The sequence below is a fragment of the Pseudomonas sp. PB120 genome (assembly GCF_009761815.1).
In the GTDB taxonomy this organism is placed as follows: domain Bacteria; phylum Pseudomonadota; class Gammaproteobacteria; order Pseudomonadales; family Pseudomonadaceae; genus Aquipseudomonas.
Window position 1 is genome coordinate 1 of the sequence record NZ_RWIN01000017.1, and the last position, 55709, is coordinate 55709.

Annotated in this window: 54 protein-coding genes, 1 tRNA gene and 2 pseudogenes (1 of these 57 running past the window's edge); 43 read left to right on the forward strand and 14 right to left on the reverse strand. The window is 59.5% G+C overall.

Features of this window, described 5'->3' with window-relative positions; all coding sequences use genetic code 11:
* Nucleotides 1–80 precede the first annotated feature (80 nt).
* Nucleotides 81–419, reverse strand: coding sequence for a tryptophan synthase subunit beta (locus EJA72_RS02020; RefSeq protein WP_157709872.1), 339 nt, complete (start codon nucleotides 417–419; stop codon nucleotides 81–83).
* A gap of 230 nt (nucleotides 420–649) precedes the next feature.
* Here EJA72_RS02020 and EJA72_RS02025 point away from each other — a divergent pair, with 230 nt between their 5' ends.
* Genes EJA72_RS02025 through EJA72_RS02040 form a run of 4 tightly spaced genes read left to right on the forward strand, consistent with a single transcriptional unit; the run spans nucleotide 650 to nucleotide 4342 of the window.
* Entirely contained in the window at nucleotides 650–1546 is an 897-nt protein-coding gene (locus tag EJA72_RS02025; protein WP_157709873.1) for a TauD/TfdA family dioxygenase, read from the forward strand.
* Between the two features lie 17 nt (nucleotides 1547–1563).
* Nucleotides 1564–2589, forward strand: coding sequence for an ABC transporter substrate-binding protein (locus EJA72_RS02030; RefSeq protein ID WP_157709874.1), 1026 nt, complete (start codon nucleotides 1564–1566; stop codon nucleotides 2587–2589).
* A 5-nt stretch (nucleotides 2590–2594) separates the two neighbouring features.
* Nucleotides 2595–3455 (forward strand): ABC transporter ATP-binding protein, encoded by an 861-nt coding sequence (locus EJA72_RS02035; RefSeq protein ID WP_157709875.1) that lies wholly within the window; start codon nucleotides 2595–2597, stop codon nucleotides 3453–3455.
* Between the two features lie 20 nt (nucleotides 3456–3475).
* Nucleotides 3476–4342: an ABC transporter permease gene (locus EJA72_RS02040; protein WP_157709876.1), complete on the forward strand. Its 867-nt coding sequence runs from the start codon at nucleotides 3476–3478 to the stop codon at nucleotides 4340–4342.
* A gap of 35 nt (nucleotides 4343–4377) precedes the next feature.
* On the opposite strand, the gene EJA72_RS02045 is transcribed toward EJA72_RS02040, so the two are convergent.
* Complete coding sequence (locus tag EJA72_RS02045; RefSeq protein ID WP_178128975.1) at nucleotides 4378–5286, reverse strand: RHS repeat-associated core domain-containing protein; 909 nt, start codon at nucleotides 5284–5286, stop codon at nucleotides 4378–4380.
* A 196-nt stretch (nucleotides 5287–5482) separates the two neighbouring features.
* Here EJA72_RS02045 and EJA72_RS02050 point away from each other — a divergent pair, with 196 nt between their 5' ends.
* The 5 genes from EJA72_RS02050 (at nucleotide 5483) to EJA72_RS02070 (ending at nucleotide 12490) form a co-directional block, all read left to right on the forward strand.
* Nucleotides 5483–6415, forward strand: a complete 933-nt coding sequence (locus EJA72_RS02050; protein ID WP_157709877.1) for a LysR family transcriptional regulator — start codon at nucleotides 5483–5485, stop codon at nucleotides 6413–6415.
* A gap of 227 nt (nucleotides 6416–6642) precedes the next feature.
* Nucleotides 6643–8181 (forward strand): MFS transporter, encoded by a 1539-nt coding sequence (locus EJA72_RS02055; protein ID WP_157709878.1) that lies wholly within the window; start codon nucleotides 6643–6645, stop codon nucleotides 8179–8181.
* A gap of 26 nt (nucleotides 8182–8207) precedes the next feature.
* Nucleotides 8208–9272, forward strand: a complete 1065-nt coding sequence (locus tag EJA72_RS02060) for an HlyD family secretion protein (protein ID WP_157709879.1) — start codon at nucleotides 8208–8210, stop codon at nucleotides 9270–9272.
* Nucleotides 9269–10861 (forward strand): efflux transporter outer membrane subunit, encoded by a 1593-nt coding sequence (locus EJA72_RS02065; RefSeq protein ID WP_157709880.1) that lies wholly within the window; start codon nucleotides 9269–9271, stop codon nucleotides 10859–10861. The genes EJA72_RS02060 and EJA72_RS02065 overlap by 4 nt, the downstream gene beginning before the upstream one ends.
* 57 nt (nucleotides 10862–10918) lie before the next feature.
* A complete protein-coding gene (locus EJA72_RS02070; protein WP_157709881.1) occupies nucleotides 10919–12490 on the forward strand; it encodes a glycosyltransferase family 39 protein in 1572 nt (523 codons plus the stop codon).
* 19 nt (nucleotides 12491–12509) lie between these two features.
* Here the strand turns inward: EJA72_RS02070 and EJA72_RS02075 are convergent, their stop codons facing one another.
* Nucleotides 12510–13265 carry a slipin family protein gene (locus EJA72_RS02075; RefSeq protein WP_157709882.1) on the reverse strand — a complete coding sequence of 252 codons (756 nt, stop codon included), beginning with the start codon at nucleotides 13263–13265 and terminating at the stop codon, nucleotides 12510–12512.
* A gap of 2 nt (nucleotides 13266–13267) precedes the next feature.
* A complete protein-coding gene (locus EJA72_RS02080; protein WP_178128977.1) occupies nucleotides 13268–13801 on the reverse strand; it encodes an NfeD family protein in 534 nt (177 codons plus the stop codon).
* Nucleotides 13802–14059: 258 nt separating this feature from the next.
* On the opposite strand from EJA72_RS02080, the gene EJA72_RS02085 reads away from it, so the two are divergent.
* The 9 genes from EJA72_RS02085 to EJA72_RS02125 all read left to right on the forward strand — a co-directional run bounded on the left by EJA72_RS02085 (nucleotide 14060) and on the right by EJA72_RS02125 (nucleotide 22575).
* Nucleotides 14060–14521: an aminoacyl-tRNA deacylase gene (locus EJA72_RS02085; RefSeq protein ID WP_157709883.1), complete on the forward strand. Its 462-nt coding sequence runs from the start codon at nucleotides 14060–14062 to the stop codon at nucleotides 14519–14521.
* Nucleotides 14522–14642: 121 nt separating this feature from the next.
* On the forward strand, nucleotides 14643–14888 hold the full coding sequence (locus EJA72_RS02090) for a DUF2789 domain-containing protein (protein ID WP_157709884.1): 246 nt from the start codon (nucleotides 14643–14645) through the stop codon (nucleotides 14886–14888).
* A 147-nt stretch (nucleotides 14889–15035) separates the two neighbouring features.
* Nucleotides 15036–15464, forward strand: coding sequence for a MarR family winged helix-turn-helix transcriptional regulator (locus tag EJA72_RS02095; RefSeq protein ID WP_157709885.1), 429 nt, complete (start codon nucleotides 15036–15038; stop codon nucleotides 15462–15464).
* Nucleotides 15461–17533, forward strand: coding sequence for an FUSC family protein (locus EJA72_RS02100; RefSeq protein WP_157709886.1), 2073 nt, complete (start codon nucleotides 15461–15463; stop codon nucleotides 17531–17533). The genes EJA72_RS02095 and EJA72_RS02100 overlap by 4 nt, the downstream gene beginning before the upstream one ends.
* Nucleotides 17530–17739 carry a DUF1656 domain-containing protein gene (locus EJA72_RS02105; RefSeq protein WP_157709887.1) on the forward strand — a complete coding sequence of 70 codons (210 nt, stop codon included), beginning with the start codon at nucleotides 17530–17532 and terminating at the stop codon, nucleotides 17737–17739. Before EJA72_RS02100 ends, EJA72_RS02105 begins: the two co-directional genes overlap by 4 nt.
* Nucleotides 17736–18623, forward strand: a complete 888-nt coding sequence (locus tag EJA72_RS02110) for an HlyD family secretion protein (RefSeq protein ID WP_157709888.1) — start codon at nucleotides 17736–17738, stop codon at nucleotides 18621–18623. The genes EJA72_RS02105 and EJA72_RS02110 overlap by 4 nt, the downstream gene beginning before the upstream one ends.
* Nucleotides 18620–20068 (forward strand): efflux transporter outer membrane subunit, encoded by a 1449-nt coding sequence (locus tag EJA72_RS02115; protein ID WP_157709889.1) that lies wholly within the window; start codon nucleotides 18620–18622, stop codon nucleotides 20066–20068. Before EJA72_RS02110 ends, EJA72_RS02115 begins: the two co-directional genes overlap by 4 nt.
* A gap of 82 nt (nucleotides 20069–20150) precedes the next feature.
* Nucleotides 20151–20786, forward strand: coding sequence for an NADH:ubiquinone oxidoreductase subunit N (locus EJA72_RS02120; RefSeq protein ID WP_157709890.1), 636 nt, complete (start codon nucleotides 20151–20153; stop codon nucleotides 20784–20786).
* Between the two features lie 283 nt (nucleotides 20787–21069).
* Complete coding sequence (locus EJA72_RS02125; RefSeq protein WP_157709891.1) at nucleotides 21070–22575, forward strand: YdgA family protein; 1506 nt, start codon at nucleotides 21070–21072, stop codon at nucleotides 22573–22575.
* A 3-nt stretch (nucleotides 22576–22578) separates the two neighbouring features.
* Here the strand turns inward: EJA72_RS02125 and EJA72_RS02130 are convergent, their stop codons facing one another.
* Nucleotides 22579–24105, reverse strand: coding sequence for an apoptosis inducing factor family protein (locus tag EJA72_RS02130; RefSeq protein WP_157709977.1), 1527 nt, complete (start codon nucleotides 24103–24105; stop codon nucleotides 22579–22581).
* Between the two features lie 139 nt (nucleotides 24106–24244).
* Between EJA72_RS02130 and EJA72_RS02135 the strand changes: the two genes are divergently transcribed.
* The 7 genes and pseudogenes from EJA72_RS02135 to EJA72_RS29585 all read left to right on the forward strand — a co-directional run.
* Nucleotides 24245–24805 (forward strand): YbhB/YbcL family Raf kinase inhibitor-like protein, encoded by a 561-nt coding sequence (locus EJA72_RS02135; protein ID WP_157709892.1) that lies wholly within the window; start codon nucleotides 24245–24247, stop codon nucleotides 24803–24805.
* A gap of 87 nt (nucleotides 24806–24892) precedes the next feature.
* Nucleotides 24893–26584, forward strand: coding sequence for a VWA domain-containing protein (locus EJA72_RS02140; RefSeq protein WP_157709893.1), 1692 nt, complete (start codon nucleotides 24893–24895; stop codon nucleotides 26582–26584).
* 1 nt (nucleotide 26585) lies between these two features.
* Nucleotides 26586–27152: an RNA polymerase sigma factor gene (locus EJA72_RS02145; RefSeq protein ID WP_157709894.1), complete on the forward strand. Its 567-nt coding sequence runs from the start codon at nucleotides 26586–26588 to the stop codon at nucleotides 27150–27152.
* Entirely contained in the window at nucleotides 27149–27751 is a 603-nt protein-coding gene (locus EJA72_RS02150) for a hypothetical protein (protein WP_157709895.1), read from the forward strand. The genes EJA72_RS02145 and EJA72_RS02150 overlap by 4 nt, the downstream gene beginning before the upstream one ends.
* A 20-nt stretch (nucleotides 27752–27771) precedes the next feature.
* On the forward strand, nucleotides 27772–28038 hold the full coding sequence (locus EJA72_RS02155) for a hypothetical protein (RefSeq protein ID WP_157709896.1): 267 nt from the start codon (nucleotides 27772–27774) through the stop codon (nucleotides 28036–28038).
* 298 nt (nucleotides 28039–28336) lie between these two features.
* Nucleotides 28337–29224: pseudogene (locus tag EJA72_RS29580) on the forward strand (cache domain-containing protein); the annotation flags it as partial.
* Between the two features lie 261 nt (nucleotides 29225–29485).
* Nucleotides 29486–30082: pseudogene (locus EJA72_RS29585) on the forward strand (methyl-accepting chemotaxis protein); the annotation flags it as partial.
* Between the two features lie 240 nt (nucleotides 30083–30322).
* Here EJA72_RS29585 and EJA72_RS02165 read toward each other — a convergent pair.
* The 5 genes from EJA72_RS02165 to EJA72_RS02185 all read right to left on the reverse strand — a co-directional run bounded on the left by EJA72_RS02165 (nucleotide 30323) and on the right by EJA72_RS02185 (nucleotide 32731).
* Nucleotides 30323–30562 carry a pyocin S6 family toxin immunity protein gene (locus tag EJA72_RS02165; protein ID WP_157709898.1) on the reverse strand — a complete coding sequence of 80 codons (240 nt, stop codon included), beginning with the start codon at nucleotides 30560–30562 and terminating at the stop codon, nucleotides 30323–30325.
* Between the two features lie 84 nt (nucleotides 30563–30646).
* The gene (locus EJA72_RS02170) at nucleotides 30647–30886 is read right to left on the reverse strand and encodes a pyocin S6 family toxin immunity protein (RefSeq protein ID WP_157709899.1); all 240 of its coding nucleotides are present in this window, start codon (nucleotides 30884–30886) and stop codon (nucleotides 30647–30649) included.
* Entirely contained in the window at nucleotides 30886–31116 is a 231-nt protein-coding gene (locus EJA72_RS02175; protein ID WP_157709900.1) for a hypothetical protein, read from the reverse strand. Before EJA72_RS02175 ends, EJA72_RS02170 begins: the two co-directional genes overlap by 1 nt.
* 18 nt (nucleotides 31117–31134) lie before the next feature.
* Nucleotides 31135–32418 (reverse strand): S-type pyocin domain-containing protein, encoded by a 1284-nt coding sequence (locus tag EJA72_RS02180; protein ID WP_256679619.1) that lies wholly within the window; start codon nucleotides 32416–32418, stop codon nucleotides 31135–31137.
* A 236-nt stretch (nucleotides 32419–32654) separates the two neighbouring features.
* A tRNA-Arg gene (locus EJA72_RS02185) sits at nucleotides 32655–32731 on the reverse strand.
* 349 nt (nucleotides 32732–33080) lie between these two features.
* On the opposite strand from EJA72_RS02185, the gene gabD reads away from it, so the two are divergent.
* From gabD to EJA72_RS02200, 3 genes are all read left to right on the forward strand, one after another.
* Complete coding sequence (gene gabD / locus EJA72_RS02190; protein WP_157709901.1) at nucleotides 33081–34523, forward strand: NADP-dependent succinate-semialdehyde dehydrogenase; 1443 nt, start codon at nucleotides 33081–33083, stop codon at nucleotides 34521–34523.
* Between the two features lie 184 nt (nucleotides 34524–34707).
* Entirely contained in the window at nucleotides 34708–35985 is a 1278-nt protein-coding gene (gene gabT / locus EJA72_RS02195) for a 4-aminobutyrate--2-oxoglutarate transaminase (RefSeq protein ID WP_157709902.1), read from the forward strand.
* A 126-nt stretch (nucleotides 35986–36111) separates the two neighbouring features.
* Entirely contained in the window at nucleotides 36112–37326 is a 1215-nt protein-coding gene (locus tag EJA72_RS02200; protein ID WP_157709903.1) for an HDOD domain-containing protein, read from the forward strand.
* Between the two features lie 134 nt (nucleotides 37327–37460).
* Here EJA72_RS02200 and EJA72_RS02205 read toward each other — a convergent pair whose 3' ends face one another.
* Together EJA72_RS02205 and desA are read right to left on the reverse strand one after the other, a co-directional pair.
* Entirely contained in the window at nucleotides 37461–38450 is a 990-nt protein-coding gene (locus tag EJA72_RS02205) for a sensor domain-containing diguanylate cyclase (protein WP_157709904.1), read from the reverse strand.
* 273 nt (nucleotides 38451–38723) lie between these two features.
* On the reverse strand, nucleotides 38724–39908 hold the full coding sequence (desA, locus tag EJA72_RS02210) for a delta-9 fatty acid desaturase DesA (protein ID WP_157709905.1): 1185 nt from the start codon (nucleotides 39906–39908) through the stop codon (nucleotides 38724–38726).
* Between the two features lie 147 nt (nucleotides 39909–40055).
* Between desA and dibA the strand changes: the two genes are divergently transcribed.
* The 6 genes from dibA (at nucleotide 40056) to EJA72_RS02240 (ending at nucleotide 46289) form a co-directional block, all read left to right on the forward strand.
* Complete coding sequence (gene dibA, locus EJA72_RS02215; protein ID WP_157709906.1) at nucleotides 40056–41993, forward strand: phosphodiesterase DibA; 1938 nt, start codon at nucleotides 40056–40058, stop codon at nucleotides 41991–41993.
* A gap of 260 nt (nucleotides 41994–42253) precedes the next feature.
* Nucleotides 42254–42436 (forward strand): sulfur starvation response protein OscA, encoded by a 183-nt coding sequence (gene oscA / locus EJA72_RS02220; protein ID WP_059404116.1) that lies wholly within the window; start codon nucleotides 42254–42256, stop codon nucleotides 42434–42436.
* Between the two features lie 71 nt (nucleotides 42437–42507).
* Nucleotides 42508–43521 (forward strand): sulfate ABC transporter substrate-binding protein, encoded by a 1014-nt coding sequence (locus tag EJA72_RS02225; protein WP_157709907.1) that lies wholly within the window; start codon nucleotides 42508–42510, stop codon nucleotides 43519–43521.
* Between the two features lie 70 nt (nucleotides 43522–43591).
* The gene (gene cysT / locus EJA72_RS02230; protein WP_157709908.1) at nucleotides 43592–44410 is read left to right on the forward strand and encodes a sulfate ABC transporter permease subunit CysT; all 819 of its coding nucleotides are present in this window, start codon (nucleotides 43592–43594) and stop codon (nucleotides 44408–44410) included.
* Nucleotides 44411–44423: 13 nt separating this feature from the next.
* Entirely contained in the window at nucleotides 44424–45296 is an 873-nt protein-coding gene (cysW, locus tag EJA72_RS02235) for a sulfate ABC transporter permease subunit CysW (RefSeq protein ID WP_157709909.1), read from the forward strand.
* A gap of 3 nt (nucleotides 45297–45299) precedes the next feature.
* A complete protein-coding gene (locus tag EJA72_RS02240) occupies nucleotides 45300–46289 on the forward strand; it encodes a sulfate/molybdate ABC transporter ATP-binding protein (RefSeq protein WP_157709910.1) in 990 nt (329 codons plus the stop codon).
* 102 nt (nucleotides 46290–46391) lie between these two features.
* Here EJA72_RS02240 and EJA72_RS02245 read toward each other — a convergent pair whose 3' ends face one another.
* Nucleotides 46392–46910, reverse strand: coding sequence for a DUF962 domain-containing protein (locus tag EJA72_RS02245; RefSeq protein WP_157709911.1), 519 nt, complete (start codon nucleotides 46908–46910; stop codon nucleotides 46392–46394).
* 85 nt (nucleotides 46911–46995) lie between these two features.
* On the opposite strand from EJA72_RS02245, the gene EJA72_RS02250 reads away from it, so the two are divergent.
* From EJA72_RS02250 to EJA72_RS02265, 4 genes are all read left to right on the forward strand, one after another.
* Entirely contained in the window at nucleotides 46996–47682 is a 687-nt protein-coding gene (locus tag EJA72_RS02250; protein WP_157709912.1) for a Crp/Fnr family transcriptional regulator, read from the forward strand.
* Nucleotides 47683–47752: 70 nt separating this feature from the next.
* Nucleotides 47753–48118 (forward strand): response regulator, encoded by a 366-nt coding sequence (locus tag EJA72_RS02255; RefSeq protein WP_157709913.1) that lies wholly within the window; start codon nucleotides 47753–47755, stop codon nucleotides 48116–48118.
* A gap of 112 nt (nucleotides 48119–48230) precedes the next feature.
* Complete coding sequence (locus tag EJA72_RS02260) at nucleotides 48231–48479, forward strand: helix-turn-helix domain-containing protein (protein ID WP_157709914.1); 249 nt, start codon at nucleotides 48231–48233, stop codon at nucleotides 48477–48479.
* The gene (locus EJA72_RS02265) at nucleotides 48472–49704 is read left to right on the forward strand and encodes a type II toxin-antitoxin system HipA family toxin (RefSeq protein WP_157709915.1); all 1233 of its coding nucleotides are present in this window, start codon (nucleotides 48472–48474) and stop codon (nucleotides 49702–49704) included. The genes EJA72_RS02260 and EJA72_RS02265 overlap by 8 nt, the downstream gene beginning before the upstream one ends.
* Here the strand turns inward: EJA72_RS02265 and EJA72_RS02270 are convergent, their stop codons facing one another.
* Nucleotides 49705–50709: an AraC family transcriptional regulator gene (locus EJA72_RS02270; protein ID WP_157709916.1), complete on the reverse strand. Its 1005-nt coding sequence runs from the start codon at nucleotides 50707–50709 to the stop codon at nucleotides 49705–49707.
* A 100-nt stretch (nucleotides 50710–50809) separates the two neighbouring features.
* Between EJA72_RS02270 and EJA72_RS02275 the strand changes: the two genes are divergently transcribed.
* The 5 genes from EJA72_RS02275 to EJA72_RS02295 form a co-directional block, all read left to right on the forward strand.
* The gene (locus EJA72_RS02275; protein WP_157709917.1) at nucleotides 50810–51883 is read left to right on the forward strand and encodes a fatty acid desaturase; all 1074 of its coding nucleotides are present in this window, start codon (nucleotides 50810–50812) and stop codon (nucleotides 51881–51883) included.
* A gap of 488 nt (nucleotides 51884–52371) precedes the next feature.
* The gene (locus tag EJA72_RS02280) at nucleotides 52372–52953 is read left to right on the forward strand and encodes an alpha/beta hydrolase (protein WP_157709918.1); all 582 of its coding nucleotides are present in this window, start codon (nucleotides 52372–52374) and stop codon (nucleotides 52951–52953) included.
* 58 nt (nucleotides 52954–53011) lie between these two features.
* Nucleotides 53012–53935, forward strand: coding sequence for a sigma 54-interacting transcriptional regulator (locus tag EJA72_RS02285; protein ID WP_157709919.1), 924 nt, complete (start codon nucleotides 53012–53014; stop codon nucleotides 53933–53935).
* 272 nt (nucleotides 53936–54207) lie between these two features.
* Nucleotides 54208–54990, forward strand: a complete 783-nt coding sequence (locus EJA72_RS02290) for a MetQ/NlpA family ABC transporter substrate-binding protein (protein WP_157709920.1) — start codon at nucleotides 54208–54210, stop codon at nucleotides 54988–54990.
* A 648-nt stretch (nucleotides 54991–55638) separates the two neighbouring features.
* A protein-coding gene (locus EJA72_RS02295) for an amino acid ABC transporter permease (RefSeq protein ID WP_157709921.1) crosses the window boundary here: on the forward strand, nucleotides 55639–55709 show its start. The gene runs 595 nt beyond the window's last position; the window shows 71 of its 666 coding nt (coding positions 1–71); the start codon lies at nucleotides 55639–55641; the stop codon falls past the right edge of the window.

Consider the following 55709-nt stretch of genomic DNA (forward strand, 5'->3'; position numbering starts at 1 on the left):
CCCACAGGGGAATGCATTCCAAATGTGGGAGCGAGCCTGCTCGCGATGGCGTCAGTACAGGCAACGGCGGAGGAAAGTAATCAGATCAATCCAATCTCATCATCATCAACCAAATGACTCAACCCGCCCAACGCCTCACGGGCCTGGGTCCGGTCCATGAGTTTGGCTTGTGCGGCCGCCGGCAGGTCGGTGACGAGGATGACCCCTTTAGTGATCAGCACCTGGATCAAGTCGTCCAGAACCCGGATCATTTCCAGGTCGCTCTGCTTGAGCTGTTTGAGGCTGTTGGCCATGACTTCGCTGGCGAACCAGGCCTGAAGGTCAGGGTGGTCGGCCGGCAAGGTTTCGGTGGCACCGGTGTAAGCCTCCGCTGACACGCGCGTCAGTTGGCCTTGTATATCGCGTTGCACGTAGAACATTGCACATCCCTCCCCAGTGGCGCCGCGTAATCCTGTCAGCAGCATAGGCGAATTAAGCCATATGGTTATTCGCTAACGGTATTTAAATTAGAGTTCTTATATCTATAAAGTTACACCCCTGCGTACCTGCCGACCAATCGGCGCGCCGCACGATATGAACCAACACGGGGTCTCCGTGAGTTTCTGATCGACGTGCGCGCCAGTGAGCGTGCCGTGCGTGGGAGTTAACTATGTCTGCTGCTACTGCTGCCCCAAGCGCCGCGACCCTCGCGCCGCAGTTTTTCGACATTCGCCCCTTCAGTGGCGCTGTCGGTGCTGAAATTATCGGCCTGGACCTGTCCCGCCCGATCAATGACCAGGACTTTGCACGCATCCACCGCGCGCACCTGGACCATCACGTGGTGGTGTTCCGCGACCAACGCATTACTCCCGAACAACAAATCGCCTTCAGCCGCCGTTTCGGCGTGTTGCAGATCCATGTGCTCAAGCAATTCCTGCTGGCCGGGCACCCGGAAATACTCATTGTTTCCAACATCATCGAAAACGGCCAATCCATCGGTCTCGGTGACGCCGGCAAGTTCTGGCACTCCGACCTTTCATACAAGGAACTGCCGAGCCTGGGCTCGATGCTGCACGCTCAAGAGCTGCCGGCCGAAGGTGGCGACACTTTGTTCGCCGACATGCACAAAGCCTGGGACAACCTCCCGCAAGCCCTGCGCACAGCCGTCGAAGGTCGCTCGGCCGCACACTCTTATACCGCGCGCTACAGCGAAACCAAATTCGAAGGCAACTGGCGCCCGACCCTGACGCCTGAGCAGCTCGCCCAAGTCGCCGAAGTGGTTCACCCGATCGTTCGCACTCACCCGGAGAACGGCCGCAAGGCGTTGTTCGTCAGCGAAGGTTTCACCACGCGCATCGTCGGCTTACCGGAAGACGAGAGCAAGCAATTACTCGACGAGCTCTACGCGCACAGCGTGCTGCCACAAAATATCTACCGCCATCAATGGCAGCCTCACGACGTGGTGTTCTGGGACAACCGCTCGCTGATCCACCTGGCTGCCGGATGCCCGAGCTTTCTGCGCCGCAAGCTGTATCGCACCACCATCCAGGGCGATGCGCCTTTCTGATTAGCCGGAGAATCACCATGTCCAAACGTCTTCCATTTGCACCGTTGGCCGCGGCCATTGGCCTGGGTTTCAGCTTGATCGCCGGCAACCTGGTGGCGCCAACCGTGGCCCATGCCGAAGGTGAAATCCGTATCGCCGAACAATTCGGCATCGTTTACCTGCTGCTCAACGTGGTGCGCGACCAGAATCTGATCGAGAAATATGGCAAGCAGGAAGGGATCGACATCAAGGTCGACTGGACCCAGCTGTCCGGCGGCGCGGCGGTCAACGATGCGCTGCTCTCTGGTTCTATCGACATTGCCGGCGCTGGCGTCGGGCCGTTGCTGACCATCTGGGACCGCACGCACGGCAAGCAAAACGTCAAAGCCGTCGCCTCCCTCGGCAACTTTCCGTACTACCTGGTGAGCAATAATCCCAAGGTCAAAACCATCGCGGACTTCACCGAGAAGGACCGTATCGCGGTGCCGGCTGTAGGCGTGTCGGTGCAGTCGCGCTTCCTGCAGTACGCGGCAGCCAAGCAGTGGGGTGACAAGGAATTCAATCGCCTCGACAAGTACACCATCGCCGTTCCACACCCTGACGCCACGGCCGCGCTGATCGCCGGCGGCACCGAGTTGACCGGGCACTTCTCCAACCCGCCGTTCCAGGATCAAGCCCTGGAAAATCCGAACGTGCACGTGGTGCTCAATTCCTATGACGTGCTCGGCCCTAACTCGCCAACCGTGCTGTTCGCCACCGAAAAATTCCGCGACGAGAATCCGAAAACCTATAAGGCATTCGTCGAGGCGCTGACCGAAGCGGCGCAGTTCGCACAGAACGATAAAGGCGCGGCAGCCGACACGTACATCCGCGTCACCAAGGCAAAAATCGACCGCGCGGCGTTGCTGAAAATCATCGACAACCCGCAGTTCGAATTCAGCGTCACGCCGAAAAATACGTATCCACTGGCCGAATTCCTCTACCGCGTCGGTGCGATCAAAAACAAACCGGATTCGTGGAAGGACTACTTCTTCCAGGATGCCAAACCGCTGCAAGGGAGCTGATTGAAATGAACGCCCCTTTGCAAGGCCACACGGTCAGCAAACCGAACGCAGCAGCCCAGGCGCTGTTGTCGGTCGACAACGTCAGCCTCGAATACCGCACGCCGCAGCGTGTGGTTAGAGCGACCCACCAAGTCAGTTTTGAAATCGATCCGGCGGACCGTTTTGTGCTCCTCGGCCCGTCCGGGTGCGGCAAGTCGACCTTGCTCAAAGCCGTTGCCGGATTCATTGCCCCCGTCGAAGGCGAGATTCGTCTGCAAGGGCAAACCGTCCATGCGCCAGGCCCGGACCGGATTGTGGTATTCCAGGAGTTCGACCAACTGCCGCCGTGGAAAACCGTCAAACAGAACGTGATGTTTCCGCTGCTGGCGTCCAAAACCCTCAAGCGCCGAGAAGCTGAAGAACGGGCGCTGCACTATCTGGACAAGGTCGGTCTGGCGGCGTTTGCCGATGCTTATCCGCACACCTTGTCAGGCGGCATGAAGGCTCGCGTGGCTATTGCGCGGGCGTTGGCGATGCAGCCGAAAATCCTCTTGATGGACGAACCCTTCGCAGCGTTGGATGCGCTGACCCGGCGCAAGATGCAGGAAGAATTGCTGCTGCTTTGGGAGGAGGTGCGCTTCACGTTGTTGTTCGTTACGCACTCCATCGAAGAAGCGCTGGTGGTTGGCAATCGCATCTTGCTGTTGTCGCCGCATCCGGGACGTGTGCGGGCGGAAGTGCACAGCCATCAATACGATTTGCACAGCCTCGGCGGCGTAGCGTTTCAGGAGTCGGCGCGGCGCATTCATCGGTTGTTGTTCGATGAAGGCCAGTCTCCGGAAACCGAGCGTGAGCTGGATTTTTCAGACATCCGCATCGCTTATTGAGCCATTGAGAGGAGTGCCCGATGAGCCATTTATCATCCGCGCGTGAAGAATTCGAAACCGTTTTGCAGCCGTTGACGAGCGTGCCGCTGGAGCGGGAATTACCCCTTGGCCAGCGTCTGTGGCAACAGGGCTGGATACGTAAAAGCCTGATCCTGATTTTGCTCGCGGTGCTGTGGGAAATCGTCGCCCGGGTGCAAAACAACGACCTGCTATTGCCGAGTTTTCTGCAAACCAGCAGCGCGCTGTACGACGGTCTGCTTAGCGGCGAATTGCTCGGAAAAGTGTGGATTTCGCTGGTGGTGTTGCTGAAGGGTTATTTGATCGGCATCGTCCTGGCGTTTGCCTTGACCACGCTGGCGGTGTCGACCCAGTTTGGACGCGATCTGTTGAGCACGCTGACTTCGATGTTCAACCCGCTGCCGGCCATTGCGTTGCTGCCGTTGGCGCTGTTGTGGTTTGGCCTGGGGCAGAACAGCCTGATTTTCGTGCTGGTGCATTCGGTGCTCTGGGCGTTGGCGTTGAACACTTATGCCGGATTTCTGGGCGTCTCGGAAACTTTGCGCATGGCCGGTCGCAACTATGGTTTGAAAGGCATGCGCTTCGTGCTGTTCATCCTGATACCGGCGGCGTTGCCTTCGATTCTCGCCGGGCTGAAAATCGGTTGGGCGTTTGCCTGGCGTACGCTGATTGCCGCTGAGTTGGTGTTTGGTGCGACCAGCGGCAAGGGTGGGCTGGGGTGGTACATTTTTCAGAATCGCAATGAGCTGTACACGGATAAGGTGTTTGCCGGGTTGGCGGTGGTGATCCTGATTGGGTTGCTGGTGGAGAATCTGGTGTTTGATACGTTGGAGCGGGTGACGGTGAAGCGGTGGGGGATGCAGCGGTGATCTTTACGAGTAGGTGTAGTGCTTATTCATAAGGGTCATTGCCTGTTTCTTCTTATGGATGAGTTGGACGAGCTAGAACTCCAGTCGCTCGGCCCTGACTCTCCTGACCATCTACTACCTGTATCCCATCTTGGCTCAGGTCTGCTTGGTTGTATGGCGGCGCCATTACGAACAGTGGGCGGTGCAGATGGAGTTGCGGCTGCCCTTGGCGCAGGGGCAGACTGACTGGGTTTGACAACCGCAGTCTGTGTTGAACGACCGTAATTTGGACTCACTACAGCTACTTGTGTTGATCGATCTCGAGCGGCCAGACGATCCCACATGTTTCCGGTGGAACCGAGCCCCGAACCGTTGTAAGAAGCCTCGGAGCCAGGGGTAGAGCTTCCTCCCACAACATTGTGATGCAACCCCCCTTTCTTTGCGGAGGGGAGAGCAGTAATTGGCTTGGGCTGCGCTCCAGGCTGAAGTGCGCTCCCGTTCGTAAGGCCCAGTCCATTAGGCAATCCGCCATTGCCACTCACCGTAGAAACCAACGCAGTCACCGGATTCTGGCCGGCTGCTCTTTGCACCTGATACGCGCCCAGGAAATTATTTTTCATTGCTCTCAGGTGGGTGCCAAGGGCAGCGAAGAAATTATGCCCTGTCGGGTCCTTGTTCATCACGGGCTCGCCGCCGCAATACATGTACGCGTTCAATCCACCCTGCTCAAACGGACTCAAACTATCCGGGCTATGAAAGCGCTTTAATCGCGGGTTGTAAGCTCGATAGCCGTTGCCCAGCAAATACCAACCCATTCGTGACTCGCAAAGTTCACCGTTGAACCCCAATCGAGCCGTTACCGTGTGTTGCGCTGACCGATGCCCATAGGCGGAGTACACAATACGATTGATCTCCCCGGTGACTTCGCCGAGCACCGAGTTCTTGATATCGGCCGCCAGCAACACGGTGCGTTTTCAGTTGGGATGGAGAGCGCCATGGATGAGCTGTCCTTAGTGATCAAATCGTAACCATCGAATGCCTCCAGTTTTACGCCCTCCGCCCAACGCTGGGAACTATCAGAACTGATAGGGCCGCGGAGGTTAATCTCAATCCTGCTAGCATTGCGTCTGACTCAATCCACACCCAGAAAGAGTGCCCGCCATGCAACTACCCGACATGAACCTCTTGGTCGCTCTCGATGCCTTGCTCGACGAGGGCAGTGTGGTGGGTGCTGCGCGGCGGATGAACCTCAGCCCGGCGGCGATGAGCCGTACGTTGACGCGGATCCGTGAGGCCATCGGCGATCCGATCCTGGTGCGGGCCGGTCGTGGACTGGTGCCGACGCCCAAGGCGCTGGCATTGCGCGAGCAGGTGCGCGACGTGGTGGAGCAGGCCGCGTTGCTGTTTCGTTCGGCCGACGCGGTGGAGCTGGGTTCGTTGCGCCGGCGGTTCAGCATCCGCGCCAATGACTTTTTCGTCGGCGTGTACGGCGGCAGGCTGTTCGACACGCTGGACCGTCAAGCGCCACACTGCGAGTTGCGGTTCGTGCCCGAAGGCGATGGCGATGATGAGGCGCTGCGCGAAGGCCGGATTGATCTGAACATCAGCAATACCCGGCCGCAGACTCCGGAGGTGAAGGTGCAGAATCTGTTCTCCACGCACTTTGTCGGGCTGGTGCGGGAAGACCACCCGCTGTTCGATGAAGAGATCACGGCCGAGCGGTTTGCCGGGTTTTCGCATATCAGCATGTCCCGCCGCGGCATCGCTCGCGGCCCGATTGATACGGCGCTGAATGCGTTGGGACTGGAGCGGCGAGTGGCGGTGATTGCGCCGAGTTTCCATGCGGCGATGTTTGCGTTACCCGACTCTGATTTGATTTTGCCGGTGCCCAAGGAAGCAATATTGAGTGTGCGGCGGCTGGGCCTGAAGCTGCGCTCGTTCACGCTGCCTATTCCCTTGCCGACGTTGATGCTGACCCAGGCGTGGCACCCGCGTTTCGACAAGGATCCGGCTCACCGTTGGCTGCGTGAAACGCTCAAGGCGTGTTGCGACGAGACGTGGCTGGCCGCGCAGCCCGCTGAACCCCACCGCTGAACCCCTGTAGGAGCGAGCCTGCTCGCGATGAGGCCATCAGCTTCGACATTGATGTCGACGGACAGTACGTCATCGCGAGCAGGTTCACTTCCACAGGGATGGTTTGCATCCGAAGTGGCATGCATCGTTGCGTATGACGCACTTATAACCTGCCGATAAGTTGATTTTCGTAACGCCCCGCGATTCTTAGAATGCTCCGGACTCAATAAACCCGGAGCGTGCAGTACATGACTTCCCTCTCGGTCACGGCTCCCCTCGCCGAGATCAGCCCAGCACCCGCCGTAACGTCAGCGGTTTTCGGCCCGCGGATCATCATCGGCCTGGTGGGTGTGTTGCTGGCGGTGCTGGTGTCGGGGCTGAACGAGATGGTGACCAAAGTGGCCCTGGCGGACATTCGCGGCGCGTTGGCCATCGGCCACGACGAAGGCACCTGGCTGGTCGCCTGTTATGCCGCGACCTCGGTAGCCGCCATGGCCTTCGCGCCGTGGTGTGCGGTGACGTTTTCGTTGCGACGTTTCACCCTCTGCGCCATCAGTGTTTTCACGTTGTTGGGCGTGCTCTGCCCGTTCGCGCCGAACTACGAAAGCCTGCTGCTCATGCGTACGTTGCAGGGCCTGGCCGGCGGTGCGTTGCCGCCGATGCTGATGACCGTCGCACTGCGCTTTCTACCGGCCAACGTGAAGCTTTACGGCCTGGCCGGTTACGCCCTGACGGCGACGTTCGGTCCGGGGCTCGGCACCCCGCTGGCCGGGCTGTGGACCGAATACGTGGGCTGGCAATGGACCTTCTGGCAAATCATCGCGCCGTGCCTGATCGCCATGCTCGCCGTGGCTTACGGTTTGCCCCAGGACCCGCTGCGCCTGGAGCGCTTCAAGCAATTCAACTGGCGCGGTTTGCTATTGGGATTTCCGGCGATCTGCATGCTGGTGATCGGCATTCTGCAAGGCAATCGGCTGGACTGGTTCGAGTCGAACCTGATCTGCGGATTGCTCGGCGGTGGACTGCTGTTGTTGGTGCTGTTCCTGAGCAACGAATGGTCGCAGCCGATCCCGTTTTTCAAAATGCAGATGCTCGGCATCCGCAACCTGTCGTTCGCCTTGCTGACGTTGGCGGGCGTGCTCGTGGTGCTGCTGGCGGTGATCGTTATTCCGTCCAGCTACCTGGCGCAGGTGCAGGGTTATCGCCCGATGCAGACCGCGCCGATCATGCTCCTGGCAGCATTGCCACAGCTGATTGCGCTGCCATTGGTGGCGGCGCTGTGCAACTTGCGGTGGGTCGATTGCCGTTGGGTGCTGGGGATCGGCTTGAGCATGCTGGCGCTGTCTTGCCTCGGCGGATCGCAGCTGACGTCGGTGTGGATTCGCGATGACTTCTACTTGCTGCAACTGCTGCAAATCTTTGGTCAGCCCATGGCCGTGCTGCCGCTGTTGATGCTCGCGACCGGCAGCATTTCCCCCATGGAAGGGCCGTTCGCTTCCGCCTGGTTCAACACCGTAAAAGGCCTGTCGTCGGTGATCGCCACCGGCGTGATCGAGGCGCTGACCACGTCGCGACTGCACTTTCACTCGACCCTGTTGGTGGACCGCCTCGGCAACTCGCCGCTGGTCGACGGCGACAGCGCAGGTCTTGCCCACCGGCTTCATGAGCAGGCCGTGGTGCTGACGGCATCGGATCTTTATCTGTGCATGAGCGGTGTCGCCCTGACGCTGATCCTGCTGATTTTCTGGCTGCCGACGCGGATGTATCCGCCGCGTGCACCGACCTGAATGCTCCACTGAAACAGAAGGTTTTTATGACGACTCATGCAAAGCAAAAAGTGGCTGTTGGCGTTGGCGCGGCATTGGCAATCAGTGTGCTGGTTTACCTGCTGGTGCCGGGCGTTTTTGGTAAGCGCACGCAACAGAACACCAATGACGCCTTTGTCTCGGCGGACTTTACTCTGGTGGTGCCGCGTGTTGCCGGGTTCATCAAGGACGTCTTGGTGGAGGACAACCAGCAAGTGAAGGCCGGGCAGCTGCTGGCACTGATCGACGATCGGGATTTGCGCGCCGCTGCTCAAGCCGCCGACGCCGAGACGCTGGTGGCCAAGGCACAACTGCAAAACGCACGGGCGACGCTGGAGCGCCAGACGTCGGTCATCGCTCAAGCTCAGGCCACCGTGGTCTCGGCCAAGGCGGAAATGGCTTTTGCCGAACATGAACTGAACCGCTACGACCACCTCGCCGGCGTGGGCGCCGGCACCGTGCAAAACGCTCAGCAGGCGCGGACCCGAATCGATCAGGCCACCGCTCGAATGGCCAACGCCACGGCGGTCCTCGCGGCAGAACGCAAGCAGATCGACATTCTCACTGCGCAACGCGACGCCGCTGAAGGTGGATTGAAACGCGCGCAAGCGGCGCTGGAAATCGCCAGCTACGAATTGTCCTATACGCGGATCGTCGCGCCTCAGGACGGCATGGTTGGCGAGCGCGCGGTACGTGTCGGGGCTTATGTCACGCCGGGCAGCAAACTGTTGGCGGTTGTGCCATTGGCGCAGGCTTATGTGGTCGCCAATTTTCAGGAAACCCAGCTGACTGACGTGCGACCGGGGCAGCGTGTGCAGGTGCGTGTCGACAGCCTTGGCGGTGAAGCCTTGAATGGTCGGGTCGAGAGCATAGCGCCGGCCACGGGTGTGACGTTTGCGTCGATCAAACCGGATAACGCGACGGGCAATTTTACCAAGGTGGTGCAGCGGATTCCGGTGAAGATTGTGCTGGAGCCGGGGCAGCCATTGGCTGAGCGGCTGCGGGTGGGGATGTCGGTGGACGCGCGGATTGATACCGCGAGTGCGGGCGAGCATGAGGTAGTGCAGCGATGAGCTACGGAGACAGTAAATCCCTGTGGCGAGGGAGCTTGCTCCCGCTCGAGTGCGCAGCACTCGCCGGTTTTGGGGCAGCTGCGCGGCCCAGCGGGAGCAAGAGCGGTGTTCGCGCTGCAGCTGTTGTGCTGAGTCTGGTTTCGCTGAGCGCCTGCACCGTCGGCCCCGACTTCCACAAACCCCAGCCACCGCAAATCGCCGAATGGTCAACGCCGTCGAAAGCCGCTGCCAGCCAAGCGGTGACGACCGAGATGAATGAGCGTTGGTGGGAGGTGTTCCACGACCCGAAACTCACCGCCCTGACCCAGCGCGCCCTGACCGACAATCTCGACCTCAAACTCGCGAGCAGTCGCTTGCAGCAAAGCCGCGCCGCGCGCCAGGTGATCACCGCCGACCGCTACCCCCAGACCGCTGCAACCGGCAGTTACGGGCGTAAGCGCAACAGCGGAGAAGGCTTGAGCGATCCCTCGGGGCACGACGGCGATTCGGCGTTCAACTTGTGGGACGCAGGTTTCTCCGCATCCTGGGAGCTGGATTTCTGGGGCCGCGTGCGCCGCGAAACCGAAGCCGCCGACGCTACACTGGAAGTCGCGGAAAACGACCGTCGTGGGGTGCTGCTGTCAGTGCTCGCCGAAACTGCTCAGGACTACATTCAGCTGCGCGGCGTGCAAAGCACCCGGGCGGTCACCGAGCAAAATCTCGACGTTGCCCGCCACAGCCTGAAGCTGTCACAACTGCGCCTGGCCGATGGAGTCGCCACCGACCTGGACGTCGCCGAAGCAGCCGCGCAAGTGGCGTCTATCGAGTCGCGCCTGCCGTCGCTGGAGCAGCGTCAGTCGCAACTGATCAATGCCTTGAGCTTGTTGATGGGCGAGCGACCACAAGCGCTATCGGCCGAGTTATCCACAGACGCACCCGTACCGCCAACGCCACGCCAGGTCGCCATCGGCCTGCCGTCGCAACTGGCCGAGCGCCGCCCGGACATCCGTCAGGCCGAAGCGCGCCTGCATGCGGCGACCGCGAGTATTGGCGTGGCCAAAGGTGATTTCTACCCGCGGATTACCCTGTCGGGCAACATCGGTTCCCAAGCCATGCAACTGAGCGACTTCGGTTCCTGGGGCTCGCGTTCGTTCGGTATCGGACCGCAGTTCAGCCTGCCGCTGTTCGACGGCGGGCGTTTGCGTGGCCTCCTGAATTTGCGTGAAGCCCAACAACAGGAAGCCGCCATCGCGTACCAGCAAACCGTGCTGCGTGCCTGGCATGAAATCGACGATCAACTCACCGCCTACAACGCCAGCCAACGGCGCCGCGACAGCCTCGCCGAAGCCGTGCGCCAGAACCAGATCGCGCTCCGTACGGCGCAACAGCAATACGTGGAAGGGGTGGTGGATTTCGTCAACGTGCTGACGGTGCAAGGTGCGTTGCTGGCGACACAGGAACAATGGGTGGAGAGTTCGACCGGGGTGTCGCTGGCGATGGTTGGTTTGTACAAGGCGCTGGGTGGGGGATGGGAGTCGGTGTATCCGGTGGCAACGATCGCTGGTCGCAATGCCAGTATCGACGACGGAACTGTGCCTGTCCTACAGTGATCAACAGGCTCGGGTTCCTCGCCGTGGTGTTTGCACCGGTAATTGCAAGGGGTGGCAATGGAGGCGCGCAGAGAAACGCCGCTTGGCGGCACAGAGGGTCCGCACGCGGCGCCCGGCGTCTGGGCGATTGTTCAGCGTTGGTGGCGGTGGGCGCAGGAGCATTGGCTGTTGCCGGTTCTGGCATTGGCCGCGCTGGTGCGTTTCTACGACCTGACGGCAGCGGCCATCTGGGGCGATGAAGGGTCGAGCCTGCTGCTCAGTCAATATTCCCTGCCAAATATCTGGGTGCACGCGGCCCATGACGTACACCCGCCGCTGTATTTCATGCTGTTGCATGGCTGGATCGAGCTGTTCGGCGACGGCATTTTTTCTATCCGCCTGCTCAGCGCGTTGCCCGGGATCGCGACGGTATGGCTCGGCGTCTGGCTGATGGACCTGCTCGCCACCCGGCGCGCTGCGTTACTGACGGGTTTTCTGCTGGCGCTGCTGCCCACGGCGGTGCGCTACAGCCAGGAAGTGCGGATGTATTCGCTGCTGGGCCTGTGGTTGATCGGCGCCACGATTGCGTTGATCTACTGGGTCAGGCACCCCCGGCACACACGGTATCTGGTGGCGTACACGCTGCTGATGGTTGTCGCGTTCTATACCCATTACTTCACCGCGCTGTGCGTGCTTTGCCACTGGCTGTATTTGGGATTTATCCGCGTACAGCCAGGGTATCGGTTGCGGCATATTCAGCGACCGGGCTGGTGGCTGGCGAACGTGGCGATCGTGCTGCTGTACCTGCCGTGGGTGCCAAATTTTATCGATCTGATCCAGCACATGGATCAGCTGAAAGCCAATGGCGACGTCGGGTGGGAGACGCCTGTCACGCTTGGCTCGCTGCCTTCGATGCTCTGGTCGTTCCTGATGCAGGACGATGGCGAGACCCTGCCGTCGCTGATGTTCATCGCAATGCCGCTGGCGATGCTGGCCATTGCGGGTGTGGCGCTGGCGCATGACCGCAGCGTGTTTCGTGGCAGCGTGCTGCTGGTGATCTACACGGCGTTGCCGCTGCTGCTGGTGTTCGGGGTGTCGTTTATCTCGCCGGTATTTATCGAGCGATACCTCACAGCCTTTGCCCTTGGGCTGCCGATGATTGTCGCGCTGGCCATTGATCGCCTGTATTCAGGTTTCAAGGTGCTGGCGCTGACCGTGCTGGTGCTGTTTGTCGGTGTTGAGCTGGTGGGCCTGAAGAATAACGCCACGGTGGACACCAAAGATCAGATCAGCGTCATGGTCGACTACGTGAACCGGCACTTCGTGACCGGCGACCGGATCGTCACCAGCGACATGCTTTGGTACCTCAGCTACGTCTATTACAACCGCGCCGACGCCAAGCCGTTGCTGTACACCCCGCCGCTGGCCACAGGTGCCTCGAGCCGGCCGAATGCCTATGGCTTCGGTACGTTGGTGACCCAGGACATCTATCTCGACAACCTTGGCGGCTTGCCCAAAGGCAGTGGCCGGGTGTGGTTGATCGGCACCGTGGATGTGCCGGACGAGTTTGCGCCGTTGCCAGCAGGTTGGCAGCGCATTGACGAAACCCACGCGGGCGGCGCCAATGCGCGCTTGTTCGTGCTGCATTGAGCCGGCGGGTGCTGGTTGCTCAAGGTTTAGACAAATCCGCCATGCCCTTGAGTAACTCGATCGGCAGCGGGAAAACGATGGTCGAACTCTTGTCCCCGGCAATCGAACTCAGCGTCTGCATGTACCGCAACTGCATGGCGCCGGGTTGCCGTCCGAGCATTTCGGCGGCCTGCATGAGTTTTTCCGAGGCTTGCAATTCACCTTCGGCGTGGATCACTTTCGCCCGACGTTCGCGTTCGGCCTCGGCCTGTTTGGCGATGGCGCGGACCATCGATTCGTTGAGGTCCACGTGCTTGATCTCGACGTTGGCGACCTTGATGCCCCAGGCATCGGTCTGGGCGTCGAGCACTTGTTGGATGTCGATGTTCAACCGTTCGCGCTCGGCCAACAGCTCGTCGAGTTCGTGTTTACCGAGCACCGCCCGTAACGTGGTCTGGGCCAGTTGGCTGGTGGCCATGAGGTAGTCCTCGACCTGGATGATCGCCTTCTGTGGGTCGAGCACGCGGAAGTACAGCACGGCGTTGACCTTGACCGAGACGTTGTCGCGAGTGATCACGTCTTGCGGCGGAACATCGAGGACCACGGTGCGCAAATCGACGCGGACCATTTGCTGGACCACCGGAATCAGCAGGATCAGGCCGGGGCCTTTGACTTGCCAGAAACGACCGAGCTGGAACACCACACCACGCTCGTATTCGCGCAGAATGCGAAAGGTCGATCCCGCCAGCGCAATCACCAACAGCAGCAGCGCGGCAAAACCCAGTTGCAGGCCCATGACTATTCTCCAACCGGCGCCGCGTCAGCCGCGGCCACTTGCAGCAGTAATCCCTTGCGTGACACCACCCGCACCCGTTGTCCCGGTTGCAGCGGCGTCGCGCTGATCACTTGCCACTGTTCTCCTTGCAGGTGGACCCAGCCGCTACAGGCATTTTCGGCCTGCAACGACGTCACCGGGGTGATGCTGCCGATGAGCCCGGCATCGCCGCTGACCGTGTGGCGTGGCCGGGTTTTCAGGGCGTGGACCAGTAGGAAAATCAGCAGCAGGGCACTCAACAGCCCCAGGCCGATCATCAAGGGGACGGGCACGTCGGTGTTGGTCAGAATCACCGCGCCGATGACGAACATCACAATACCGCCCAACCCGATCACCCCGTAATTGGGCAGGGCCGCTTCGGCAATCAGAAACGCGATGCCGAACGTGATCAGCCAGATCCCGACCGGGTTGGGCACCAGCAGCACGACAGCGTCTGCTGCGAAAACCGATCCGCTCAAGGTCAACAGCAGAGCAACTGCACAACAACGAATGTTCACCTGACCCTCCCTGTAGGAGCGAGCTTGCTCGCGATGAACCTGAGAGCGGCGGGTTGATTCAGATCGTCCGCGTTCCCGTTAACGCCATCGCTCTATACAGTCTAGTCGAGCAGCGGATTGTACGAATTTTGACCAAATTCGGCAGCGCTCCAGTGGGCAGATTTCCCGCGCGACGACGTCAGCGGGCCTAGACTTTCAATGGAGCGAACAGGTTTATCCATCGTCCGCCAACCGTTGTTGCGGACACCGAGGTGCATCATGCGTATGGCAAGAACCGTGCAGAGCAGCCTGGACAAGGCGCACTGCGAATATGACATCGTTACCCACCCACACTCGGCCAGCAGCCTTGAAACGGCGCGGGTCTCGGGCATTCCTGCCGAACGGGTGGCCAAATCGGTGATCCTAGACGACCATCACGGTCATTACCTGATGGCCGTGCTGCCGGCGAGCCGTCATCTGGACTTGACCAAAGTACGTGGCAGCGGCGAATGGCAAGTCACCCGGGAAAGCACCCTGGCGCACTTGTTCACCGATTGCGAACGCGGCGCGGTGCCGGCATTGGGCGAGTCCTATGGACTGGACATGGTCATCGACCCACTGCTGACCCGGCAGAAAGACATCTACCTGGAGGCCGGCAACCACAACAACCTGCTGCACATGAGCATGCCGGAATTTCTGAAAATGGTGCCACATGCCGAGGTGTGTGAATTGAGTCATTAATATTTGCGGCGCCAGCTTACCGCCATCGCGAGCAGGCTGACTCCCACACTGTGGGAGCGAGCCTGCTCGCGATTGACTGCGCAGCAGTCACCCCCACATCAAAATTCACAAGGAGCCCAACATGGAAAACCCAACCCACAGCCTTCCGTCCCTGTTCAAACAACTGGGCCTGGACAATGACCCGGTCAGCATCGACCAATTCATCGCCACTCATTCCCCTCTGAAGCCTGAGCTGCACCTGGCGGACGCGTTTTTCTGGACCAAGAGCCAGGCGGATTTCTTGCGGGACGAGATTCTGGATGACGCGGATTGGGCGGAGGTGGTGGATCAGCTGGATGTGCTGTTGAGGAAGGGGCGGGGGGTGTAAAAGTTCGAATGAGCCCGAGCTAGTAAACGGTAGCGCTCGACTCAAATTGTTTCAAAACTTGACCAGTTTTCCCGGTCAATGGCATATTATTAGTTAGCAAACTAACAGTGTGCCTTGCCCGTGCCGAAAAACCTCGACGCTCTCCAGATGAACATCAGCAGTGCCATGGTGGTGGCCGCCAGGCATTGGCGGAAGATCTGCCAGACCACGCTGGTCAACTATGGGATTTCCGAAGCCTGCGCCGTCCCGTTATTGATGATCGGGCGTCTGGGTGAGGGCGTGCGGCAGGTCACGGTGGCGCAGGCTGCCGGCATGGAAAGTCCGTCGCTGGTGCGTCTGCTCGATCAACTCTGTCATGCCGGCTACGTTCGTCGAACCGAAGATGCCCATGACCGGCGCGCCAAATGCCTGAGCCTCACCGAAACCGGGCGTGAGCTGGTTCAGGCCGTCGAAATCGAACTGGTGCGCCTGCGCAATGAAGTGCTCGTGGGCATCGACCAGAGTGATCTGGAAGCGACGCTGCGAGTGCTGAAGGCCTTTGAAGCGGCCAACCCGCCGTCGATGGTGAACCCTTGAACGGATTTTTCTCGGGCGTCCCTTCAGCGCGAGACTGGTTCTACGGTGTGCGCACGTTCGCCGCCTCGATGATCGCCTTGTACATCGCCATGCTCATGCAAATGCCGCGTCCGTATTGGGCGATGGCCACGGTGTACATCGTTTCCAGTCCTTTCGTCGGCCCGACCAGTTCCAAGGCGTTGTACCGCGCGGTCGGCACCTTTGTCGGTGCGGCGGCGGCGGTTTTATTCGTGCCGATGTTTGTCCAGAGTCCTTATGTGCTGGTGGTGGTCATCGCCCTGTGGACCGGGACGTTGCTGTTCCTGTCCCTGCATTTGCGCACCGCCAACAGCTACGCGTTGATGCTCGCCGGCTACACTTTGCCGCTGATCGCGCTGCCGGTGGTGGATAACCCGCTGGCGGTGTGGGATGTGGCTGAAGCGCGTACCGAAGAAATCTTTCTCGGCATCGCGGTCGCGGCGGTCGTGGGCGCGATGTTCTGGCCACGGCGGCTGGCGCCGGTGTTCAACGACTCGGTCAGCAAATGGTTCGCCGATGCCTCGACCTACAGCCTGCGATTCCTCAGCCGCAACGTGCAACCGGACGAAGTGAGCGCCCTGCGCTCCGCGATGGTCACGACCTTCAACAGCCTGGAGTTAATGATTGGCCAGTTGCCCCACGAGGGCGCGCGGCCGCAAACGGTGCGCAATACCAAAGAATTGCGCGGCCGGATGATTCATCTGTTGCCCGTGATCGACGCCCTCGACGATGCGCTCTACGCGCTGGAGCGGCGCACCCCCGAGCTTGTGGATAAGTTTGCGCCGCTACTGACCGCGACCACCGAATGGCTGCAACACAGCGACGCCGACGTCGAGCGTTGGCAGGCCCTGAGAAATCAGCTTGAAGCCCTGCAACCCAGTGCTGAGGCGCTGGATGATCGCAAGCAACTGCTGTTCTCCAATGCCCTGTATCGCCTCGGCGAGTGGATCGATCTATGGCAAGACTGCCGCAGTCTGCAATACGCCATTCGCTGCGAAAGCCAGGACAACTGGCGCGCGGTGTATCGCCATTGGCGGCTGGGTCGGCTGACGCCGTTCCTGGACCGTGGGTTGATGTTCTATTCCGCCGCGTCCACGGTCACTGCGATCATCGTCGCGTCCGTGCTGTGGATTCTGCTCGGCTGGACCGATGGTGGCGCTGCTGTGATTCTGGCAGCGGTGGCTTGCAGCTTTTTCGCTTCGATGGACGACCCGGCGCCACAGATCTTCCGCTTCTTTTTCTGGACGGCGATGTCAGTGCTGTTCGCCAGCCTGTACCTGTTTCTGGTCCTGCCCAACCTGCACGACTTCCCGATGCTGGTGCTGGCGTTCTCCGTACCGTTCATTTGCGTCGGCACCCTGACGGTCAAGCCGCAGTTTTACCTGGGCATGCTGCTGACCCTCGTCAACACCTCGTCCTTCATCAGCATCCAGGGCGCTTACGACGCGGATTTTCTCAGTTTCGCCAACTCCAACCTGGCCGGCCCCGTCGGTTTGTTGTTCGCGTTCATCTGGACCCTGATTGCCCGGCCGTTCGGTGCGGAACTGGCGGCCAAGCGCCTGACCCGTTTCAGCTGGCGCGACATCGTCAGCCTGACCGAACCGGCCTCGCTGGCCGAGCACCGGCAGTTGGGCGTGCAGATGCTCGACCGCCTGATGCAGCATTTGCCGCGCCTGGCCATGACCGGTCAGGACACCGGTATCGCGCTGCGTGAAGTGCGCGTTGCCTTGAATTTGCTCGACCTGCTCGCCTACACGCCACGTGTGCTGGGCGTACCGCAGGTGCTGCTGCAACAAGTGGTGGCCGAAGTCGGCGAATACTTCAAGGCGTGCCTCAAGGCGGGCGAACGTTTGCCGGCGCCCAGTGCGCTGTTGATGACCATGGACCGCACGCGCCGCGCGCTCAACCACGAGTGCGATGACGGCGCCCGTCTGCATTTGCTGCACGCCTTGAGCGGTCTGCGACTGGCGTTGCTGCCAGGCGTGGAATTCGTCGGCACCGGCGAGCTCGAAGAACCGCTTCCCCATGGCATCGATGGAGCGCCTTTATGATCGGTAGTCTGGACATCAGCGGGGTGTTCCTGCCCACGTTGCTGGTGCTGATGGGCATTACCTATGTGATTTACCTGTTGGTGCACGGGTTGCTGACGCGCCTGCACTTTTACCGTCTGGTCTGGCACCGGGCATTGTTCAACGTGGCTCTCTACGCCTTGCTGCTCGGCGCCGTGGATTCACTCAGTCGATACCTGATGACATGAAAAAACCTTTTTTGACCCTCGGCCGTGTGGTCCTGACCCTGCTGATCGTGAGCTTCGCCGTTGTCGTGGTGTGGCGCATGGTGATGTATTACATGTTTGCCCCGTGGACCCGCGACGGCCACATCCGTGCCGACATCGTGCAGATCGCGCCGGACGTCTCCGGTCTGATCCAGCAAGTGGAAGTGCGCGATAACCAGTTGGTGAAGCGCGGCCAGGTGCTGTTCAGCATTGATCAGGACCGTTTCAAACTGGCCCTGCGTCAGGCCAAGGCAGCGGTCGCCGACCGTCAGGAAACCCTGGCGCAGGCGCAGCGCGAAGCCAAGCGTAACCGTGGCTTGGGCAACCTGGTACCGGGCGAGCAACTGGAAGAAAGCCAGTCCCGGGTTGCCCGCGCCGAAGTAGCGCTGATGGAGGCCCAGGTGGCGGTGGACAGCGCTCAGCTGAACCTCGACCGCTCGGTGATCCGCAGCCCCGTGGACGGTTACGTCAACGACCGCGCCCCGCGTACCCAGGAATTCGTCAGCGCCGGGCGGCCGGTGTTGTCGGTGGTGGACAGCAATTCGTACCACATCGACGGCTATTTCGAAGAGACCAAACTCGACGGCATTCACATTGGCCAGGGCGTCGACATCCGCGTGGTGGGTGATCGCGCTCGTCTGCGCGGCCATGTGGAAAGCATCGTCGCCGGCATCGAAGACCGCGACCGCAGCAGTGGCAGCAACCTGCTGCCGAACGTCAATCCTGCGTTCAGCTGGGTGCGGCTGGCCCAGCGGATTCCGGTGCGAATTGCCTTTGACGAAGTGCCGGAAGACTTCCGCATGATTGCCGGGCGGACGGCGACGGTATCGATCATCGACGACCAACAGCAGGAGGCCGCTAAATGAGCAGGGCCTCGGGTTTGGCGGTCGCCGGATTAGGTCTGCTGTTGTCGGCGTGTCAGGTGGTCGGCCCGGATTATCACCTGCCGGATGAAGCCGCCGTTAACCGTGAAGACCTGCAGGGCCGCCTGACGGCGAACGGCAAAGATGTCGTTTCCGCGCCGGTCCCGGCGGATTGGTGGCGTCTGTATCAAGATCCGCGCCTCGACCAGTTGGTTCAGCAGGCCATGGCTTCCAACACGGATTTGCGCGTAGCGGCAGCAAGGATTTCGCGGGCGCGGGCGCAGGTCGACGAAGCGCAGGCGGCGGGCGGCTGGAGTGGCGGCGTGAAGATGGGCGCCCAGCGTTTGCAGGAGTCCGGTGAAGCGTTCCTGCTGCCGGAGAAGGTGCCGGTCGCCAACGTCGGCGACATCGGCATTTCCGCGTCGTACCAGTTCGACCTGTTTGGCACGTTGCAACGCGGCATCGAAGCGGCCAAGGCCAATGCCGATGCGACCCAGGCAGCGGCGGACACCGCACGCATCACCTTGGTGGCCGACGTCGTCCGGGCGTACACCCAAGTCTGTGCGGCCAACGAAGAGCGCGAAATCGCGCAGCATTCCCTCGATTTGCAAGCCCAAGGCACCACCTTGATCCAGCGTCTGCGTGACGCCGGACGTGGCGACGAAACCCAGGTCACTCGTTCGCAAACCCAATTCAAATCCTTGCGCGCCGACATGCCGCGTTATGAGGCCGCGCGGCAGGCCGGGTTGTTCCGGTTGTCGATGTTGCTGGCCAAGCCGGTGGACCAACTACCGGCCGGCACCGCCACCTGCGCCGAGCTGCCGAAGATTGCGCAACTGTTACCGGTCGGTGACGGCGCCACCTTGCTCAAGCGCCGTCCCGATGTGCGTCAGGCCGAACGCCAATTGGCGGCCGCGACCGCCGGCATTGGTGTCGCAACCGGCGAGTTGTACCCGGACATCAGCATCGGCGCGACCGTCGGTACGGTCGGCATTCTGGAAAACCTCGGCAAAGCATCGACCAACCGCTGGGGCTTTGGCCCGCTGCTGACCTGGACCGTGCCGTCCAACGGTTCCCGGGCACGCATTCGTGAGGCCGAAGCGACGACGCAGGGCACCCTGGCGCATTTCGATGGCGTGGTGCTCAACGCCATCCGCGAAACGCAGACGGGCCTGGCGCAATATTCCGCGTTGCTTGAGCGTCGTGATGCACTGGCCGACGCCGAGCAATCGGCGCAATTGGCCGCAGACCAGACTCACCGTTTCTTCCAGGCGGGCCGCGCGTCGTTCCTGGCGGACCTGCAAGCCACCCGCACCTACACCGACGTCCGGGCGCAACTGGCTTCGGCCAACACCCAGGTAGCCATGAGCCAGATCGATTTGTTCCTGGCGCTGGGCGGTGGCTGGGAAAGCGGACGAACGCAAGGCACGAACCCCGGCAAACCCTGAGGCCGTTGCTATGCTTTGACTTGATGAGGTTGCGCGTCGATCTCGTCAATCAAGGCATGCGTTGGTCATGGGGATTCCAATAATGAAAAACCCTTATGCTCCTGGCTTCTGGTGCGCTATTGCAGCATTGGTCTTGCTGTCGGCCACCTATTTCTACGGCATCATGCTGGCTAACCAGATCGACAAGGCTCTGGTATTCCTCGACAGTGCGTCCGCGTTGATTGCCGTGATGGCCATCGTCGTGGTCGCCTGGGCTTCATTCCAGGGCCAGCGCATCAAAAAAAGACAGCTCGAACAGGGCAAGACCCTGGTCCTGATCTGGGACACCAAGGTCGCGCTGCGTCGTGTCGAAACGGTGTTCGATCGGTATTTCTGGGGCAGCTACTGGCAACCGGGGCGCACGTTTCAGGAGGTCATGGGCGAACTCACCGGCACCCCGCTGGAAAAAAGCCTCGAGACCTTGAAAAAACAATGCCTGGCGCTGGACAAGCAAGTGTCCGACGACGGATGGCACTGGCTCAACAACGCTCGAGAACTCTCCGATGTCGCCACCGCCATGGCCCGCGAACGGTATCAACTGGACGTCTGCGACCCGCGCGCGGAGGTGACGGGCGGGGCGGTGATCAATCGGGATTTCGAAGTGCTGGTGTATACGTGGACGGCGCGGCTCAAAAGCTTTGACCATCAGCTGGATGAGATTGAAGTCCAGTATTCCTGAGCGTGTGTTGTCAGATCTGACGCCTTCGCGGGCAAGCCATGCTCCTACAGGGATCTCGTGATTCTGTAGGAGCATGGCTTGCCCGCGAAGGCGATTTCGTACCCGCCGAAACTCTCAACCCCCGCGCACAGTCCATAGACACTCTTTAACCTTTAATCATTGGGTCGCCCGGTGCGCCTGATGCTAATCTCCATCGCACTTTCAACGCAGTCGTGACCGTAACCCGTCATGGGTTCAGGGAAGACGACCACACTTCAAACAACGGACATTGATCGGGTCATTCATGAATAAATCAGCAGGCGTGCTTCTTGGAATTGTCGTTGCCATCGGTGCAATCAGCGCCGGCGGTGCCTGGTTCACCGGCACCAAAATCGAAGGGGTGCTGAACACCTCGATCGCCGACGCCAACAAAGAATTGCAAGCCGCGCTGGTCGGTTCCCACGGCACTGCGGTGCTGGAGCTGGTCTCGCTGGAGCGCCACGTGTTCAGCAGCACCGCGCACTATCGCCTCAAGGGTGAAGGCGAGATGTTCGGTGAGTCGCCAGTCGAATTGCTCTTCGTCGATCACATCGAGCACGGCCCGCTGCCTTTTTCGCGCCTGACGTCGCTGAAGTTGCTGCCAGTCATGGCCACCAGTCATTACGAGCTGGAAAAGACCCCGCTCACCGAAAAATGGTTCGCCGCCGCCAAAGGCAAATCGCCGCTCACTGGCGTGGTCAACATCGGCTACGACAACGCCACCAACGGCACCCTCGAATTGCTGCCGCTGGACGTGGCGCTGGATGAAAAGTCCAACCTGAAGTTTTCCGGTCTGAACCTCGACATCGCTGCCAATGCGCAGGCGCAGAAGGTCAAGGCCAACGGTTATATGGACAGCCTGACCCTGAGCACCGTGGCTGAAGACCAGACACCGGTCAAAGTCGAACTCAGCGGTCTGACCGTGGCCAGCAACCTGGTAAAAAGTACGTACGGTTACTACACCGGCGAAAACACGCTCGAGCTGACTGACAGCAAAACCACCTTCGGTCCCAAGCAATCGGTCCTGGGTCTGAAGAAGTTCGAAATGAAGAACCAGACCGAAGAGTCGGGCACCAGCGCTTCAGGGCGTGCCGATTACAAGGTTGCTGAAGTGTCGTTGAACGGCAAGACGGTCGGCTCTGCGCAGTTGGCCATGAGCCTGAAAAACCTCGACATCCCGTCCACAATGTCGTTGATGCAGATTTACCAGACCAAACTGCAACCGTACGAAAAAGCCGCCGCCGAAGCGACCGCAGCGGGGCAACCGGCACCTGAGTTGGTGCTGACCCCGGAAGAAGAGGCGCAGGTGAAAGCCGGTCTGGAAAAACTGCTGGCCGCCGGCCCGCAAGTGGCGCTGGAAAACCTGTCGTTCAACACCGCCAACGGTGAAAGCCGTGCCAACCTGGTGCTGGACCTGACCAAACCGAAGTCCATGGACCTGCCGCTCGACCAATTGATCAGACAGCTGATCGCCCTGCTGGATGTCAATGTGCAAGTTTCCAAGCCGATGCTCGTTGACGTATTCACCCTGCAAAGCCAGATCGACGGCCAAACCGACGCCAAGCTCATCGCCGACCAGGCAACAGCAACGGCGGACATGTTCGGCAGCATGGCGGTCGGTACGCAGTTCGCCAAACTGGACGGCAACAACATCGTCACCAAATTGCATTACGCCAACAATCAGGTGGAATTCAACGGCCAGAAAATGACCGTCGAAGAGTTTGTCGGCTTTGTGATGAGCAAGCTCGGTGGCGCCGGTCCCGTTGAGTAACGCCTAAAGGTCCCGGATCAGCCGCCACGCCTCGTCCACCGGCAGCGGCTGCTTCATTCGTTCGGCCAGCATCGCCATCGCCCGCTCTTCATCGCAGGCGATGGCGGCTGCGACCACGCCGTTCCTGCCGAACAGGCCAATAAAGGGCGGATGGTCCGGATTGCCTTTGAACTCGACCTCGTCCCAGGCTTCGGCATGGCCAAGGTAATCGTAGTTTTTGCCGAAGTGCCAAGTCCAAAAATACGGCACGTCCAGGTAATGCTCGTCACCGCCCACCATGTTCGCCGCTGCAATGCGTGCGTGTTGCTGCGCAAGGCGCCAGTGTTCGATCCGTTGTGGTTGTCCGTTGAGCGGGAAGGTCGCGATATCGCCAGCCGCCCACAGCCCTTCGGTGACACGCAGCCCGCCGTCGACTTTCAATGAATGGTCTTTTTCCATGGGCAGCCCGGCACACGGTTCTGTCGCAGGGCTGACACCAATGCCGACCAACACCAGGTCTGCTGGCAACCGCTGGCCGTTTTTCAGTTTCACGGCTTCAACCTTGTCCGTCCCTTCGATCTGCGCGGCTTCGCTGTCGGTGATAAACACCACGCCGTGGGCCACGTGGCGGGCAAGAATTGCTTTACCGACCGCGTCACCGAATTGCTTGGCGAAGGGCACCGCGTGCCGGGCCAGGACAGTGACTTCCAGGCCGTATTCGCGCAGGGCGGCGGCGGATTCCATCGCAATAAAGCTGTCGCCAATGATCACGGCCCGTTGCCCCGGTTGGGCGGCGTTAAGGATGCGTTGTGCCTGGTCTTTCGAACGCAGCAAGAACACTTGGGGCAGATCGGCGCCGGGCACATCGAGACGGTTGGGTGTGCCGCCCGTGGCGATCAACGCCGCGTCATAGGTCAACCTCTGGCCGTCCTTGAGCTGCACGGTCCGGTTCTGTGCATCCAGGCTTTGCACTTCAGCGTTTATTCGTTCGATTCGCTGTTCGCGATAAAAGCTTTCATCGCGCAGCGGCGGAACTTCTTCTGGCGGCATCTCACCGGCAATCACGAATTTGCTCAGCACGGTGCGGTCGTAGCCCGCGTCAGATTCACGGTCGATTAGCAGCACGCGGCCGCCGAAACCCTTTTCACGTAATGCCGCCGCACCGGCCGTGCCTGCGGCACCGGCGCCGATAATCACAAACGTGCGCTCATCATCGGCGGGCGGGGTGTGAGGGTCCGGCAGTGGATGCTCGTCGACCCAGACCTCGTCATCGCGCACTTCCAGAGGGTAGCGCTTGAGGCTGTCCAGAGACGGCGGCTCACAGAGCGCGCCATCCTCGATCCGGTACGCTGCCTTGTGCCACGGGCAAATCAGGCGGCCGTGGCACAGCGCCCCTTCGGCCAGCGGCGCCCCGGCGTGCGGGCATTCACCCTGATAGGCGCGCAATTGATCGCCGACCCGCAGCAAGAGAATTTTGGTGTCCGCGATCCGTACTTCCAGGCCTCGGTCTTCGGGCACATCGGCGAAACGGGCAACCCGATGCAGTGCCATCATCACTCTCCCGGCAGGCATTTCACTTAAGAGTTTGGCCCTTGAACCGAGGTTCCGCCAAATCCCGCTGCCATGGCGCGAACGGTCCAGCTATAGTTTGCACGCCGACCACGGCCCCACCCGCAAAAGGTGTTCCGGTATGACCCGATTGACCTCTCTGAACCCTTGGCTGGCGGCTATTGCTGTCGCCCTATGCGTGCAAATGCCCGCGCAGGCCCAGGAGCGTTTCACCCTGAACATCCCAGGTGTCACGGATGACCGACTGTTCACGTCGGCTGCGGCCAGCGATGCACCGGGGTGCGGCGGCCACAATGCATCGCCGGCACTGAACTGGAACGCGGGCCCGCCAGGCACACTCAGCTACGCCATCGTGATGCACGACCCGGACGGCCAGAAAGGCCAGGGCGTCGACCACTGGGTGCATTACGGAATCAAGCCTGCCACTCACCAGATCCCGGCCGGTGTCGGCGCCAAACCGGGTGTTGAAGGCTTGGGCGGGACCAACAGCAAAGGCACCACGACCTATGTCGGGCCTTGCCCACCAGTCGGCGACAGCGCGCATCACTACATCATCCAGCTATACGCCCTGGACCTGGCACCGGATGCCTTGCCGGCCGGCCTGACCCGTGCGCAGTTGCTGGAAAAGATCAAAGGCCATGTGCTGAAAAACAGCAGCGTGGTGCGGCGTTATCACCGCTGAACATTTTTTCGGGTGATTTAACCCGAACCGGGTGGGCTGCCCGTCTCAGAGGATGAATGGAACAATTTCCTCCTGAGGTCAGCCCCCATGTCCCTCCCTCTGCATGTCCTCCGCCCGGCCGCCCAGGGTTTCGCCGCCGGGTTGCTGCTGGCTGTTGCCGGTTGCGGTGTTTCGTCCAGTCCTGATGCCGCTTCGGTTCCAGCACCGGCACCGGCACAAGGCGCTTTGGTGCGCAGTGAAGCGATCAAGGCGGACACCTCGATGGCCAAGCGCAGTGTGCTTGCGGCACCCATCGCGGGTTTTGCGCCTGAATCTTCCCCGCCGGGTTATCAGGATGAGCAGCGCGAACAGTATCAATCGCTGGCAGATAACCCGATTCACAGCGTGGCCGAATCGCCGGTGTCGACCTTCAGTGCCGATGTCGACACGGGCGCGTACGCCAATGTTCGCCGCCTGCTCAATCAAGGTAGCCTGCCGCCCGAAGGCGCGGTGCGGTTGGAAGAGATGGTCAATTACTTCCCCTACGATTACGCGTTGCCGACCGATGGCTCGCCCTTCGGCGTGACTACAGAACTGGCGACTTCACCGTGGAATCCACATACCCGACTGCTGCGCATCGGCATCAAGGCCTCCGATCGGGCGGTGGCGGAACTGACCCCGGCGAACCTGGTGTTTCTGGTCGACGTGTCCGGCTCGATGGATCGTCGCGAAGGGTTACCGCTGGTTAAAAGCACCCTGAAATTGCTGGTCGATCAATTGCGCGAGCAGGACCGGGTTTCGCTGGTCGTCTACGCCGGCGAATCCCGCGTGGTGCTGGAGCCGACGTCCGGGCGTGAAAAAGCGAAAATTCGTACGGCCATCGATCAGCTTTCCGCGGGAGGTTCCACCGCCGGGGCGTCAGGCATCGATCTGGCGTACCAGATGGCGCAACAGGCCTTTATCCCCAAAGGTATCAACCGCATCCTCCTGGCCACCGATGGCGATTTCAATGTCGGCATCAGTGACTTCGACAGCCTCAAACAAATGGCTGTGGATAAACGCAAGACCGGCGTGTCCCTGACCACCCTGGGTTTTGGTGTGGATAACTACAATGAACACCTGATGGAACAACTGGCCGACGCCGGCGATGGCAACTACGCCTACATCGACAATTTGCGCGAAGCGCACAAGGTGCTGGTGGATCAACTCGGCTCTACGCTTGCGGTGGTGGCGAAAAACGTGAAGCTGCAGGTGGAGTTCAACCCGGCGCAGGTGAGCGAGTACCGGTTGTTGGGGTATGAGAATCGCGTCTTGAAGCGTGAGGATTTCAGCAACGACAAAGTCGATGCCGGTGAAATCGGTGCAGGACACACGGTCACCGCGTTGTACGAAATTGTGCCGAAGGGCGAGAAGGGTTGGTTGGAGCCGCTGCGTTATGGCAACGCCGAGTCGGCTGTATTTGCCAAATCAGGAGAACTGGCGATGCTGCGCGTGCGATATCAACTTCCGGAAGGTGGGAATAGTCGCTTGATCGAACGGCCCATCGTGGTGGGTTCGGAAGGGCGCGCCAGTGACGACCTGAGATTTGCGGCAGCCGTGGCAGCGTTTTCCCAGCAACTAAAGGACGGGCGTTACACCGGCGATTTCAGCCTGAAGGACACCGAGGCCTTGGCGCGCGGCGCACGAGGCGATGATAAATTCGGCCTGCGCGCAGAGTTCGTGCAGTTGGTGGAGCTGGCGCAAAGTCTGCGCACCACCACCACGGCGTCGAACAACGAACCGGTCAGAGGCTTCAACTGATATGTCGGCTCCCGAATCGAGCGACGAATCGCTGCTGGCCCGTTATCGCGCAGGCGACGGGCCGGCGTTCGAAATCTTGTACGCGCGTCATCGCCAAGGGCTTTATCGGTTCCTGCTCGGCCTCAGCGGCAAATCCGAACTGGCCGAAGAGGTTTACCAGGACACGTGGCTGAGCCTGATCCGCAGCACCAGTCAGCCACAAGGTCGGGCGAATTTTCGTACCTGGCTTTACCAGATAGCCCGCAATCGATTGATCGATCATTGGCGCAAACACGGAATCCACAACCCCTTGCACGACAGCTACGACGAACAGACCCACGCGCCGGTCGATGACGCCGCCGATCCCGAACAACTGCTGAGCCTGAGCCGCGACAACCAGCGGCTCGAGTCCGCGCTGCAAACCCTGCCCGCCGACCAGCGCGAAGTATTCCTGCTGCGCGCCCACGGCGACCTCGATTTTCCACAGATAGCGGCCCTCACCGAAACACCGTTGGAAACCGTCAAAAGCCGCTTGCGCTACGCCCAGCAAAAACTGCGTCGGCTGCTGGCCGAGGAGGTACTGACATGACTGACGCCCGCAAAACATCCGACGACGAAGTGCTCCAGCATTTCCGCGAGCATTCGACCAGCGAACCGCCGGCCCATCTTGATGCGTTCATTCTGGCTGCCGCACAGCGTGAAGTGCCGGCACCGAAACCGAACCTGTGGCAACGCTGGGTTCAGGCTTGCCAGAAACCTCGTTGGCAAGTGGCGTTCGCCAGCCTGGTGGGCGTCGCGCTGATGCTGGCACTGGTGCAGCGTACGCCGGAGCCCGCGTCGAGTTACGACTTCGCGCCCAAAGCGTCCGCCCCCATGGCCAAAAAAGAGGCTGCGCGAGAACCATCCTCGGTGGCGGGCTCGCTCGCAGCTCCAGCGCCAGCCGCACCGATGGCGGATTTTGCTGCGCCTGCGCAAAGCGAATCGATTCGCGCCGAGATGGCAGACGAAGCTAAGGTCAGCAAGCGGATGGCTGCTCAAGTGAAAACCCTTGATGAGCAATTACTTGAAGTATTGCGCCTGCAAAGCGCTGGTCAGACACACGCGGCCGACGACTTGCTGGCGACATTGCACAAACGCTTTCCCAAGGAAAACCTCACCGCCCGACTCGAGGAATTGAAGAAAAAATAAGCACAAACCGCTTCGGCAATTTGGCAACGACCCCTGAAAGCGCGCACTATCTGGGTATAGCCGATGCGTTGGAGGATGCCGTGGCAAAAAAAATCGACCGCATCGCCCAAATGCTCAACTGCCCGGTCAAGGGCGAGGAACTGCGGCGAGCAGTGACGGAGAGTCGTAAGGAGTTTCTTCTGGCGCAGGAGAAAGAAGCGGCGCTTGAGGAAGACGTTCTCGACGATGAAGCGTTCGAGGACGACGAGGATGATGAGTACGACGAGTTTGATTGGACGACTGAGTAAAAAAACCGCTTCGGCGGTTTTTTTATTCGCATTTTCCGAAAACTGTCCCTTCATTTTGCGTATAGAAAAACGAACAAATGTGTTCAGTATTCCATTCATCGGTCGATACAGCTCGTGCCAATCAACAATAATGCCTTGTTGGACACGACCCGTTATGAATAGAAATTTCCGATTCAGCCACAAGATCCTGCTTGCGGCGTCGCTGATCGTGGTAGCCGCTTTCGCGCTATTCACGTTGTACAACGACTACCTCCAGCGCAACGCCATTCGCAAGGATCTGGAAAACAACCTCCATGAAATGGGCGAAGTGACGGCGGCCAACATCAAGAACTGGTTTGACGGTCGCACCTTGCTGGTTGAAAACCTGGCGCAAAACGCCGCCTTGAACCCGGAGATGGCCAGCATCACCACGTTGATGGCACAGAAGACGCTGGTGTCGAGCTTCCCCAGCACCTACGTCGGTACCACCATAGGTGAGTTCGCCATCCTGCCCGATGCGAAGATGCCCGAGGGCTACGATGCTCGTACACGCCCTTGGTACAAGCTTGCCGAAGCCAGCAATACCGTCGCCATGACCGAGCCGTACGTCGAAATGGCCACGAACACCCTGGTGGTGTCCATGGTGACGGCCATCCGCAAATCAGGGCAGACCGTCGGCGTGATCGGTGGTGATGTGAGCTTCGATGCGCTGGTCGGCATCATCAACAAACTGGATTTGGGCGGAAAGGGTTACGCCTTCATGGTCAGTTCCGATGGCAAGGTGTTGGTCCACCCCGACAAAACCATGCAGATGAAGAGCCTGAGCGATCTCTTCCCCCAGGGCACGCCACGGATCAACGGCGAGTTGACTGAAGTCCAGGCCGATGGTCAGACCCGCATCGTCACGTTCGCCCCGATCAAGGGCTTACCCTCGGTGAACTGGTACATCGGCTTGTCCATCGACAAGGACAAGGCCTTTTCCAGGCTCAGTGAATTCCGTGCGTCGGCTGTGGTTGCCACCGTGGTCGCCGTGGTCTTCATCATTGCCCTGCTGGGCATGCTGATTCGTCTGCTGCTGCAACCTCTGCAGGCCATGAGCAAGGCCATGGAAGATATCGCCGAAGGTGAAGGCGACCTGACCAAGCGCCTGGTCATTCATACCCAGGACGAGTTTGGCATTCTCGGCAACGCCTTCAACCGCTTCGTGGAACGCATACACACTTCGATCCGTGAAGTGTCATCGGCCACCGAGCAGGTCAATGAAGTCGCCTTGCGTGTCGTGAGCGCATCGAACTCTTCGATGGTCAATTCCGACGAGCAGGTCAACCGCACCAACAGCGTCGCCGCCGCGATCAATCAACTGGGGGCTGCCGCCCAGGAAATCGCACACAACGCCGCGCAAGCTTCGCAACACGCCAGCTCTGCCCGCCACCTGGCCGAAGAAGGCCAACAAGTGGTCGATCGCAGCATTCAGGCCATGCATCGCCTGTCGGACCTGATCGTCACCTCCAGTTCGCACATTGAAACGCTGAACAGCAAGACCGTGAACATCGGTCAGATCCTCGAAGTGATCACCAGCATTTCCCAGCAAACCAACTTGCTGGCGCTCAACGCGGCAATCGAGGCGGCGCGTGCTGGCGAGGCGGGTCGTGGCTTTGCCGTGGTCGCTGACGAGGTTCGCAACCTGGCCCACCGCACCCAAGAGTCTGCGCAGCAAGTGCAGAGCATGATCGAGGAGCTGCAAATCGGCGCCCGTGAATCGGTCAATACCATGGGCGAAAGCCAGCGTCACAGCCAGGACAGCGTGTCGATTGCCAACCAGGCGGGTGAGCGCCTGAGCAGCGTGACCCAGCGCATCGGTGAAATCGACGGGATGAACCAGTCGGTGGCCACCGCCACGGAAGAGCAGACGGCCGTGGTTGACTCGATCAACATGGACATTAACGAGATCAACACGCTGAATCAGGAGGGCATGCAGAACCTGCAGTTCACCTTAAGCGCATGCTCGGACCTGGAACAGCAGGCCAGCCGCTTGAAGCAGTTGGTGGGCAGCTTCCGGATCTGACGGGTTTCTGGAACAACAAAAAAGCCCCAGACCTTGCGGTCTGGGGCTTCCTTGTTTTACGAATGGCGCTTGAGACGGAATTCGAACAGTAGCTTCCCGGAATTCATAGTCGCGCAAGTTTGCACGGGCAGGTTCGGCGTGAAGCTGCTTGCTAGCATTCAGCTGACTCAGACCGGGCGCGCCGTGACCACCTCCAGCTGCGACCTGTTCTGGCGTGCTGTTACGGGCCCAACCGGTTAGCTAGGCTTCTAGACCGATGAATAGATCCAGGTCGCTGGGTAACTGCTCATTAATCGCGGTCGCAATCCGCTGAGATTGGTCGCCTGTCAGCAGCCATTCGCCGTCAGGGCTTTCTGCAAGGCTTTGCCACCCCAGCACTTCTAGTACCGCTCGTTCAAACTGCGACGGTACGTCTAGTTCATATTTCAACGAAGTATCATCGCTGTCGCCCGATAAAAAACCGGTGATGCATAGGGGCATGATTTTTCCCTGTATTACTTTTGAATTGCCAAACGTCGCCGAAATGCCTCAGCCCCTGCGCCGAACTTTCGCGATTAACTCCTGCTATGCCCGAACGCCGATGAATAGCTCCAATTCTTTCGGTAATGACTGTTGGAGTGCAATTTCTAATTGTTGGACCTGCCCACCGGTTAATGGAAGCTCGCCATTTGCCTCAACCGCTAAGCTGTCCCAACCTAATACGTCCATAACCGCTTGCTGAAATTCAGGACCTACATCGAGCTCAAACTTGATCGAATCGTCCTCGTTGTCGCCCGCAAGAAAGCCCGTAATCTCCAAAAACATTAAGCGGAACAGGACAGTTGAAAGATGAACTCAGGACTATCGAAGGTTCTTCCAATCATGCTTTCAAGACTACTTACCTGCTCTGGCGATAAGTCGTATTCATACATAGCATCATCCGGCTCACGCCAATCCATTAACTCTGCCAATGTGGTGAATTGGTCAGCGGGGATCTCAATGCTGAAAACCAATTGCTCGGTTTTTTTGTCGAACGCAAGAATTTCATGTTGCATTTTTGGGCTCCTTTCAACTTACTTTGACGTGGTCCGGCCGGGCTCGGCGTTTTTTTTGCGTTCTCCCGTTTCAGGGTCGAACTCTCCAAGATGCTTGCCCTGTTTGTCGTACAACTCCACCCGGCCATTCTCGTAGTCCCACTCATAAATGCGCCCTTTGCGATCCTTCCAGCGTTTGCGTTTCTGCCCGCCACCTTTGACTGAGCTCTTTGAAGGGCTGAGTACTGCATCTGGAAAAGCCGTCAGTCCTTTGGGAGCTGGGTGATAGCTGTGATCGCCACCAATAGGCCGGGCAAACACCACATACATCGACTTCAACCCAGTGTCCGCCGGAAACACCAGAATACAGTCGTCCGTGGTGATGTCTTCACCGGGGAGGCCGTCGATCTGACTGTCTGTGTTATCCGGAATCGGGTGGACCAGGATGGTGCCAAGCTGTTCGCCGCTGCTGTCGGGGTAGATCAGCGGGGGCATCTGCCCCAGTGGCCCGCGCTGGGGCGTCCACAGAATGGTGATGCCATTGAGCTTGGCCTCCAAGGCGGTTTTATCGGCATTCCAAGTGGCTTGCACGGTGCGTACCGTGTCGTCGCCTGATGCGGTGGTATGGATACCGTAAACCTGTAGTACCCCTTCGGCGTCGCGACGGAACTGAAAACGTACACGGGTGGGGGCGTGGGTCATGCTGCGTAACTGGGTGTCGGTATGGAGCGTCCCGTCAGCCATCTTGGTCGGTAGCATGCCCAGTACGAAAACACTCGCAGGTCCGCCCGCGCCGCGTATTGCCCAATTGAGACGCTGCTGCAAGATGCCGCCACCGGCCATGCGACCCAGTGCCAGGTCCGCGCCTAATGCCGTCGCCACAGCGGTACTGGCCGATGGAAAAAGCATGGCGCCCGCGACCATCACCTGGCCGAAATTCGAAGCGGGCTCCGAAGTGGTGCCGGCTTCGGTGCTACACCAATGTTCGGGAGTGCAGGATTTGGCAAAGACCTGATCGTTGCGAGGCTTGGTCTGTGGCCATGGATCTTTTGGGGGTATGTAGGCCGGTTCAGGCGCTGGTGCTGACTTAGCCATGAAGCCACCACCTAAGCCGCCAAAACGTTCTTTTACCAACAGCAAATCACCCTTGCGGACGGCGTCGACAATTTCGCTGTCGCTGCTGCTGCGGGAATGGCTCCCAAAATTATCGAGACCGTAGAGGTAGTGGCGACCTCGCATCAGCGCGTCACTCACTAAGCGGGCGGCAGTGCTGGGGCTTTCGGTTAGCTCAAGGCTTTTGTCGGCCTTCCTTATCAAGCGCATGAAACTCCCTTTTGGTTAAGTCCTAAGGGCATTCTGGAGAGTGTGAAGGGGGCCGGGCAGAAAAGAGTTTTGCTGCATTTGTCCGAACCAGTCGCCCAGGCCTAAACACAGGTGAGTCGATGATCCGTAGGGATCGACTTCAAGCTGAAGGACGGCGCTGCACCTGTGCGTCTTGAAACAGCGGCCACAAAAAAGCCCCAGACCCTACGGCCTGAGGCTTTCTTGTTTCTAAAGTATGGTGCACCAGGCGGGATTCGAACCCACGACCCCTGCCTTCGGAGGGCAGTACTCTATCCAGCTGAGCTACTGGTGCAAGCGGGCGCCATGATACTCATATGCACTGCGGGCGTCCATGCTGCTGAATCAACAGCGCTTTTTCAAAGCGTAACCTGCATTTGCTACGTTGATCAGAAAAAAGCGGCAAATGCGGCGTTTTCGTTCTTTTTTTCGAACAGCCTATTGTCCTTTACCCCCTTTGATCCTAGGATTCGTTTGAGATTTCAAACGCTCTTGTCTGGGTGCTGAACCGCACGAGTTCATTCCGTGCGCTATTTATGTGCTTCAGCCCGGTGAATGATTTCCCTGACGGCAGCCTTTTGAGGCGCCTTTCTACAATCATAATTTGCTCCGCGCGTGCCGCGGTGCTGTTAAGGAAAGCCGACATGCAGCTTAAAGACACCCAGTTGTTCCGCCAGCAAGCCTTCATCGATGGCGCTTGGGTCGATGCGGACAATGGTCAGACGATCAAGGTCAACAACCCGGCAACGGGCGAAATTCTGGGTACTGTGCCGAAAATGGGCGCTGCCGAAACCCGCCGTGCGATCGAAGCTGCCGACAAGGCGCTGCCGGCCTGGCGTGCTCTGACCGCCAAGGATCGTGCGAACAAGCTGCGTCGCTGGTTCGAACTGATCATCGAGAACCAGGATGACCTGGCTCGCCTGATGACCATGGAACAAGGCAAGCCATTGGCCGAAGCCAAGGGCGAGATCGTTTACGCCGCTTCCTTTATCGAGTGGTTCGCTGAAGAAGCCAAGCGCGTTTATGGCGACGTGATTCCGGGCCACCAGCCGGACAAGCGCCTGATCGTGATCAAGCAGCCAATCGGCGTGACCGCCGCGATCACCCCGTGGAACTTCCCGGCCGCAATGATCACCCGTAAAGCCGGCCCGGCCCTGGCCGCCGGTTGCACCATGGTGCTCAAGCCTGCTTCGCAAACGCCGTTCTCCGCGTTCGCGCTGGCTGAACTGGCTCAGCGTGCCGGCATTCCTGCTGGCGTGTTCAGCGTTGTTTCCGGCAGCGCCGGCGACATCGGCAGCGAGCTGACCAGCAACCCGATCGTACGCAAACTGTCCTTCACCGGTTCGACCGAAATCGGTCGTCAATTGATGTCGGAATGCGCCAAGGACATCAAGAAAGTGTCCCTGGAACTGGGCGGCAACGCGCCGTTCATCGTGTTCGACGACGCGGACCTGGATAAGGCCGTCGAAGGCGCGATCATTTCCAAGTACCGCAACAACGGCCAGACCTGCGTCTGCGCCAACCGTCTGTACATTCAGGATTCGGTCTACGACGCGTTCGCCGAGAAGCTGAAAGTGGCTGTGGCCAAACTCAAGATCGGCAACGGTCTGGAAGACGGCACCACCACTGGCCCGCTGATCGACGAAAAAGCCGTGGCCAAGGTTCAAGAGCACATTGCTGACGCCGTTTCCAAAGGCGCCACCGTGCTGTCCGGCGGCAAGTCCATGGAAGGCAACTTCTTCGAGCCGACCATCCTGACCAACGTGCCGAACAACGCAGCCGTGGCCAAGGAAGAAACCTTCGGTCCATTGGCGCCGCTGTTCCGCTTCAAAGATGAAGCCGATGTGATCGCGATGTCCAACGACACCGAGTTCGGCCTGGCCTCGTACTTCTATGCTCGCGACCTGGGTCGTGTGTTCCGTGTGGCTGAAGCCCTGGAATACGGCATGGTCGGCGTCAACACCGGGTTGATCTCCAACGAAGTCGCGCCGTTCGGCGGCATCAAGGCATCGGGCCTGGGCCGTGAAGGCTCCAAGTACGGCATCGAAGATTACCTGGAAATCAAATACCTCTGCCTGGGCATCTAAGCTCAGCAAGGCATTGTTTCAAACGCAAAGGGCACGAGAGCGCTGACCCTTTGCGGGCAACAAACGGAATTTTCTCGGTGGCCGGGAACGCTGTAGCAGTCGATCATCGCATGCTGCCGCAGTTGCTTCCCCGCCGCTTAATCCTTGAACCACGCCGACCGATGAGCGGCGAATGAGGAATGTAATGAGCAAGACTAACGCTTCTTTGATGGCCCGCCGTACCGCTGCTGTTCCACGTGGTGTTGGCCAGATTCACCCGATCTTCGCCGAGTCCGCGAAGAACGCTACCGTGACCGACGTTGAAGGTCGCGAGTTCATCGACTTCGCCGGCGGTATTGCCGTGCTGAACACCGGCCACGTGCACCCGAAAATCATCGCCGCCGTGACCGAGCAGTTGAACAAACTGACTCACACCTGCTTCCAGGTACTGGCTTACGAGCCGTACGTTGAAGTGTGCGAAAAAATCAACGCCAAGGTTCCAGGTGATTTCGAGAAGAAAACCCTGCTGGTCACCACCGGTTCCGAAGCCGTAGAAAACGCTGTGAAAATCGCCCGTGCCGCCACTGGCCGTGCCGGCGTGATCGCGTTCACCGGCGCTTACCACGGTCGCACCATGATGACCCTGGGCCTGACCGGTAAAGTCGTGCCTTACTCGGCCGGCATGGGCCTGATGCCAGGCGGCGTGTTCCGCGCGCTGTACCCGAACGAACTGCACGGTGTGAGCATCGACGACTCGATCGCCAGCATCGAACGCATCTTCAAGAACGACGCCGAGCCGCGTGACATCGCTGCCATCATCATCGAGCCGGTTCAGGGCGAAGGCGGTTTCTACGTCGCGCCTAAAGAGTTCATGAAGCGCCTGCGTGCCCTGTGCGACCAGCACGGCATCCTGTTGATCGCTGACGAAGTACAGACGGGCGCTGGCCGTACCGGCACCTTCTTCGCCATGGAACAGATGGGCGTTGCTGCCGACCTGACCACCTTCGCCAAATCCATCGCTGGCGGCTTCCCGCTGGCCGGTGTGTGCGGCAAGGCTGAATACATGGACGCCATTGCTCCAGGCGGCCTGGGCGGCACTTACGCCGGTAGCCCGATCGCTTGCGCCGCGGCCCTGGCCGTGATGGAAGTGTTCGAAGAAGAGCATCTGCTGGACCGCTGCAAGGCAGTCGGCGAGCGTCTGGTCACTGGCTTGAAAGCCATCCAGGCCAAGTACCCGGTAATCGGTGAAGTCCGTGCCCTGGGCGCCATGATCGCGGTCGAGCTGTTCGAAAACGGCGACAGCCACAAGCCAAACGCCGCTGCCGTTGCATCGGTTGTGGCCAAGGCTCGCGACAAAGGCCTGATCCTGCTGTCCTGCGGCACCTATGGCAACGTTCTGCGCGTCCTGGTACCGCTGACCTCGCCGGACGAGCAACTGGACAAAGGCCTGGCGATCATCGAAGAGTGCTTCTCCGAGCTCTGATTCATTTGTGAGCTGATCGACAAAAAACCCGCTTCGGCGGGTTTTTTTACGCCTCTTGAAACACATCTGGCTGTAACGATGGGTCGGCATTGACTAAGGTGCATACATTGCCGAAGGAGTGAGCAAATGAATGCTGTGGTGTTACCAGCTGTACCGCGCGTGCTGATTGCCGAGGCTGATCCCTGGTCCCGGGATTTGCTGAAACAGGTGCTGCTGAATGTGCGCTGCGACGCACAGCTGGATGTGTGTGCCGATGGCCAACAGGCGTTGGAATTGTTGGCCGCCCATCCCTACGATCTGGTCATCGTCGACTGGGAGTTGCCCGGCGTCGATGGCTTGAATGTCTTGCGCAGTGTCCGTCAGCGCAAACGCAATCCTCCGCTGCCCTTCATTCTGATGAGCAGCCGCAACGACAGCGTCAGCGTGCGCGAAGCCTTGCCTCTGGCGCCCAGCGCGTACCTGACCAAACCCTTGAACATGGAAAACCTGACTCACCGCTTGCAGGAGTTGCTGCTGGATGCCGGCGAAACCGTGGCGTGTGCGGCGCCGTCGCTGGTGCCGGGCATGACCTTGTCGGTGTATCTGGAGCGCCGTCGTGAACTGGCGGATGGCGCGTCGCTAATGACGGACGTGCAAACGGCGGTCAAGCGGAGCCTCAATCCCAATGGCCTCGATTTGACCGCTCTCGAGGAGGAGATTCGCGTCGATCCTCAGGTCACGGCGGTGTTGATCGCTGCGGCCAACAGCGCGGCCCATCATCTTGGCGTCGCCGTACAGACCTTGCCCCAGGCTCTGCACCGCCTCGGCACCGGGCAAAGCATGAACCTGATTCTGGGGCTGGCTCTCAAGCGCAGCGCCCGGCTCAACGATCCGCTGCTGGCGGACTATGCGGAGCGTTACTGGAACCTGTCGCTGCACACCGCCGAATACGCACGAACATTGGCGCGCTTGCTCGATCTGGATCAGGAGCGCTGTTATTGCGCCGGCATCCTGCATCGCCTCGGCGATCTTGCGTTATTGCGTTGCCTTGAGGAATGGAAGCAGGCCGGTGGTGAGCTGGATGAATGGGAGGAGGTTGGCGAAGCGCTGGCCGAGTTCAGCGCGGCCTATGGTTCGGCGCTGCGCACCCGCTGGCGTCTGCCGCTGGAGCTGCGAGAGCTGATTGCCGCTGTCTACCAGCTCGGTGGTGGGGTTTACTCCCGCGAAGCGCTGGTGATGAACATGGCCGGGCAGTTGGCGTTGCTGACGGAGCATGAAGGCGTTGAAGAACTGGCGAAAAGCCGGACGGCGCGGTTGCTCAAGATCGGTTTGCCGGAGTTGATGCGCCTTCGCAAAAAATAGGAAATACGCAAAAACTGTGGGAGCGAGCTTGCTCGCGATGGGCCCGAAAACACCGCGGGGCATCAGGCCGCCAGCGTCATCATTGACGACCATCGCGAGCAAGCTCGCCCATACAGGGGTGGTGGTGGGCCCTGTCAGCCGGAAATAATGCGGTTCTTGCCCTGGCGTTTGGCTTCATACATCGCGGCATCGGCGCGACCGAAGAGAGTGTCGATGCTTTCGTCCTTGGTGTTGAGGCTAGTCAAGCCCTGGCTGACGGTGATACCGAACGTCTGCTCGTCATGGCTGAAGCTCAGGCGCTGAATCTCCCGTTGCAGGCGCTCGGCCACTTGCATCGCCATGTCCGGTGCACAACCCGGGAACACGGCAGCAAACTCTTCACCGCCGATGCGCCCGAACACATCCCCGCGTCGCAATGCACCCCGACCGCATTCGGCGATTCGCTGCAGCACGGCGTCGCCTTCCTGGTGGCCGTAGGTGTCGTTGATCACTTTGAAGTCATCGATGTCCAGCAGCAGGAACGCCAGCGGTGTGCCGCTCATTCGTGCCTGTTCAAACTCGCGATGGGCGCATTCGAAAAAGTGGCGGCGGTTACTGCTGTCGGTCAGTTCATCGGTGGTGGCCAGGCGATGCAGCTCGGTTTCCATGTGCTTCTTGTCAGTGATGTCTTCGGCAATGCCAACGATGATCACCGGCTGCCCTGGTTCGGCCTGACGATTGATGAAGCATTTGTCGCTGAGCCAGCGTACCTGGCCGTCAGCGGCGATGATGCGGTACTCACGGTCTTCAACGGCGCCTTTGACCAGTACGTCGGCCAAGCTGCGTTCGGCGTATTCCAGGTCGTCGGGGTAGATGCTGTCGCGCCATTGGTTGTAGTCGGACATCAGCAGGCCTGCGGAGCGGCCGAAAATCCGCTCATAGGCGGGGCTGACATACAGCACCTGACGGGTTTCCCAATTGAAGGCCCACAGTACGGCGTTGACACTCACCAGCAGGGAACTGAACAGCTGTTCGCGTTCACTCAGGCGCGCAACTTCGCCTTGGGCGTGCATCAGCGCCATCAGGGTTTGCGCGGCCTCGGGCCACTGCGGGTGGGATGAGTCTTGCAGATTCTTTGGGACCATCGGCACACATCTCAAAAGGCGTGCCGCGCGTTTGGCAGCGGCCACGACAAATCCCGCCGGAGTGGCGAAGTGTTTTTGAGATAGGCGATTTGGAGCTTAGTTCCCGTCCTGGGAGTGCTCCCGCCGGGCGGTACTGGCGACGCGTTTTTTCAGTTGAAACGCGTCGGGAGTTTTACGGCGACTTCGTCGCCGAGCGGGAGCAAGCTCCCTCGCCACAGGCAAACCTTTACCCACAGGCAAGCCTCTATTCAGAGGCAGGCCTATGGCTGCAGGTCAAACAGCGGCAGGGCGCAGGGAGTAGGTTTTCAGCTGATCGGCGAAGTCGCGCAGAGATTGAATGCCGCTGGCCTCGGCTTCGTGTACCCAATCCTTGATGGCCGCCAGCATGTCGTGACCATTTGAACTGGTCTTGACCCAGATCTGCTGCAAGGCCAGGCGCTTCTCGTAAATTACCTTCAGGGCCTGGCTATGCTCGAGCATGCTTTGGATACGTGCGTGGTGTTTGTCGTCCAGCAGGCTGGTTTCACGCGACAACAGGCGTTTGGCCCGGTGGAACTGGTGGCGGACCGAGTGATCGACCTTTTCCAGCTCTTGCTTGACCAGCGGCGCGATTACCAGCTTGCGGTACTGGGCCATGATCTGGAAGCGGTTGTTGAGGATGGCCATAGCAGTGTCCATGTCCAGGCTGCCCTTGCCTTCAACGCGGTGGGCAATGGGTGCGACCCGCTGCACCTTGGCCAGGCGGAAGAAGCTGAAGACCTGGATCCAGGCCCAGCCCAGATCGAATTCCCACTTCTTCACCGACAGTTTTGCCGAATTAGGGTAGGTGTGATGGTTGTTGTGCAGTTCTTCACCGCCGATCAGGATGCCCCAAGGCACCAGGTTGGTCGCGGCATCGCGGCATTCGAAGTTGCGGTAGCCGATGGCATGGCCCAGGCCATTGACCACGCCGGCCGCCCAGACCGGGATCCACATCATCTGGATCGCCCAGATGGTGATGCCGATGGTGCCGAACAGCAGCAAGTCGATGACGCCCATGATCGCCACGCCCAGCAACGGGTAACGGCTGTAGAGGTTGCGTTCGATCCAGTCTTCGGGGCAGTTCTTGCCGTAGATGCGCAGGGTCTCGGGGTTTTCCGCTTCGGCGCGATACAGTTCGGCCCCTTTGCGCAACACCGTCGACAGACCCTTGATGACCGGGCTGTGCGGGTCATCGACGGTTTCGCACTTGGCGTGATGCTTGCGGTGGATAGCGGTCCACTCGCGGGTGTTCTGCGCCGTGGTCAGCCACAGCCAGAAACGAAAGAAATGCTTCAGGCCCGCATTGAGCTCAAGCGAGCGATGGGCTGAATAACGATGCAGATAGACCGTGACGCCAACGATCGTAACGTGGGTCATCAGCAGGGTGACTGCCACCAGTGACCAGGGCGACAAGCCGAGAAAACCTTCGTACCACATAGGCTATTGCGCCCTCGATAAAGAAAAAAACAGCCGTTGCATTATCACTAAGCGCACAGATAAAACCAGTCGCCCTTTCAGATAAGAGTGGCTGGATGTTTCTTTAAACTATAATTCCACCCTTTTAGAAGGGACATGGACGACCGAATGCCTGCCACCTACCGCGACGCCCTGCGCGCAGCGCTGCTCTACCTGCTTCTTTCCATCGTCTGGCTGGAGCTTAGTGGTTATTTATTGAACAGTATCTTCGATAGCTCCGATGAGCAACTGCGGTGGCAACTGATCAGCGGTTATGTCTGGGTGGTGCTCAGTGCCGGATTGATTTTCCTCGCTCGGGCGCGTTTGTTCCGCTGTCTGGGGATCGGGGCCAAATTAAGGGCGCGCGACGAAGACCAGGTGCGTTTGCGGCAAGCGGCCGCGGTGTTTGATTGCACCCGTGAAGGCGTGCTGGTCACCGACAACGAAGGGCTGATCGTCCATGTGAACCGTGCCTTCATGGAGATCACCGGTTATCAACATGACGAGGTGCTGGGCCAGCGTCCCAGTCTGTTCAAGTCAGGTCGTCACTCGACTGCGTTCTACCAGAGCATGTTCACGACCCTTGGCAGCACGGGCGAGTGGAGTGGGGAGATCTGGAACCGTCGCAAAAACGGCGAAATCTACCCGCAATGGCAAACCATCCGCATCATCCATGACGACGAAGGGCGGCGCAGCCATTACGTAGCGGTGTTTACCGACATCAGTGCGATCAAGAACTCCGAGCACGAGCTGATGCACCTCGCTCATCACGACCCGCTGACGGACCTGCCCAACCGCCTGTTGTTCACCGATCGCGCCGAGCAGGCCCTGGCGTCGGCGCAGAACCACAAGCGTGGCTGTGCGCTGCTGCTGATCGATCTGGATCACTTCAAGATGATCAACGACAGCCTTGGGCACACGATTGGCGATCAATTGCTCAAAGCCGTGGCCGAACGCTTGAAGGCCATGTTCGGCCCGGGGATCACGCTGGCGCGGCTGGGGGGTGATGAGTTCGCCGTGCTGGCTGAAAATTGTCCGCAATTGGTGCAGGCCGCGGCACTGGCGCAGCGGATCATTGATGGCCTCAAGGAGGCTTTTCCCATCGAAGGGCATCAGCTGTTCATCAATACCAGCATCGGCATCAGTCTGTTCCCCGCCGATGCCTTGAGTGCCGAGCAATTGTTGCGCAATGCCGATTCAGCGCTGTCAAAGGCCAAGAATACGGGGCGCAATGGCTACGCCTTGTACACCGAGGAGTTGACCGCCCACGCCCAGCAGCGGGTCGAGACGGCATTCGAATTGCGTCGCGCGCTGGAGCAGCAAGAGTTGCGCGTGCATTACCAGCCGGTCCACGACCTCAAAACCCGTCGCCTGATCGGCGTCGAGGCGCTGGTCCGCTGGGAGCATCCGCAACGTGGGTTGATATCGCCGGCAGAATTCATCCCCATCGCCGAACGCACCGGATTGATTGCCGAAATCGATGCCTGGGTCATGCATCAGTCGTGTCTGCAGATGTGTCAGTGGCAGCGGGCCGGGGTGGCGCTGTCATTTGTCGCGGTGAATGTCTCGTCGCGCCTGTTCGCCCGGCGAGAGCTGTATCAGCAGGTGGCGCAGGTGTTGCGTGAAACGGGACTGGACCCGGCGTATCTGGAGCTGGAAGTGACCGAGAGCGCGGTCATGGACGACCCGGAAGTAGCGCTGGAGCAGATGCATCGATTGCGTGAATTGGGGGTGCGGCTGGCCATCGATGATTTTGGCACCGGCTATTCATCCTTGCTGCGACTCAAGCGGCTGCCAGTGCAGAAGCTCAAGATCGATCAGGGGTTTGTGGCCGGATTGCCGTGCGATGACGACGACGTGGCGATCGTGCGGGTGATCATCGCATTGGCCCAGAGCATGGGAATGCAAGTGCATGCCGAGGGTATCGAGCAAGCCGAGCAGGCGCGTTTCCTGCTCGAACACGCTTGCGATCTGGGGCAGGGGTACTGGTTTGGACGGCCGGTGCCGGCGGAACAACTGGACTGGATGCATGCGCCGATCATCGAAAAACCACCCCAAACCTTGTAGAAGCGAGCTTGCTCGCGATGGTCGTCAACGATAACGCTGCGAGCCTGACTCCCGCGGCGCCTGCAAATTCTTCGCGAGCAAGCTCGCTCCTGCAGGGGCTTGGCGCCCCGCAAGCCCTTGTCCTGTCGAATAATCGCTTATGGTTATATAAACATTCTTAAATAGTCTTTTTAAGAATAACTGCGCTTATCTACTATTGGTCTCACGCCGCAAGCAGTGCCGCCACTGCCAGGCAACCTCTCAGTCGAAGGAGCAGCACCATGAGCGCATCCCTACGTAGCGTTGACGGCCAGGACGAAGCAACCATCTTGCGTGAAATCCAGAGCGCTTTGCGCGACCTGCGGTTTGGCGCTGTGGAAATCACCGTGCACAACGCCCAGGTCGTTCAGATCGAACGCAAAGAAAAATTCCGCTTGCAGAACCCGGCCAACAAGCCGAGCTGAAGCGACTGTCGTCCCCGGCAACCCAATCCAACACACCCATAAGAAAATCAAGAATTCCAGGAGCTTTCACCATGTCGTCGATTCGTCATTTCGCTTTGGCCGCCCTGGCCAGCGCCCTTTTTGCGGGTTCCGCGGTTGCCAAGGATTACGAGCTGCTCAACGTGTCGTACGACCCAACGCGTGAGCTGTACCAGGATTACAACGCTGAATTCGTCAATTTCTGGAAGAAAGACCACGCCGGCGACAATGTGAAAATCCAGCAATCCCACGGTGGCTCGGGCAAGCAAGGCCGGGCGGTGATCGACGGTTTGCGCGCTGACGTGGTGACCCTGGCCCTGGCCGGTGACATCGACGAAATCGCCAAGCTCGGCAAGACCCTGCCAGCCGACTGGCAAGCGCGTCTGCCGGAGGCGAGCACGCCTTACACCTCGACCATCGTGTTCCTGGTCCGCAAGGGCAACCCTAAAGGCATCAAGGACTGGGGCGACCTGGTCAAGAATGACGTGTCGGTCATCACCCCGAACCCGAAAACCTCCGGCGGTGCACGCTGGAACTTCCTCGCAGCCTGGGCCTACGGCCTGAAAGCCAACGGCGGCAATGAAGCCAAGGCCAAAGAATACGTACAAACCCTGTTCAAGCACGTGCCTGTTCTGGACACCGGTGCTCGCGGTTCGACCATCACCTTCGTCAACAACGGTCAGGGTGACGTGTTGCTGGCCTGGGAAAACGAAGCCTTCCTGGCACTGAAAGAAGACGGCGGCGCCGACAAGTTTGAAATCGTCGTGCCTTCCCTGTCGATCCTTGCTGAACCGCCAGTGGCCGTGGTCGACAAGAACGCCGAGAAAAAGGGCAACGAGCAAATCGCCGAAGCGTACCTCAAGCACCTGTACAGCCCGGCCGGACAGGAAATCGCGGCGAAAAACTTCTATCGTCCACGTGACAAGGAAGTGGCCGCCAAATACGCCAAACAGTTCCCGACACTGGATCTGGTGACCATCGACAAGGACTTCGGCGGCTGGAAAAGCGCTCAACCGAAATTCTTCAATGACGGTGGCGTGTTCGACCAGATTTACCAGGCGCAGTAATCTGAAATAGGTCATAAACGAGCCCCGGATTGACGTTCGGGGCTTTGTGCGTTCTCAACCAAGGACTTTTATGTCGCGTCGTATCTCCCCCGTCATACCCGGCTTCGGGCTGACGCTGGGCTACACCTTGGTGTACCTCAGCCTGATTGTGCTCATTCCACTGGCGGCGATGTTCGTGCATGCCGCCCAACTCACCTGGGATCAGTTCTGGGCAATCGTCACGGCGCCACGGGTGCTGGCGGCGTTGAAGCTGAGCTTCGGCACCGCGCTGTATGCCGCAATCATCAACGGCATCATCGGTACGCTGCTGGCCTGGGTGCTGGTGCGCTACACCTTCCCGGGTCGCAAGATCATCGATGCGATGATCGACTTGCCGTTCGCATTGCCCACGGCCGTGGCCGGTATCGCGCTGACCGCGTTGTACACCCCGACCGGGCTGGTGGGCCAGTTCGCGGCGGACCTGGGGTTCAAGATCGCGTACACCCCCCTCGGCATCACGCTCGCGCTCACTTTTGTGACACTTCCATTCGTAGTACGTACGGTACAGCCGGTATTGGCCGATATCCCGCGTGAAGTCGAAGAAGCGGCGGCGTGCCTGGGTGCCAGACCGTTGCAGGTTTTCCGCTATATCCTGGTGCCCGCGTTGCTGCCCGCATGGCTCACCGGGTTCGCGCTGGCCTTTGCCCGCGGGGTCGGCGAGTACGGTTCGGTGATTTTCATCGCCGGCAACATGCCGATGAAAACCGAGATCCTGCCGCTGCTGATCATGGTCAAGCTCGACCAGTATGATTACACCGGCGCCACCTCCATTGGTGTACTGATGCTGGTGGTTTCCTTCGTCCTGTTGCTGCTGATCAACTTGTTGCAGCGGCGCATCGAAACCCCATAAGGAGGCGCGAACAATGTCCCAATCGTCTATTGCAGCAGCCTCCTCGGCCAACGCTGCCCGCCGTGGCAGTGCTACTTCGCGGCGCATCCTGATCAGCCTCGGCTGGCTGATTTTTGCGCTGTTCCTGTTGCTGCCGTTGTTCATCGTAGTGTCTCAGGGCCTGAAGCTTGGTCTCGGTGCGTTCTTCACCGCGATCTTTGAACCGGACGCGCTGTCCGCGCTGAAACTCACGTTGATTGCGGTGCTGATTTCGGTGCCGCTGAACGTGGTGTTCGGTGTCAGCGCCGCGTGGTGCGTGAGCAAATACTCGTTCCGTGGCAAAAGCATGCTGGTCACGTTGATCGATTTGCCGTTCTCGGTCTCGCCGGTGATCGCCGGTCTGGTCTATGTGCTGATGTTCGGCGCCCAGGGCCTGTTCGGGCCGTGGCTGCAGGATCACGACATCCAGATCGTGTTCGCCTTGCCCGGCATCGTGCTGGCGACGATTTTCGTCACCGTGCCGTTCGTGGCGCGCGAACTGATCCCGTTGATGCAAGAGCAGGGCACTCAGGAAGAAGAGGCCGCGCGGTTGCTGGGCGCCAATGGCTGGCAGATGTTCTGGCACGTCACCGTTCCCAATATCAAATGGGGCCTGATCTATGGCGTGGTGTTGTGTACCGCGCGGGCCATGGGTGAGTTCGGTGCGGTGTCGGTGGTTTCCGGGCACATTCGCGGGGTGACCAACACCTTGCCGCTGCACGTCGAGATCCTCTACAACGAATACAACCACGTGGCCGCGTTCGCGGTAGCGAGCCTGTTGCTGATCATGGCGCTCTTCATCCTGCTGCTTAAGCAGTGGAGCGAAAACCGTATTAACCGCCTGCGCGCCAGCGCCGCGGAGGAATAATTCATGTCGATCGAAGTGCGTAACGTCAGCAAGAATTTCAATGCGTTCAAGGCGCTGAACAACATCAGCCTGGACATTCACAGCGGCGAGCTCGTGGCGCTGCTGGGCCCGTCCGGTTGCGGTAAAACCACGTTGCTGCGGATCATCGCCGGCCTGGAAACCCCGGATCAAGGCAACATCGTGTTCCACGGTGAAGACGTTTCCGGGCACGACGTGCGTGATCGCAACGTGGGTTTTGTGTTCCAGCACTATGCGTTGTTCCGCCATATGACGGTGTTCGACAACGTCGCGTTCGGCCTGCGCATGAAACCGAAAAACCAGCGCCCGTCCGAAAGCCAGATCGCGGTCAAGGTCCATGAATTGCTGAACATGGTGCAACTGGACTGGCTGTCCGATCGCTACCCGGAGCAACTCTCCGGTGGCCAGCGCCAGCGTATCGCCCTGGCCCGCGCCCTGGCGGTGGAGCCGAAAGTCTTGCTGCTCGACGAACCGTTCGGCGCCCTCGACGCCAAGGTCCGTAAAGAACTGCGTCGTTGGCTGGCGCGGCTGCACGAAGACATCAACCTGACCTCTGTTTTCGTGACCCACGACCAGGAAGAGGCGATGGAAGTGGCCGACCGCATTGTGGTGATGAACAAGGGCGTGATCGAACAGATCGGTTCACCGGGCGATGTTTACGAGAACCCGGCCAGCGATTTCGTCTATCACTTTCTGGGTGATTCGAACCGCCTGCACCTGGGTGAAGACAACCACGTGTTGTTCCGCCCGCACGAAGTGTCGCTGTCGCGTCATGAGCTGGAGGATCACCACGCGGCCGAGGTACGTGATATCCGCCCGCTGGGTGCGACGACGCGGGTGACGCTGAAGGTCGAAGGCCAGAGCGAGCTGATCGAAGCTGAAGTGGTGAAGGATCACGACAGTCTGATCGGGTTGGCGAAGGGCGAGACGCTGTTCTTCAAGCCGAAGGTCTGGCAGAAACTCGCTAACGTCTAAAACCATCGCGAGCAAGCTCGCTCCTACATTGGATCGGTGTTGACCACAAAATAGGTGGACAACCCAAAACCCTGTGGGAGCGAGCCTGCTCGCGATAGCGATCTACGCCGCAGCGTTTTTCTGACGCAAACGCACGCCCCCGGCCCGCGCCTCGATCTGCTCTTTGAGCTCATGGCGCAGCCCCAGCATGAACGCCAGTTCAGCCACTACAAACAACGGCCCGACAATCAGCCCCGACACATCATCGACAAACGCCGGTTTGCGCCCTTCGTAATGGTGACCCACAAACTGAATTGCCCAGCCCACCACAAACATCCCGAGACCGCTTGAGAGCCAGACCAGCGTACTTTGCTGCGCAATCACCTGACCCGCCCAGATGCACAGGCCGAGCAACACGGTCATCAATACGCCGAGGCGCAACTCCAGGCGCAGGTAAAACCACGCCGAGGCCACTGCGGCCAGCACCGCCGGTGACGCCCAGCCCCCCGCCCACTGCGGCCGCGACAGCAATACCGCCACCGCCACCACAATCAGTGGAATGCCGATAAAGTGGCTGGCAATGTTGCGGGGATCGCGGTGGTAAGCGGCGTATTGACTGAGATGGTCAACGAGGCTTTTCATTGTTGTTCCTCCTATAGGGTGGACCGATCATGCCCCGGGTTCCCTTTTCGCTCTGTCGGGCAGGCGACAATCTTTAGGAGTTTCCATGGATATGCAGGTCTGGCGTTCGCGCCTGATGACCGGGCAATGGTTCAGCCATCTCCCTGTTCCCTTGCAGGATAGTCTGCTGGCGGCGGCTCGCGTGCGACGCTTGTCGTCCGGGCAGCTGCTGTTCAAGCGCGGCGATCCGCCTTGCGGTTTGTATGCGGTGCTTGAGGGCTCGATACGTATCGGTGCGGTCAGCGAGCAGGGCAAGGAAGCATTGCTGAGCGTGGTGGAACCGCCGCACTGGTTTGGCGAAATCTGCCTGTTCGACGGCCAGCCACGCACCCACGACGCCTTCGGCGTGGGTCAGTGCGTCCTGTTGAATATTCCGCAAAACGTGTTGCTGGCGTTGCTCGATGAGCAGCCGGTGTACTGGCGGCAATTGGCATTGCTGATGAGCCAGAAACTGCGCATGACCTTCATCAATCTTGAACAGCTGAGCCTGATGCCGGCGGCGGCAAGACTGGCGCATCGCTTGCTGATGATCGCGGACGGCTATGGCGAAATCGCCCCGCCGCGACGGCGGTTGCAACTGCCTCAGGAGCAACTGGCATCGATGTTGTCGCTGTCGCGCCAAACCACGAACCAGATTCTCAAGGATTTGCAGGGGCAGGGAATCATCGACCTCAGCTATGGCGAAATCGAAATTCTGGACGCCGTTCGGCTGCGGGCCTTGGCGAATTTTTGAAAAGCAGCGTTATAGGTGGGCTTTGTCGTCGAAGGCGCCTAGCCTGTGACGACGATAATCGAGGTGTGCCATGCGTGTGCTGTTAGTGGAAGACGAACCGGAGACCGCCAAACTCCTGGCCAACGGCCTGAATGAGGCGAGTTACTCCGTCGATGTGGCGCTAAACGGCATGGACGGTCGGCGTTTCATTGAGACCGGCGACTATGAGCTGATCATCCTCGACGTCATGCTGCCGGGGCTCAACGGCTGGCAGTTGCAGCAGCAAGTCCGCAAGCTCGGCGAGACGCCGGTGCTGTTCCTCACGACCAAAGACGGCATCGAGGATCGGCTGCGCGGGTTGGAGTTGCATGAGGATGATTACTTGCTGAAGCCGTTTACTGTGAGCGAACTGGTGGCGCGGGTGCGTAAGTTGTTGCGGCGGGATCGAGGGCGGTAAATTCTTTTGCCCTGGTTAAAAAATGAACTGGACTTAGTCAACAATCTGCACTAAATACAATGCATACACAGATTTTGTTGGTTTTTGCACGGTATACAATGCAGGAAATGAAATGGAAAACCTCGGAGAACTAATCCGCTCGCTCCGCAAGGAGCAAAAGTTGTCTCAGCAGGCGCTGGCAAAACAATACGGCATGAGCCGCTCCACGATTTCCGGTATCGAGAACAACACCATCGCTGAAATCGGCCTGCGCAAGGTTGAGGCCATCCTCAACGGGTTCGGCTACGAACTCACCGCCGTACCGCGCCGGTCGAAGCGCCCCACTCTGGACTCGCTGAAAAAGGCCAACTTCCATGGTTGAGTCGCTGGAGCCGGACCGGCTGCACATCAACGTTTCTGGAACCGCAGTCGGCACGCTCGGTCGTGGTCAGCCGCGCAGCGATTCGGTTTTTACCTACGCCGAAAACGCGCGGGAAGAAAACTCGGTGTCGTTGACCATGCCGGCCCGCCTCGAAAGTTACACTTGGGAACATGGGCTCCCGCCAATATTTGAAATGAACCTGCCAGAGGGCGCGTTACGCGATGAACTGGTGCGTCGTTTCAGTAAAGCGGTCAGAGGCTTCGATGATTTTTCGATGCTGGCGATCGTCGGCCCCTACCAACTGGGTCGAGTGGGTATTGCAAGCGTGGAAGATGCGAGCGAGCGTCCACCGGAAACCAGCCTCGCAGATCTTCTGGTTCATGACGGTACACAAGGCTTGTTTGATGATCTGCTGCGCACCTATGGCCAGTATTCGGGCGTTTCCGGTGTACAGCCGAAGGTGCTGATTCGTGACAGTGCAACCACCGTCGACCGGCTGACTCATCGCGGCGCGACGCACCTAGTCAAGTCCTTTCGGCCTGAGGAATATCCTGAACTCGCCGCCAACGAATATTTCTGCATGCGCGCCGCGCTCCATGCAGGGCTTGAGGTCCCTACCTTCGAACTCAGCGAGCAGGGCAAATTTCTGGTCGTCGAACGCTTCGACCTCAACAGCCAGGGGTATTTGGGGTTTGAGGATTTTTGTGTTCTCAACGCTTGGCCTTCGAAAGCCAAATACGATGGCTCATACGAAGGTGCCGCCAGGCAGATCAAGGCGTTCGTCTCCCCACCGTTGCTCAATCAGGCGCTTGAGTCTTTTTTCAAGATCGTTGCGCTTTCGTCTGCGTTGAAGAATGGTGACGCTCACCTCAAGAACTTCGGCGTGCTGTATGAACATTGCGGCCCCGATGCGCTAATAAGCCTCGCTCCCGCCTACGACATCGTCACGACGTCGGTCTACATAAAGTCCGACAGCATGGCGTTATTGCTGGGAGGATCAAAAGCATGGCCCAAGTACAAAGTGCTGATGCGCTTTGGTCGGTCGGCCTGCAACCTGACCGAGGGGCGTTGCAATGAGTTGTTGCAACAAGTCGCCCACGGGATGGCCGTGGCAATGACCGAGATGGAGCTTTACATCAAAGCCAACAGCGTCTTTGCGGACGTTGGGGAAACGATGATTGAGCAGTGGAAATCAGGCGTCGCACGCAGCCTCACGAAGAGTTGATCAGCGCAACCCATCCCGAAACTGCCCCGGCGTCAGCCCCGTCCAGCGCTTGAACGCGCGGCTGAAGCTGCTGGTATCGGCGAACCCCAACAGATAACTGATTTCACTCAACGAGCATTGCGGGTCGCGCAGGTGCAGCAGCGCCAGGTTCTCGCGACTCTCGTTGAGCAGCGTGTCGAACCGACAGCCTTCGTCCGCCAGATGCCGTTGCAGGCTGCGCAAGCTCAGGTGCAGGGCCTTGGCGATGTGTTCTGCACTGGGTTCGCCTTCCGGCAGTTGCTCTTCAATGGCGTCGCGGACCTTGCGCTCCCAGGTCAGCGGTTTGAGCTGCGCCAAAGTGCGTTTAAGCACGGTTTCGTTGTGTTCGGCCAGTTCCGGATTCGCGTCGTCCAAGTGGCTGTCGAAGTCCACCAGGGAAAATTCCAGCCGGTCTTCGTCCGCCGAAAAGTGCACCGGCGAGCGAAAGACTTTGTGCCATTGATGCGGGTCTGCCGGTTCCGGCCGGCGCAAGTACACCGCCAGCGGCGCGTAATCCCGGCCCAGCCGATTGCGGCAGGTGCGCACGTAGATCGCGGTGAACGCGTCGATGGCTTCGAAGGCCGGCGCCGGATTGCCCGGTGGGATTTTCAGGCGAAAGCGATAACGATCCTCGGCGCGGCTGAGCTCAAGCTCAAGGGCATCGCTGACCACCTGGTGATAACGCACGATGCGCTCGAACACTTCCCGCAGGCTGCCGCTGGCCACCAGCGCATAACCGAGCGCATGAAAGGTGGTCGGGCTGACGAACCGCGAAACCCGCAAGCCAATCGCCGGGTCGCCGCTGACCTGCACGGCGAGTTCCCACAGGCGCGTGGTGCTGGACAACGGGTAACGGGCGTTCGGGTCGTCCATCAATTGCGGGTCGAGCCCCGCCTGGTGACACAGGGCGGTGCTGTCGAGGCCCAGGGCGTCGAGTTGCTTGCGCAGGGCGCGGGTCCAGCTGGCAAGGGAGGTCGGTTCAGTCATGCTGATTGGCGCTTCCGGTCAACAGGTTGGCGTTCACGGCTACCGTCCCGGGAAGGTTCTCAGGGCAGGATGCGAACATCAATAACCAGAGGATGGAAGCATGCACGGTACTTCTGCAAGTCCCCAGCGACTGAATGCAGCGCAGCGATCAGCGCATATTCGCGAAGTGGTGTTGGCCAAGGGCGTCGAACTGCGTCAGCGCTACCCGATACTCAACCATCAGGACGCCGTCGGCGCCGGCATTCTGGCCTTCGCCCTGGCCGGAATGATCGGCTCGTCAGCGCTGTACATGACCGGCCAGATGGCCTGGTGGGTGTGCCTGTTGCTCAACGCTTTTTTCGCGTCGCTGACCCATGAACTGGAGCACGACCTGATCCACTCCATGTATTTCCGCAAGCAGCGGGTACCGCACAACCTGATGATGGGCCTGGTCTGGCTGGCACGGCCGAGCACGATCAACCCATGGATTCGCCGCCATCTGCACCTCAATCACCACAAGGTATCCGGCACCGAAACCGACATGGAAGAGCGCGCCATCACCAACGGCGAACCCTGGGGTTTCGCCAGGTTGCTGATGGTCGGCGACAACGTGATGTCGGCGTTCATCCGTATGCTGCGGGCTAAAACCGCCGCGCAAAAAATCAGCATCGCCAAGCGTGCGCTCAAGGTCTACGCGCCACTGGCGCTGGTGCATTGGGGCGCGTGGTATGTGTTCCTCGGATTCCATGCTGCCAACGGCGTCGCGCACTTGCTGGGCGCGCCGATCGAGTGGTCGGCGACCACGTTGTCGGTGATGCAGGTGATCGATATCGCGGCCGTGGTGATCATCGGGCCGAATGTGTTGCGCACGTTTTGCCTGCACTTTGTCAGCTCCAACATGCACTACTACGGTGACGTCGAGCCCGGCAACGTCATGCAGCAGACGCAGGTGCTTAACCCTTGGTGGATGTGGCCGATGCAGGCGTTCTGCTTCAACTTCGGCAGCAGCCACGGGATCCATCACTTTGTCGTAAAGGAACCGTTTTACATTCGCCAGATGACCGTGCCGGTGGCGCATAAGGTGATGCGCGAGATGGGCGTGCGGTTCAATGATTTCGGCACGTTTGGCCGGGCGAACCGGTTTGTGCGCAAGGACAAGACTGAAGTCCAGAAAGTGCGTACGGCTCAGGCTTGAAGGATGAAGATGAAACTCAAAACGGCGTCGGCGCTGGTCATCAATCTGACCCATTAGGTCGATATGTTGTGACTCAGGAAGTCACCGGGCGTATGAAATGAATATGCGTTTATCGTCTATTAAAGTAATTAAATATTCCTTTAAAAGATAAGCGTTTCAGCCAATCATTGCGCTCAGCGACGTTGATTTTGCGCTAACAGGTTTTGAGTTTCCGGGGCCGTCTCCTTGGCAGGGTGCGGTCCCTTTTTTTTGCCCCGAATAATGTGCTGGCCGATGACCCTCGTAGGAGTGAGCCTGCTCGCGATAGCGGTGTGTCATTCAACTTGTGTGTCGACTGACACGGCCTCATCGCGAGCAGGCTCACTCCTACATAGATTGTGTTGTATATGCGATATAGGTCTTAATAAATAGCTTCTTATTCCTTAACGAATATAACTCTCCTCCCTATACTTGCTCGGGAACAGACACGCAGAAAGGAGAGTTCCCCCATGCGCAACGAATCAATTCGCTACCTGATTGTGCCGGGCTGGCAAGGATCGCCAGAAGATCATTGGCAAAGCCATTGGCAGAACAGCCTGCCGAACAGCGCACGGGTGGAGCAGGATGACTGGCTCACCCCGCGACGTGAAGACTGGGTGGCGGCACTGGCCGAGGCGATTGCCGCCGACAGCACGCCCGTGATCCTGATCGCCCATAGCCTGGGTTGCATCACCGTCGCCCATTGGGCCGCCACGGCGCCTCTGCAATTTTTACGTCAGGTGCGCGGCGCTTTGCTGGTTGCTCCCGCCGATGTCGAGCGCCCGGCCTGTGTGCCTGCGTTGCGCAATTTCGCACCGATCCCGACACACCTGCTGCCCTTCCCGAGCCAGGTCGTCAGCTCCGACAACGACAGCGCCGTGAGTGCGCCGCGAGCGCTGGAACTGGCGCGCAACTGGGGCGCCGAGGCGGGGATTCTGTCGGGGGCGGGGCACATCAACGTCAAGTCCGGTCACCAGCGTTGGGAGCAGGGTTTCGCTTACCTTTATCGCCTGCAAAACCGCATGGAACATCACGCCCTGCGCCGCGCTTGAGCCTTTTCTTTTTTTAACATCGCCCCCGTCTCCCGGCGGTTTTGGGCGGGAGCCTGCCATGAGTTTCGAAACCTTCGGTCAGCCGCTGCTGACCTTTCCAGACGCAGAAAAAAGTCCCCTGAGCATCCGCGCCAAGGCGCTGGTGTTCGTCGATCCGCGCTCCCGGCAATTGCGCCAGGAGCTGGAGCAACTGGCCCCGCGCGCGATCTCGGTGTTGATTCGCGGTGAGACCGGCAGCGGCAAGGAATTGCTGGCGCGCCACATCCATCGCGCCAGCGATCGCGGCGGTTTATTCGTCTCGGTCAATTGCGGCGCGATCAGCCCGACCTACGCCGACGCAGAATTGTTCGGTTATGCCGCCGGCGGCTATAGCGGTTCGGCCAGCAGCCGTGCCGGATGGTTCGGTTCGGCCAATGGCGGCACCCTGTATCTGGACGAGATCGGCGACTTGCCGTTGCCGATCCAGATCAAGTTGCTCGCGGCCCTGGAGAACCATGAAGTCACGCGCGTCGGCGCGCACCAGCCGAGCCCGGTGGACGTGCGTCTGGTGGCCGCGACCAGCATCGATCTGGCCCAGGCAGTGGCCGCCGGAAAATTCCATGAACGGCTTTATCACTACCTCAGCGAAGGTCAGCTCGAACTGCCGGCATTGCGTGAGCGGGTGGGCGATATTCTTTCGCTGTCCGAGTACTTTCTCGGTATCTACAGTCAACGCCTGGACCTGCCCGTGCCATTGATCAGCGAGGCGGCGCAGCAGGTACTGGAGCGGCACAGTTGGCCGGGCAACACCCGGGAGCTGGAAAACGTTATTCACTTTGCGCTGTTGGTGAGTACCGGTGACGAGATTTTGCCGGAGCATTTGAATCTGCCTGATGAGGGGCTGGGGGGCATCGAACATCAACTCAAACAGGTTCTCACCAAGGGTTCCGACGCCGAAAAAGACGCTGTGAAACAGATACTTAAGGACGCCGGCCTCCTGTAGGAGCGAGCTTGCTCGCGATGGTCGTCAACGATGACGCGGGTTTTCTGGATGCCCGTGTTGTTCTTTCGTTTATCGCGAGCGAGCTCGCTCCTACAGGGTAATGCGCGCGCTAGAGCGGTATGAACAAAATGGAATATGAAAGTGAATAAAAGATATTGTTCGGGAATAAAAAATCCCGGTATTGTCCGCGTCACGCCAGCGATAGCATTTCGCCGGCACCTTCATATTTAGCCGTCGCCGCTGGCGACCGTGATTTTCGATAAGGACACTGCATGAAAAAGGTTCTGTTGTTCACCGCTCTGGCGGCTGCCCTGGCTGCAGGCCTGGCCCAGGCTGGCGAGAAACTGGTGGTTGCGGCGACCCCGATTCCACACGCCGAGATTCTGGAACTGATCAAGCCAACCCTCGCCAAAGAAGGCGTGGACCTGGAAATCAAAGTCTTCACCGACTACGTTCAGCCGAACGTGCAGGTCGACCAGAAGCGTCTGGACGCTAACTACTTCCAGACCCTGCCGTACCTGAAAAGCTTTAACGAAGGCAAAGGCACCAACCTGGTGACCGTGATCGGCGTTCACGTTGAACCCTTCGGTGGCTACTCGAAGAAAGTCAAAACCCTGGCTGAGCTGAAAGACGGCGCGACCATCGCGATCCCGAACGAAGGCAGCAACAGCGGTCGTGCCCTGATCCTGCTGCAGAAGGCTGGCCTGATCGAGTTGAAAGACCCGAAAAACGCCTTGGCTACGCCGAAAGACATCGCCAAGAACCCGCACAACTTCAAGTTCAAGGAACTTGAGTCCGCCATGTTGCCGCGCGTTCTGGACCAGGTTGACCTGGACATGATCAACACCAACTACGCGCTGGAAGCGGGTCTGAACCCGGCCAAAGACGCACTGGTAATCGAAGGCGCAGATTCGCCTTACGTGAACTTCCTGGTAGCTCGTCCGGACAACAAGGACAGCGTTGCCATCCAGAAACTGGCCAAGGCATTGACCAGCCCGGAAGTGAAAGCCTTCATCGAGAAGAAGTATAGCGGCGCGGTACTGCCGGCGTTCTGATTCGCGAGGTAAACCCCTTCAAGGTTTCCAACGCCGACGGCTGAAACAGCGTCGGCGTTTTTTTGTGTCCGCAACTTTTGAAGCTGGGGCTTTTGTGGCGAGGGAGCTTGTCGGATCGCCGCACCGTCCCGCTCGGCTGCGCAGCAGTCGCAAACAACCGATGCGGTACGTCAGGCATATCGCGTGCGCAGTTTTAGGGGCGCTTCGCACCCCAGCGCGAGCAAGCTCGCTCGCCACGGAGACCACAGACTTCATTTACCTCAAGATCGTTCAGGCCGCCCTGGCATTCAACGCCCTGCGCAATGCCACCAACAATTTCAAAATGTCCTGCGGATTCATCCGTTGCGGCACTTTTACATCAGCCATTTTTCGCTTCCTTGTGAGTGTTCGGCCGGGGAGTCTGGCCAAAAGTTGTCCGTCCTTGGAGGGGCAATTTGAAAAAAAGATCCTTCCTACGGCGCAAAGGAAAATAGTCGTCTTCCGCCGCCCCGGCAAATCCGCAGGATAGTTTTTTGAGTGATATCAATATGCTTTAACGGTATTTAAATTCTTGTTTTTATACCTTTAAAGTCGGTGCCTGTCGGGCTGTTATCCACTGCCCATGGACCTGCACCACCGTCGCTTACCCCGCGACGTCCAGGATGTTCAATGAACTTCGATTACGCATTTATCCTCAGCACCTTGCCGGCGTTTCTCAAGGCCGTGGGCGTGACGCTGCA

Bases quoted from the DNA above. Each gene is read 5' to 3' on its own strand.
- EJA72_RS02020 (WP_157709872.1), bottom strand. From the start codon at position 419: ATGTTCTACGTGCAACGCGATATACAAGGCCAACTGACGCGCGTGTCA.
- EJA72_RS02025 (WP_157709873.1), top strand. From the start codon at position 650: ATGTCTGCTGCTACTGCTGCCCCAAGCGCCGCGACCCTCGCGCCGCAG.
- EJA72_RS02030 (WP_157709874.1), top strand. From the start codon at position 1,564: ATGTCCAAACGTCTTCCATTTGCACCGTTGGCCGCGGCCATTGGCCTG.
- EJA72_RS02035 (WP_157709875.1), top strand. From the start codon at position 2,595: ATGAACGCCCCTTTGCAAGGCCACACGGTCAGCAAACCGAACGCAGCA.
- EJA72_RS02040 (WP_157709876.1), top strand. From the start codon at position 3,476: ATGAGCCATTTATCATCCGCGCGTGAAGAATTCGAAACCGTTTTGCAG.
- EJA72_RS02050 (WP_157709877.1), top strand. From the start codon at position 5,483: ATGCAACTACCCGACATGAACCTCTTGGTCGCTCTCGATGCCTTGCTC.
- EJA72_RS02055 (WP_157709878.1), top strand. From the start codon at position 6,643: ATGACTTCCCTCTCGGTCACGGCTCCCCTCGCCGAGATCAGCCCAGCA.
- EJA72_RS02060 (WP_157709879.1), top strand. From the start codon at position 8,208: ATGACGACTCATGCAAAGCAAAAAGTGGCTGTTGGCGTTGGCGCGGCA.
- EJA72_RS02065 (WP_157709880.1), top strand. From the start codon at position 9,269: ATGAGCTACGGAGACAGTAAATCCCTGTGGCGAGGGAGCTTGCTCCCG.
- EJA72_RS02070 (WP_157709881.1), top strand. From the start codon at position 10,919: ATGGAGGCGCGCAGAGAAACGCCGCTTGGCGGCACAGAGGGTCCGCAC.
- EJA72_RS02075 (WP_157709882.1), bottom strand. From the start codon at position 13,265: ATGGGCCTGCAACTGGGTTTTGCCGCGCTGCTGCTGTTGGTGATTGCG.
- EJA72_RS02085 (WP_157709883.1), top strand. From the start codon at position 14,060: ATGCGTATGGCAAGAACCGTGCAGAGCAGCCTGGACAAGGCGCACTGC.
- EJA72_RS02090 (WP_157709884.1), top strand. From the start codon at position 14,643: ATGGAAAACCCAACCCACAGCCTTCCGTCCCTGTTCAAACAACTGGGC.
- EJA72_RS02095 (WP_157709885.1), top strand. From the start codon at position 15,036: ATGAACATCAGCAGTGCCATGGTGGTGGCCGCCAGGCATTGGCGGAAG.
- EJA72_RS02105 (WP_157709887.1), top strand. From the start codon at position 17,530: ATGATCGGTAGTCTGGACATCAGCGGGGTGTTCCTGCCCACGTTGCTG.
- EJA72_RS02110 (WP_157709888.1), top strand. From the start codon at position 17,736: ATGAAAAAACCTTTTTTGACCCTCGGCCGTGTGGTCCTGACCCTGCTG.
- EJA72_RS02115 (WP_157709889.1), top strand. From the start codon at position 18,620: ATGAGCAGGGCCTCGGGTTTGGCGGTCGCCGGATTAGGTCTGCTGTTG.
- EJA72_RS02120 (WP_157709890.1), top strand. From the start codon at position 20,151: ATGAAAAACCCTTATGCTCCTGGCTTCTGGTGCGCTATTGCAGCATTG.
- EJA72_RS02125 (WP_157709891.1), top strand. From the start codon at position 21,070: ATGAATAAATCAGCAGGCGTGCTTCTTGGAATTGTCGTTGCCATCGGT.
- EJA72_RS02130 (WP_157709977.1), bottom strand. From the start codon at position 24,105: ATGGCACTGCATCGGGTTGCCCGTTTCGCCGATGTGCCCGAAGACCGA.
- EJA72_RS02135 (WP_157709892.1), top strand. From the start codon at position 24,245: ATGACCCGATTGACCTCTCTGAACCCTTGGCTGGCGGCTATTGCTGTC.
- EJA72_RS02140 (WP_157709893.1), top strand. From the start codon at position 24,893: ATGTCCCTCCCTCTGCATGTCCTCCGCCCGGCCGCCCAGGGTTTCGCC.
- EJA72_RS02145 (WP_157709894.1), top strand. From the start codon at position 26,586: ATGTCGGCTCCCGAATCGAGCGACGAATCGCTGCTGGCCCGTTATCGC.
- EJA72_RS02150 (WP_157709895.1), top strand. From the start codon at position 27,149: ATGACTGACGCCCGCAAAACATCCGACGACGAAGTGCTCCAGCATTTC.
- EJA72_RS02165 (WP_157709898.1), bottom strand. From the start codon at position 30,562: ATGCCCCTATGCATCACCGGTTTTTTATCGGGCGACAGCGATGATACT.
- EJA72_RS02170 (WP_157709899.1), bottom strand. From the start codon at position 30,886: ATGTTTTTGGAGATTACGGGCTTTCTTGCGGGCGACAACGAGGACGAT.
- EJA72_RS02175 (WP_157709900.1), bottom strand. From the start codon at position 31,116: ATGCAACATGAAATTCTTGCGTTCGACAAAAAAACCGAGCAATTGGTT.
- EJA72_RS02180 (WP_256679619.1), bottom strand. From the start codon at position 32,418: ATGCGCTTGATAAGGAAGGCCGACAAAAGCCTTGAGCTAACCGAAAGC.
- gabD (WP_157709901.1), top strand. From the start codon at position 33,081: ATGCAGCTTAAAGACACCCAGTTGTTCCGCCAGCAAGCCTTCATCGAT.
- gabT (WP_157709902.1), top strand. From the start codon at position 34,708: ATGAGCAAGACTAACGCTTCTTTGATGGCCCGCCGTACCGCTGCTGTT.
- EJA72_RS02200 (WP_157709903.1), top strand. From the start codon at position 36,112: ATGAATGCTGTGGTGTTACCAGCTGTACCGCGCGTGCTGATTGCCGAG.
- EJA72_RS02205 (WP_157709904.1), bottom strand. From the start codon at position 38,450: ATGGTCCCAAAGAATCTGCAAGACTCATCCCACCCGCAGTGGCCCGAG.
- desA (WP_157709905.1), bottom strand. From the start codon at position 39,908: ATGTGGTACGAAGGTTTTCTCGGCTTGTCGCCCTGGTCACTGGTGGCA.
- dibA (WP_157709906.1), top strand. From the start codon at position 40,056: ATGCCTGCCACCTACCGCGACGCCCTGCGCGCAGCGCTGCTCTACCTG.
- oscA (WP_059404116.1), top strand. From the start codon at position 42,254: ATGAGCGCATCCCTACGTAGCGTTGACGGCCAGGACGAAGCAACCATC.
- EJA72_RS02225 (WP_157709907.1), top strand. From the start codon at position 42,508: ATGTCGTCGATTCGTCATTTCGCTTTGGCCGCCCTGGCCAGCGCCCTT.
- cysT (WP_157709908.1), top strand. From the start codon at position 43,592: ATGTCGCGTCGTATCTCCCCCGTCATACCCGGCTTCGGGCTGACGCTG.
- cysW (WP_157709909.1), top strand. From the start codon at position 44,424: ATGTCCCAATCGTCTATTGCAGCAGCCTCCTCGGCCAACGCTGCCCGC.
- EJA72_RS02240 (WP_157709910.1), top strand. From the start codon at position 45,300: ATGTCGATCGAAGTGCGTAACGTCAGCAAGAATTTCAATGCGTTCAAG.
- EJA72_RS02245 (WP_157709911.1), bottom strand. From the start codon at position 46,910: ATGAAAAGCCTCGTTGACCATCTCAGTCAATACGCCGCTTACCACCGC.
- EJA72_RS02250 (WP_157709912.1), top strand. From the start codon at position 46,996: ATGGATATGCAGGTCTGGCGTTCGCGCCTGATGACCGGGCAATGGTTC.
- EJA72_RS02255 (WP_157709913.1), top strand. From the start codon at position 47,753: ATGCGTGTGCTGTTAGTGGAAGACGAACCGGAGACCGCCAAACTCCTG.
- EJA72_RS02260 (WP_157709914.1), top strand. From the start codon at position 48,231: ATGGAAAACCTCGGAGAACTAATCCGCTCGCTCCGCAAGGAGCAAAAG.
- EJA72_RS02265 (WP_157709915.1), top strand. From the start codon at position 48,472: ATGGTTGAGTCGCTGGAGCCGGACCGGCTGCACATCAACGTTTCTGGA.
- EJA72_RS02270 (WP_157709916.1), bottom strand. From the start codon at position 50,709: ATGACTGAACCGACCTCCCTTGCCAGCTGGACCCGCGCCCTGCGCAAG.
- EJA72_RS02275 (WP_157709917.1), top strand. From the start codon at position 50,810: ATGCACGGTACTTCTGCAAGTCCCCAGCGACTGAATGCAGCGCAGCGA.
- EJA72_RS02280 (WP_157709918.1), top strand. From the start codon at position 52,372: ATGCGCAACGAATCAATTCGCTACCTGATTGTGCCGGGCTGGCAAGGA.
- EJA72_RS02285 (WP_157709919.1), top strand. From the start codon at position 53,012: ATGAGTTTCGAAACCTTCGGTCAGCCGCTGCTGACCTTTCCAGACGCA.
- EJA72_RS02290 (WP_157709920.1), top strand. From the start codon at position 54,208: ATGAAAAAGGTTCTGTTGTTCACCGCTCTGGCGGCTGCCCTGGCTGCA.